This is a genomic window from Pseudoalteromonas sp. C12FD-1 (assembly GCF_037414265.1).
GTDB lineage: Bacteria > Pseudomonadota > Gammaproteobacteria > Enterobacterales > Alteromonadaceae > Pseudoalteromonas.
Genome location: NZ_JBBEVD010000047.1, coordinates 1 through 57,671, shown reverse-complemented (window position 1 = coordinate 57,671; position 57,671 = coordinate 1). Strand labels below are relative to the sequence as shown.

42 protein-coding genes and 1 rRNA gene (1 of these 43 running past the window's edge) are annotated in these 57,671 nt (G+C 41.9%); 21 read left to right on the top strand and 22 right to left on the bottom strand.

The window, feature by feature from the left end:
* Positions 1–242 carry the 3' portion of a PepSY-associated TM helix domain-containing protein gene (locus tag WDB87_RS05305; protein WP_337849294.1) on the top strand. It extends 892 nt beyond the left edge of the window, so only the last 242 of its 1,134 coding nucleotides appear in the window; its start codon lies off the left edge, out of view; its stop codon occupies positions 240–242.
* A gap of 48 nt (positions 243–290) precedes the next feature.
* Positions 291–1,436, top strand: coding sequence for a tetratricopeptide repeat protein (locus WDB87_RS05300; RefSeq protein ID WP_337849293.1), 1,146 nt, complete (start codon positions 291–293; stop codon positions 1,434–1,436).
* Positions 1,437–1,503: 67 nt separating this feature from the next.
* Here the strand turns inward: WDB87_RS05300 and WDB87_RS05295 are convergent, their stop codons facing one another.
* From WDB87_RS05295 to WDB87_RS05280, 4 genes are all read right to left on the bottom strand, one after another.
* On the bottom strand, positions 1,504–4,323 hold the full coding sequence (locus tag WDB87_RS05295) for a TolB family protein (RefSeq protein WP_337849292.1): 2,820 nt from the start codon (positions 4,321–4,323) through the stop codon (positions 1,504–1,506).
* A gap of 413 nt (positions 4,324–4,736) precedes the next feature.
* Positions 4,737–6,281 carry a PH domain-containing protein gene (locus WDB87_RS05290; protein ID WP_337849291.1) on the bottom strand — a complete coding sequence of 515 codons (1,545 nt, stop codon included), beginning with the start codon at positions 6,279–6,281 and terminating at the stop codon, positions 4,737–4,739.
* Positions 6,274–6,807, bottom strand: a complete 534-nt coding sequence (locus WDB87_RS05285) for a PH domain-containing protein (protein WP_337849290.1) — start codon at positions 6,805–6,807, stop codon at positions 6,274–6,276. Before WDB87_RS05285 ends, WDB87_RS05290 begins: the two co-directional genes overlap by 8 nt.
* Positions 6,808–6,838: 31 nt before the next feature.
* The gene (locus WDB87_RS05280; RefSeq protein WP_286245639.1) at positions 6,839–7,690 is read right to left on the bottom strand and encodes a D-hexose-6-phosphate mutarotase; all 852 of its coding nucleotides are present in this window, start codon (positions 7,688–7,690) and stop codon (positions 6,839–6,841) included.
* Between the two features lie 422 nt (positions 7,691–8,112).
* Between WDB87_RS05280 and WDB87_RS05275 the strand changes: the two genes are divergently transcribed.
* The 9 genes from WDB87_RS05275 (at position 8,113) to WDB87_RS05235 (ending at position 18,576) form a co-directional block, all read left to right on the top strand.
* Positions 8,113–8,595, top strand: coding sequence for a MarR family winged helix-turn-helix transcriptional regulator (locus WDB87_RS05275; RefSeq protein WP_004586011.1), 483 nt, complete (start codon positions 8,113–8,115; stop codon positions 8,593–8,595).
* 101 nt (positions 8,596–8,696) lie between these two features.
* Complete coding sequence (locus tag WDB87_RS05270) at positions 8,697–10,016, top strand: carbohydrate porin (RefSeq protein WP_337849289.1); 1,320 nt, start codon at positions 8,697–8,699, stop codon at positions 10,014–10,016.
* A gap of 128 nt (positions 10,017–10,144) precedes the next feature.
* Positions 10,145–10,543 (top strand): YbaN family protein, encoded by a 399-nt coding sequence (locus WDB87_RS05265; protein WP_055015526.1) that lies wholly within the window; start codon positions 10,145–10,147, stop codon positions 10,541–10,543.
* A gap of 124 nt (positions 10,544–10,667) precedes the next feature.
* Positions 10,668–11,300, top strand: coding sequence for a PepSY-associated TM helix domain-containing protein (locus WDB87_RS05260; RefSeq protein ID WP_337849288.1), 633 nt, complete (start codon positions 10,668–10,670; stop codon positions 11,298–11,300).
* Positions 11,300–11,809, top strand: a complete 510-nt coding sequence (locus WDB87_RS05255) for a DUF2271 domain-containing protein (RefSeq protein ID WP_004586015.1) — start codon at positions 11,300–11,302, stop codon at positions 11,807–11,809. Before WDB87_RS05260 ends, WDB87_RS05255 begins: the two co-directional genes overlap by 1 nt.
* Before the next feature lie 34 nt (positions 11,810–11,843).
* Positions 11,844–12,689, top strand: coding sequence for a DUF4198 domain-containing protein (locus WDB87_RS05250; protein ID WP_286245642.1), 846 nt, complete (start codon positions 11,844–11,846; stop codon positions 12,687–12,689).
* A 275-nt stretch (positions 12,690–12,964) separates the two neighbouring features.
* Positions 12,965–15,493, top strand: a complete 2,529-nt coding sequence (locus WDB87_RS05245; RefSeq protein ID WP_374761385.1) for a TonB-dependent receptor plug domain-containing protein — start codon at positions 12,965–12,967, stop codon at positions 15,491–15,493.
* 204 nt (positions 15,494–15,697) lie between these two features.
* Positions 15,698–16,591, top strand: coding sequence for a hypothetical protein (locus WDB87_RS05240; RefSeq protein ID WP_337849287.1), 894 nt, complete (start codon positions 15,698–15,700; stop codon positions 16,589–16,591).
* Between the two features lie 95 nt (positions 16,592–16,686).
* Entirely contained in the window at positions 16,687–18,576 is a 1,890-nt protein-coding gene (locus WDB87_RS05235) for a monovalent cation:proton antiporter-2 (CPA2) family protein (RefSeq protein ID WP_337849286.1), read from the top strand.
* 97 nt (positions 18,577–18,673) lie between these two features.
* On the opposite strand, the gene WDB87_RS05230 is transcribed toward WDB87_RS05235, so the two are convergent.
* The 10 genes from WDB87_RS05230 to WDB87_RS05185 all read right to left on the bottom strand — a co-directional run bounded on the left by WDB87_RS05230 (position 18,674) and on the right by WDB87_RS05185 (position 32,085).
* A complete protein-coding gene (locus WDB87_RS05230) occupies positions 18,674–19,045 on the bottom strand; it encodes a hypothetical protein (RefSeq protein WP_286245645.1) in 372 nt (123 codons plus the stop codon).
* Between the two features lie 14 nt (positions 19,046–19,059).
* Positions 19,060–19,581 (bottom strand): YcxB family protein, encoded by a 522-nt coding sequence (locus WDB87_RS05225; protein WP_286245646.1) that lies wholly within the window; start codon positions 19,579–19,581, stop codon positions 19,060–19,062.
* A 130-nt stretch (positions 19,582–19,711) separates the two neighbouring features.
* On the bottom strand, positions 19,712–19,879 hold the full coding sequence (locus tag WDB87_RS05220) for a hypothetical protein (RefSeq protein WP_337849285.1): 168 nt from the start codon (positions 19,877–19,879) through the stop codon (positions 19,712–19,714).
* A 332-nt stretch (positions 19,880–20,211) separates the two neighbouring features.
* Positions 20,212–20,925 (bottom strand): hypothetical protein, encoded by a 714-nt coding sequence (locus tag WDB87_RS05215; protein ID WP_337849284.1) that lies wholly within the window; start codon positions 20,923–20,925, stop codon positions 20,212–20,214.
* Positions 20,926–21,087: 162 nt separating this feature from the next.
* Positions 21,088–22,875, bottom strand: coding sequence for an alkaline phosphatase (locus WDB87_RS05210; protein WP_337849283.1), 1,788 nt, complete (start codon positions 22,873–22,875; stop codon positions 21,088–21,090).
* An 11-nt stretch (positions 22,876–22,886) separates the two neighbouring features.
* The gene (locus WDB87_RS05205) at positions 22,887–24,470 is read right to left on the bottom strand and encodes an alkaline phosphatase (RefSeq protein ID WP_337849282.1); all 1,584 of its coding nucleotides are present in this window, start codon (positions 24,468–24,470) and stop codon (positions 22,887–22,889) included.
* Positions 24,471–24,684: 214 nt separating this feature from the next.
* Positions 24,685–27,111 (bottom strand): TonB-dependent receptor, encoded by a 2,427-nt coding sequence (locus WDB87_RS05200; protein WP_286245650.1) that lies wholly within the window; start codon positions 27,109–27,111, stop codon positions 24,685–24,687.
* A gap of 212 nt (positions 27,112–27,323) precedes the next feature.
* Complete coding sequence (locus WDB87_RS05195; RefSeq protein ID WP_337849281.1) at positions 27,324–29,060, bottom strand: solute:sodium symporter family transporter; 1,737 nt, start codon at positions 29,058–29,060, stop codon at positions 27,324–27,326.
* A 101-nt stretch (positions 29,061–29,161) separates the two neighbouring features.
* The gene (locus WDB87_RS05190) at positions 29,162–31,222 is read right to left on the bottom strand and encodes a glycoside hydrolase family 31 protein (RefSeq protein WP_337849280.1); all 2,061 of its coding nucleotides are present in this window, start codon (positions 31,220–31,222) and stop codon (positions 29,162–29,164) included.
* A gap of 95 nt (positions 31,223–31,317) precedes the next feature.
* Complete coding sequence (locus WDB87_RS05185) at positions 31,318–32,085, bottom strand: sulfite exporter TauE/SafE family protein (RefSeq protein ID WP_337849279.1); 768 nt, start codon at positions 32,083–32,085, stop codon at positions 31,318–31,320.
* A 170-nt stretch (positions 32,086–32,255) separates the two neighbouring features.
* On the opposite strand from WDB87_RS05185, the gene WDB87_RS05180 reads away from it, so the two are divergent.
* The 6 genes from WDB87_RS05180 (at position 32,256) to WDB87_RS05155 (ending at position 37,866) form a co-directional block, all read left to right on the top strand.
* Positions 32,256–33,005, top strand: coding sequence for a GntR family transcriptional regulator (locus tag WDB87_RS05180; RefSeq protein ID WP_286245654.1), 750 nt, complete (start codon positions 32,256–32,258; stop codon positions 33,003–33,005).
* A gap of 214 nt (positions 33,006–33,219) precedes the next feature.
* Complete coding sequence (locus WDB87_RS05175; RefSeq protein ID WP_337849278.1) at positions 33,220–34,182, top strand: aldo/keto reductase; 963 nt, start codon at positions 33,220–33,222, stop codon at positions 34,180–34,182.
* A 9-nt stretch (positions 34,183–34,191) separates the two neighbouring features.
* Positions 34,192–35,187: a TauD/TfdA family dioxygenase gene (locus tag WDB87_RS05170; RefSeq protein ID WP_337849277.1), complete on the top strand. Its 996-nt coding sequence runs from the start codon at positions 34,192–34,194 to the stop codon at positions 35,185–35,187.
* A complete protein-coding gene (locus WDB87_RS05165) occupies positions 35,187–36,191 on the top strand; it encodes a YeiH family protein (RefSeq protein WP_337849276.1) in 1,005 nt (334 codons plus the stop codon). The genes WDB87_RS05170 and WDB87_RS05165 overlap by 1 nt, the downstream gene beginning before the upstream one ends.
* A gap of 360 nt (positions 36,192–36,551) precedes the next feature.
* Entirely contained in the window at positions 36,552–36,797 is a 246-nt protein-coding gene (locus WDB87_RS05160; protein ID WP_024602277.1) for a DUF3297 family protein, read from the top strand.
* Between the two features lie 166 nt (positions 36,798–36,963).
* On the top strand, positions 36,964–37,866 hold the full coding sequence (locus WDB87_RS05155; RefSeq protein ID WP_337849275.1) for a homocysteine S-methyltransferase family protein: 903 nt from the start codon (positions 36,964–36,966) through the stop codon (positions 37,864–37,866).
* Positions 37,867–37,887: 21 nt separating this feature from the next.
* Here the strand turns inward: WDB87_RS05155 and WDB87_RS05150 are convergent, their stop codons facing one another.
* Entirely contained in the window at positions 37,888–38,724 is an 837-nt protein-coding gene (locus tag WDB87_RS05150) for an alpha/beta hydrolase (protein WP_337849274.1), read from the bottom strand.
* A 398-nt stretch (positions 38,725–39,122) separates the two neighbouring features.
* On the bottom strand, positions 39,123–39,539 hold the full coding sequence (locus tag WDB87_RS05145) for a MerC domain-containing protein (RefSeq protein WP_286245664.1): 417 nt from the start codon (positions 39,537–39,539) through the stop codon (positions 39,123–39,125).
* 141 nt (positions 39,540–39,680) lie between these two features.
* Here WDB87_RS05145 and WDB87_RS05140 point away from each other — a divergent pair, with 141 nt between their 5' ends.
* From WDB87_RS05140 to WDB87_RS05130, 3 genes are all read left to right on the top strand, one after another.
* The gene (locus WDB87_RS05140; RefSeq protein ID WP_337849273.1) at positions 39,681–42,089 is read left to right on the top strand and encodes a TonB-dependent receptor; all 2,409 of its coding nucleotides are present in this window, start codon (positions 39,681–39,683) and stop codon (positions 42,087–42,089) included.
* Between the two features lie 32 nt (positions 42,090–42,121).
* On the top strand, positions 42,122–43,522 hold the full coding sequence (locus WDB87_RS05135; protein WP_337849272.1) for a 5-methyltetrahydrofolate--homocysteine methyltransferase: 1,401 nt from the start codon (positions 42,122–42,124) through the stop codon (positions 43,520–43,522).
* Positions 43,523–43,677: 155 nt separating this feature from the next.
* Positions 43,678–46,899 carry a S41 family peptidase gene (locus tag WDB87_RS05130; RefSeq protein WP_337849271.1) on the top strand — a complete coding sequence of 1,074 codons (3,222 nt, stop codon included), beginning with the start codon at positions 43,678–43,680 and terminating at the stop codon, positions 46,897–46,899.
* A gap of 98 nt (positions 46,900–46,997) precedes the next feature.
* Here the strand turns inward: WDB87_RS05130 and WDB87_RS05125 are convergent, their stop codons facing one another.
* The 5 genes from WDB87_RS05125 to WDB87_RS05105 form a co-directional block, all read right to left on the bottom strand.
* A complete protein-coding gene (locus WDB87_RS05125) occupies positions 46,998–48,296 on the bottom strand; it encodes a DEAD/DEAH box helicase (protein ID WP_337849270.1) in 1,299 nt (432 codons plus the stop codon).
* A 187-nt stretch (positions 48,297–48,483) separates the two neighbouring features.
* Positions 48,484–49,866: a KAP family P-loop NTPase fold protein gene (locus tag WDB87_RS05120; protein WP_337849269.1), complete on the bottom strand. Its 1,383-nt coding sequence runs from the start codon at positions 49,864–49,866 to the stop codon at positions 48,484–48,486.
* Positions 49,867–50,062: 196 nt separating this feature from the next.
* A complete protein-coding gene (gene glmS, locus WDB87_RS05115; RefSeq protein ID WP_121638181.1) occupies positions 50,063–51,883 on the bottom strand; it encodes a glutamine--fructose-6-phosphate transaminase (isomerizing) in 1,821 nt (606 codons plus the stop codon).
* A 46-nt stretch (positions 51,884–51,929) separates the two neighbouring features.
* The gene (locus tag WDB87_RS05110) at positions 51,930–52,694 is read right to left on the bottom strand and encodes a DeoR/GlpR family DNA-binding transcription regulator (protein ID WP_337849268.1); all 765 of its coding nucleotides are present in this window, start codon (positions 52,692–52,694) and stop codon (positions 51,930–51,932) included.
* A gap of 183 nt (positions 52,695–52,877) precedes the next feature.
* Positions 52,878–56,318 carry a PKD domain-containing protein gene (locus tag WDB87_RS05105; RefSeq protein ID WP_337849267.1) on the bottom strand — a complete coding sequence of 1,147 codons (3,441 nt, stop codon included), beginning with the start codon at positions 56,316–56,318 and terminating at the stop codon, positions 52,878–52,880.
* 193 nt (positions 56,319–56,511) lie between these two features.
* Between WDB87_RS05105 and WDB87_RS05100 the strand changes: the two genes are divergently transcribed.
* Complete coding sequence (locus WDB87_RS05100; protein ID WP_337849266.1) at positions 56,512–57,039, top strand: sugar O-acetyltransferase; 528 nt, start codon at positions 56,512–56,514, stop codon at positions 57,037–57,039.
* Between the two features lie 357 nt (positions 57,040–57,396).
* Here the strand turns inward: WDB87_RS05100 and rrf are convergent.
* A 5S ribosomal RNA gene (gene rrf, locus WDB87_RS05095) occupies positions 57,397–57,511 on the bottom strand.
* Between the last annotated feature and the right edge of the window lie 160 nt (positions 57,512–57,671).

Below are 57,671 nucleotides of genomic sequence, written 5' to 3'. Positions count from 1 at the left end.
GTGAGCATATGGCAAACTGGGACATCCGCGAAGTGGGTGTAGGTTGGCAAGTAATTGATAGCTTTAGAAAACTTCACTTTGGTTATTTTGCAGGTCTCATTAGTAAAATAATTTGGTGTGTTATTGGTTTAAGCCCTGTTTGGCTTGGTGGTACTGGCTTTTATTTATGGTTTACTCGCCGTAAGCGTAAAAAACAGTCTCAAAAAAACCGCTTAAGTAAACATCGCACTGCAAGTGCTTGATTAAAAAATCACCTCACTGTAATGTTAAAAATCACAGTGAGGTGATATATGAAATATCTAGTTTTTACACTTAGCCTTTTTTTAGCTGCCTGTAATAGCACGCCGCCTGCAGCGCCCATTAAAAAGGTGCAGCTAACACACGTAATTAACCACTCTCTTTTTGAGCAGGTTAAAACACCTAACGAGCACAGCATTTTTGAGCTCCCAAAGCCCGAAAAAGAAAAGTTTTTAGCATACGCGCATAAACGCTTAAATGAAGTTCGCGCTGATGAGATTATTTTTAACTACCTAGAAAGCCAACTTACCAACTTTAAGTACCACGGCGATACACTAACATCAAAACAAGTTATTGAACGCACACAAGGCAACTGTATTAGTTTAGCTGTATTAACACAAAGCTACGCCACGCTTTTAGGCCTCGATACCAGCTTTCAAGAAATGACCAGCGAACCTGTGTATGCCAAAGAAGGTAATTTAGTCTACATCGCCAATCACTTTAGAACCAAAGTTTATGCGCCAAAAGAAGAAACAGATGATAACTATATTGTATTTATCCGCCCTGGCACGTTAATAGACTACTTTCCCACACGTGGCAGCTTTTATTCAGGTAGTGCGACGTATAACGATTTACTCAGTAAGTTTTATAGTAACTTAGCCGCAGCGGCATTAGCCAAAAACAATCTCAATAAGGCTTACTCTTTAATTATGCAAGCTAACCGCTTTACCCCAAACGATACAGAGCTTTTTAATATAGCCGGCGTGTTGCACCGCCGTGCAGGCGATTTAAAAAGCGCTCACATGATTTACCAAACCGCGCTTGATAGAAACGATATAAGTATAAATTTAATTAATAATTATCGAATATTAGCAAAAGAGTTGGGGGATAAAACACTAGAAAATCGCCTAACAAGCCAGCTTGTTGATAAAGAAAAAGACCCCTACGAGCTACTCGTTATTGCTAAAAATAACGTACATCAGGGCAAAATAACTCAAGCTAAAAAACAACTTGAACTCGCTATTGCAAAAGCCCCTTATATATCGGAGCTTTATTTAGAGCTGGCTAAAATTCGCTACCAACAAGGTAACACAGCGCAAACACAAAGCTTGCTTGAAAAAGCCATTCAGTATGAGCGCAATAAAGAAAGGCTAAACGTATATCAAGCTAAGCTTGCGTCGCTAAACAAGCACAATTAACCACCAACACTTTAAATTAGTTTAAACACAGCTTTTACTAATGCACTTATTACATAAAGCAATTTACTTAAAGCGAGTAGTAAAAGCTAAACCAGCCGCGCATTTCATCCTCAAAGCTATCGCCCTCTACGCGCGATAACCCCATATTGAAGGTTAAATCGTTCACACCGGCTGGGCCTAAACCAAAGCTAAAATTGCCTTGATACTTTAAGCCATAACTTTGTGCGTATACCGCATCATCTACTTGGTGCTGTTTGTAATAAAGCCACGGCATGCCTTCTTTAAAGCTAAAACCGCCGCCATAACCCATGTAGCGCTCAGCAGTGGTGCTATAAAATGGCAGCTCTGATGAAAGCACAAACTCACTATTTTGATGCTCGCTAATTAGGCTTGAGCTAAATCCGCCTAGCGCTAAGCTGCTATTGTCGCGCTGCTTTTGAGTAAAATTAATATAAAGCGGCACATCAAACGCTTTACCAAATACGTTGGCCGCTAAATCGTAGCCATGCCAATTATTGTTTTTACTGCTGCCATCGTAATACAGGGCATTAACACTTTGCCCTATCGCAAATGCTTGGCGGTCGTACTGCCAGCTTTGGGTAATGCCTATACGCGCCCATTTATTATAGTCTTGCTTATAATCGGTATAGTTAAAGGCAAGCTCTGGCGTTAGGCTAAACGCCGCGTATTTAATAGGGTAACTTAAGGCTGCAAAACCACCTCGTGCAGATAGATCTGCATTTTCGCTCGCTTGGTATTGCTTTGCGGTATTTAAATCATAATCAAATACACTCAATTTAAGCTTAACTGGCAATGCATTGTATTTTGCCTGGGCGTACCCACCGTACAAAGCATCATCATTTAAATCAACACTGTAGCCCGCTTGAAGGTCTAACTGCTTTAGTAAGTCACTGCTTTTAATATTGATATTTAAAGCACTTGTAGCGGCTGAGTTATACTGTGCGCCTAGCGCTAAACTTCCATGCTGATCAAGCACATCGTAGCTGCTTTGTTTACCTACATTTTCGCTATATATTTTTGCTTTAGGCAACGTGTACTGATCCACCAAAAGCAGTGGCGCACTATTATCCAGTGCTAAATCAGTAATTATTTCGCCCTCTGCTGTACTCGGTAACTGCTTTACATTAGGCCCATCAGCAGTAATAGATAAATAAAGTAATGCCCCGTCGCTTGTTTCTAGCGGGTGAGCAACGGCTTCTTGGCCCTGGGTAAGTTTAGTTAATGTGCTACTAGCAATATGGTAGCTATAAATATCAGTTGATCCTTTTAAGCCGGCTACAAAGTAAATTTTTTCACCGTTTTTGCTAAAGCTGGGTTGGCTTAGGTATTGATACCCGTTTGGCATAGGCACGGCTTGGCGAGTATTATTGGTAATATCTTGTATATACAATTGCCAATTCTCATTTAAATTGGCTGATACATAAGCTAATTGGGTTTCATCAGGGCTTAAAGTTGGGTAGTCGTAGGCTGTTTTTAAGCTTTTTGTAAATAAAGGGGTCATGGTTTGCGTGGTTAAATCTACTTTTACTAACTCTGAGTAACCACCGCGTACTTGCTCGGCGTAAAGGGTTTCGCCATTACTTGTAACAGTAAAACGACGTAAGCCAGCAAGTTTAGTTAACTGCTCAACGTTTCCGGTTTCGGTGTTATAACTAAAAATATCAGACACCTTGTTATAAATACCCGTCTCTTCACGTGTATAAGCATTAAAATAAAGCGTGTTGTTATTTACCCATTGTGGATTAGCAATACCTGCTCGGTTAATTTGATTTAAAACGTGTTTTTGCTCACGCTTAAATACGCTCGGGGCGTTATCGGGTATATCCAATGCATCGTTTTCTAATAGCGCTTTTTGTGCTTTTGTAAATTCATCTTCAGCTTTAGTGTTATCCTGCGTGCTATAAATAATAAGCTTGGTTTTTTTATCTTTATCGCGCTCAACAATCGCAAGCTTACTGCCATCTTTTGAAAGTGCAGGGTTGCTTGCATATAAGTTAAGCTTTAACCACAGCTCGCTGTTAAGTGCAGGTTCTGACTGCTCTTTTGCCATTGCTTTATAGGTATATTGCGCAATAAAGCGGCCATATAACTTAGCCGCACTTTGGCCAAATATCCCCGTAAAGGCCTCGTTAAAATCGCGCTTTTTAACTGCCTGCATACGTGTCCAAACGGCATCAAGCATTTGCGCTGAATACGTTTGCTCTAGCCAATATAAAAACCGGCTGCCCATTAAATACGCCATAGAGCCTGCCATAAAACCGCCCTCTGTGGCGCTTAGTTGGCTATAGCTAGGCAGTGCCCCTTGCTGAGCAAACTCAATTAGCATAGCTTCGGTGTAATTATCAAATAGCCGCCCTCGGCCCGTCATTTTTGACTCAAGTAAGGTTGCATAACCTTCGGCTACCCAGCGCGGCATATCACTGTAAGTTAAGTCGTAAATATCCCACACACTGCGTATTTTTTGCTGCCACGTATTGCGCGTTGGCTGCGCTAAATGCACTAAGTGAATATATTCGTGCAATATGAGTAATTGCTGCCAACCACTAATATTAGAAACGACCGTATCTGATTGCGGGGGCGTGGTAAAAAGCGCCATTAAAGGGTTATTAGAAGTAGGTAAAGCAAAGCCGTTAGGCGCATTTAGGGGATCAAACACCACTACATCAACTATTTTATCGAGCGCTCGATTTTGCTGCTCAAGCACTTTACTGCGCACTATTTCTAGCTCAGCCGCTGTCGATTTAGCATAATCGGCATTTTCGATGCTGTAATGCACATTAAAGTGCTCGGTATGAATAGTTTGCCAATCAGCAGCTAAGGTCGGTGTGGCTAATAGCAAAGAGGCAGCAATGAGTGATTTTTTCATAATAATCCTTTAAATGATTGATAACACTTAGAGTATTATTAAACCAGCTAATGTTGCAGTAAAAAAATGTAACAAAGCTTATGAAAGTGTATATTTTATAAGCTTTAAATTAAGCAACACCTTGATTATATGAGGTATTTATAACGCCGTTAACGCTTTACTAGGCAACCTGAAAAGGCTAAATATTTAATACCAATCCGCAATAATATTTAATCATTTTCAGGGGCTAAACGTGTCGCTATCTGCGTTAAAAATGCTCATTTACGACTGCATGGATGCAGAAGGTAGAGCAATGCAGGAGCCATTGCCGAGAGCAGCTAAATAGCGAATTTTTTGCCTGGCTATCAACACGTTTATCCACCCTCAAAATAGATCACTTAATTGTGCAAGTTGGTATAAATCGATTGGTATTACTACATCCAGCTACGCTCAGTTGACTCTGCCTGATAAAGCGCAAAATCAATTATATAATCAGCATCTTGCTGCTTTATATAGGGCATAAAGGCAAACCCTGATGCAAGTTGTATATACAGGCTTTTAAGCCCTGCGCGGCGCATAAAGTAGGTACTAATACTGCGTGCACTTTGTGCTTTATACAACTCAAACACACGGTAATGCACACCTATCAGGCCTTTGCGTACCACCATGTAAAAACGGCCGTTGTCTTCATGCAAATAATAACCATAACGCTGATAAGCAAGTGTCACTAATCCCGCTAAAATCAGCAATACCCCCAAGCTAAACCAAAGGTTAAAGCCACCTAAATAGCACCCAAGCAACACAAAAGCGCTTGGAATTAATGCATAAAAACTCAAATTTTTATAAAGTAGAGCACGCTCTGCGCCGTTAAACTGCAGTTTTTTGCTATTAAACCACGGATAAATCCATTGGCATACGCTATCTACCTGATCGCTATTTAAAACGGGTAATACTAAGGTTTGTTTATTTTTTTTAGCAGCCACGCCCGCCGCTATACCACCGCTACTTGCTTGCAAGCACTCAACGGTAAAACGCTTTAGTAACCGCCCCATTAGGTTTTGTTTTATAACTATAGATTGCACCTTATCCATACTCATAGAAAGCTGATGGCGCTCTAATAAGCCAGCAATACGTTTAAATTTTTGGCCTTTAAAGTAAAGCTCAAAGTTATAAAAACGAATAAGCGACATGCCTACCGACAACATCACCGCCAATAAAACGAGTAAGGCAATAAGCGTGATCATGGCAAAGGTTGCAGCACTGGCCAGTAGGCCAAGCTCTTGCTGATAAAAACCCTCTACCTTAGCAATAATTTGCTGCTCTAAAAAATCAACTAATACATTTATAAAAGGCGCAATAGCGGCCATTGCTAATATAGCCATGTTCGACATTAAGCCAAATTTAGCAATTTCTTTATTACTGATTCGTAGGCTATTTTCCGCTTCAAAATGCTCGCTTGAGGTGGTTTGCTCGTCAGGTTGCTGCTGCGCTTTAAAGGCAAAAATTTGTTTACGCATTTGCTGTGCATAGGCTTTGGTAACACCTGGCAATACCGCCTCTTGAGTTACGCTGCCTGCGGCATCAAAAATACAATTAACCAAATTAACGGGGGTAAAATAAAAGGGCTCAGCAATATTTACGTTTTGCACGCGCGAAAATTTTAACGTTAGGCGCTCTTTTTTAAACACCCCTTTGTTAAGCAAAATTTCGTGATCGTCGCTAATGCAAAACTTAAAATTTATGTAATATAAAATTGAATATATTAGCAGTACCACTAACGCAATAGCACCTGCTACTTGCGCCCAAAACAACTTGTTTTCTACTTGTGTAACAAACACCACAAGCATGGGCAGTAGGTTTAAAAGCCCGTCTTTTACAAAGCGCACGCTAAAATACACCACAAAATACAACACCGCCCAAGGCGACACTTTTTGCCAATGTAGTGAGCTACTTTGCTCCTCGCTAATGCTATTATTCATTGGTTAATTCAACCTGCGCGGGTATGCCATCTTGACGATAATTTTGCACAAATTGGCGTATATTTTTACACTGCTCGTGAGTTAAGCCACTTATTTGTAAATCAGCACTGACCCCGCCGGCACTAAATAACTTTAAACTGGCTAACTTTAGTTTTCGCTCAATGGGGCCTTGGTGAATTTCCATATGCTGGACACGCGCGAGGGGTAAAATAGTTATTTGCTGCCAAATAACCCCTTTTTTAAACGCAATATCGTGATTGCGCAGCGCAAAGCCCTGCAGCTTAATACTCACGGCGTTATAAAGCATTGAAAACAATATTAAAATAGGCACGCCTATCAGCAAGTAAGTTTGTGCTTTGTTAGCAAACGCTTCGTTAAAGTAACAAACAGCAAACAGTACCGCGCAAAAAGGAATGTAAAACGCCAACCAATTAAGTTGCACGTGTAGTAACGCTTTATCGGCCAAGGGGTTGAGCTGTATTTCGCTATGTTTTGGTAAATCCATTACTTGCTGATTATTAAACACGATTTTAAGTACCTTTCCTATTTACTGGCTGTTAAGCCCAGCTGATCGTAGTAACTAACGTATGGCTTTGTTTAGGCTCTAATGTCACGTTATCTTCTAACACATTGGCGGCTTCTAAACACACCATGCTTAGGTATTCTTCGTCAGCAAAATTAGATAAACGCTTAGATTTTTCTATCCATGGGTTCCACAGCACACACGAGCTTGAGTTCTCACGGCTCACATTAATAATGCCTTCAGGGGTATGAATGTGCTGCAGCAACGCGGCCTGTGTGTACACCATATCGGTTTCGCGGGTAAAGTTAACTAGTTCGTTTTGAGCAAAAGGCCCTTCGCCAAATTCAATATATTGCGCGCCTTGCAAACCATCAACAACCGTATTTTTAATATCAGAGGTAGGAAAGTAAGTATGCAGCGCTTGAGTATAACTAAATGTAGTGTTACTTAAATTAGTGGTTGTTAATCGCACTTGTAGTTTATCAGTTAAAACAAACTCAACCTTTACAGCCGATTGATGTGGCCAGTACGTGGTATTTACCAACTTCATTGGTAACTTTAAGCTAATTGTTATTTGTTCGTCACTTTCGTGCACTTCGTCAGCTTGCCATAAACTAGTACGTGCAATGCCATGTGCTGGCCAATTTGGGTTTTCATGGTTACCAAACCAAGGCCAACAAATAGGAATACCACCGCGAATGCTCACCCCCTCTTGAAACGTCTCGTTTTTAGACACCCAAATAAGTGGTTTGTTATTTTTTGGAATAAACTCGGTAATTTGCCCGCCTTGCAAAAATATTTTTGCGTCACACTTTGAGCTCGCTACATTTATAAACTCTAGGCCGGTTTCGCTTTGTTCAATGCTAACTGATGGCGATAATTTCATGTTTTTCCCTACAATACTGATATTAAAGATTTTTAACATGTGCATATAAACAATAATGCATGTGTAAAGTATACGCTATACTCTTTTCAGGGTGCATAATTTGTTCATTGGCGATTAATACATACACAGCTAACTTACAAACAATTACTAATTAGCAACAGCTGTTATGAATAATACTAAAGTCTACACCATAAGACTTGCCAATTATTCTCAACATACGTAGTGTGCGCACCACAATGCAAACAATATGCTAATAACATTTAATAAATTCTAAACAAAATTAAACTATTTTAGTTTCTGCTCAAACTAATAAAAACCAATGAGCATGGGCTAAAGCTTAATTTATTATTTGAATTCAATTTATTTGATGTGTAACATTTCGCGATTACGGCACACCTTTGGCCCATCGACGAGATAAGCAAATGCAAAAATATGACGAATTATTAGTTTCTTTACGTAAAGTAATCCGCGCGATTGACTTACATTCTAAGCAGCTAAATAAAACATCAGGTTTAACAGGCCCACAATTGCTTATAATGCAAGAAGTAGCGCACACCGATGGAATAACGGCAAGCCGTATAGCTCAGAATGTTAACTTAAGCCCGGCTACTGTTACTAATATTCTTGATAGAATAGAAAGCAGAAACCTTGTAACACGCGTTCGTAGTCAAATGGATAAACGCCGAGTGAGCTTATACCTCACCGAGCAAGGGAAAGAGTTACTAGAAAAAGCACCTCAGCCACTGCAAGAACACTTTATTGAAAAGTTTTCTGCACTTGCAGAGTGGGAGCAAAGTTTGTTGCTTTCATCTATGCAGCGCGTTGCAGCAATGATGGATGCTGATAAGTTAGACGCATCACCTCTGTTAGAGGTAGGCGCGTTAACTCAAACACCAAATAAATAAAAAATAAAAAAAATAAATTTAAATTAGTTCTTACATCATTCGTAAGGGGCTTTTGAGCACCTTGAATTTTTTATTTTTTAATCAAAATCTGAGCATCAACAATGACTAAACTCTCAAAATTAACGCTAGCACTTATGCTTGGCGGTGCAGCAAGCACAGCTCACGCAGCCGATCTCGACACACTACAAAGCCAATTAAAGCAACTAAAGCAACAAATGCAGTTGCTTGAGCAACAGCTTGCTGATGAAAAGTCAAAGCAAAGCCAAATCAACAAGCAACACGAGCAACAAGTTGCCGAAATCAGTAAAAAGGCCGACAACAAAGAAGTTGTTGTTGCACAAGCTGCGCCTGAACAAGAAGACGAAGGCATTAAAATTGGCGGTGCCGTACGCTTTAACTACAGTACTAATTCATACGATGAAGACACGCAAGACCGTGGCGGCGATTTAGACTTTGAAGTATTTCGCCTTAATCTATCGGGCGAAATTAGCGATATTTCTGTAAATGGTGATTTTCGTTTTTACGATTACATGACCATTGTTAAGTATGCATACTTAGGTTACGAGTTTACAGATGGCTGGGAAGCGCAAGCCGGTATTGCACCTGTACCGTTTGGTAACGGCCCATACAACTCACACAGCTATTTTTTTAGCACTAACTACTACGTTGGCCTAGAAGACGACTTTGATTTAGGTGTAACAGTAAACCGCAAACTTAAAGACAACTGGAAACTAGATCTTGGCTTTTTCAAAAATGATGAAGTAGGTGGTGTTGATGGCAGCTCAGAAGTTAACGAACGTTACTCTTTCGATATTGTAGGCAGCCGTGCAACAACCGAAGGCACATACGACGCCCCAGGTTCTCGCCTTGGTGAATACAACACCTTTGCTGGTCGTACAGTGTATCAAATTGAGCATGGCGAAAACGCTAAAACCGATATTGGCGTATCACTACTAAGCGGTGGTTTGCACGACGGTAACGACCGTGCGGGTAACTACGGCGCGTGGGCGTTTCATGTAAATAGCCAAATTAATAACTGGAATATTCAATTTCAGCACGGCGAATACGACTACGACCTAGACGACAACAGCAACCGCTTTGTAGTTGGCGCATTTGATTACTACGATACCGTATCAAGCGAAGCCACAATGACTAACTTTAACGTAGCATACGACCTATCGGTTGATTTAGGCCCAGTAACAGGCGTGCAGTTTTACAACGATTACGGCATTATTTACGACAAGTCTGACGACAGTGCAGATACATGGATGAACGTAACCGGCATGAGCGTATCGGCCGGTGCATTATTTACGTACTTTGACTTTATTCAAGCGCGTAACCAACCATTTATTGGCGGAACAATTATTGGTGATGGCGACACAGAACGTCGCTTTAACATCAACGTAGGTTACTACTTCTAAATAACTAAAGCATAATTAGTATTTTAAAAGGGCAAACTAAGTTTGCCCTTTTTTGCATTTATAGGGTTCGATTTTATAATTATTTGGCCTACAATCCTAACTAACAACCATTACTTAAAAGAGCCTAAGTGAATATAAAAGCAGTATTTATTTGTTATAAAAACTTATGGCTTAAAGCACTGGGGTTACTGTTAGTGGCCCTTGGCATTATTGGTATTGTGCTGCCCGTTATGCCTACCACCATTTTTTTTATTTTAGCGCTTACCTGCTTTACTCGCTCTTCCCCTGCACTTGAACACTGGCTACTTAACCACCCTCGCTACGGCGTTACCTTACAACAATGGCAAGCGCATAAAGTGGTGCCTGTAAAAGCAAAATGCTACGCCGCGATTGGTATGTTAATTGGCTTTGTGTTTTTGCTTTACTCGAGCGCCCCTGTTTGGGTAATTTACCTTGTTGGTGTAATTGAAATAGCCGTTATGATTTACCTAATTTTAAGGCCCTCACACCCGCCTAGCGCTAAATAACCGCGCTTTTTGCGTACACTCACTATTTTGCCAATAACTTTTTAATGTAAAGTTAAGTAAGTAAATTTGTAATAGTTAATGCAAATGATTATCATATTGTAACTTTAACTTAATTACTGTTTTTATGGCGTTTATTAATAAGCGGGCTTTGTACAGCACAAGCCGCGCGCTCCATATTTATATTTCTACAGCTTTGTTTTTTTTGCTTATTTTATTTTGTGTTAGCGGCATTGTTCTCAACCATGTTGACTGGCTTAAAAATGATAAAAATAATGGGCAAATAACTGCGGCTATACCAGCAGAATTAGTTACTAAAGCTAATACCCAACTAGATACATTACCCACCCTCTATCCAGACATAGAAGCCTTTCTTGCTGAGCAATATGCGTTATCTAAAGTTAAAAGTATTGAGTGGGAAAAAGAAGACGCGCTGGTAATGCTGGACTACCCCCTACCCGCCGGCTTTGCTTACGCAGAGCTTGATTTTACAACCGGCGAGCTAAATTTAGATTACCAAACCGGTGGTTTTTTAAGCCTGATTGGCGATTTACACAAGGGCCGTCACAGCGGTGAAGTATGGAGCTGGGTAATTGATATTTCAGCGGTGTTGATGATTATTTTTTCCATCACCGGCATGATAATTTTATTTCAAAACAGAAAAAAACGTAACCTTGGCGTATGGATAACACTACTCGGCGTAGCCACGCCTTTGGTTATTTACCTATGTTGGGTGCCACAAATTAAAGGAGTGTCTTAATGTTAAAAGTAAGTACGGTACTAAGTGCTGCACTATTAATGGTTGCCGCATTATTTCAAACAACGGCGCAGGCACAAACGCCACAGCTAGAGATTGAATTAACCCTACCCGATCTAGACGTACAACCTTACCACCGCCCATACGTAGCTGTTTGGCTAGAAACGCCAAAGCGTAAACACGTAACGACGCTTGCGCTATGGGTTCAAAAAGCAGAATGGTTTAAAGATTTGCGCCAATGGTGGCGTAAAGCGGGTAAAACCGACATTAACTTTGACGGCATAAGCGGTGCAACTAAGCGTGCGGGTACTTACACCATAGATTGGCAAGGTAAAGATTTAGACGGCAATGCCGTAAAACCTGGCAAATACCTTTTAAACATTGAGGTTGTCCGTGAAGAAGGCGGCCGTGATTACAGCCGCGTAGAGCTTGATTTATCGCAAGCAGGAAAAGTGACCATTGAAGGTAAAAAAGAATTTTCAACCAGTTTTGTCACCGTAAGCACTAAGTAGCTGCTACTTAATCATTTGAATTTAAGGAAATACAATGAAAATTAATTTATTAAAAACGGCTCTAATTGGCGCTCTTAGCTTATCGGCGCTGGTATCTACATCGGCAAGTGCACATGGGCGTTGGCTATTACCTTCGCACACGTCATTATCTGGTGACAAAGCGCACTACGTAATGATTGACGCGAGTATTTCTAACGAAATATTTGCACCCGACAAAGCCTTTAAACCAAAAGAAAAAGGCGCAGAGTACGACGACACACTATTAATGGCCCTTGCACCAAACGGTGAAGAAGTACCTGAGACCATTCGTGCTTATTACCTAAAGCGTAAAAGCTCTGCGGCGGTGAGCCTAAAAGAAGAAGGTACTTACCACATTGCCATGACGCAAAAGCCAATGTACATGACCTTCTACAAAAACGAAGAAGGTAAGCGTAAGCGCGTATTTGGTAAAAAGTCAGAAGCTAAATTACCAAGCAATGCCAAAGATGTAACCACAACTAAGGTTATTTCTACAGTAGATACATTTGTAAGCCGCAATGGTACTTCTAAGCCTGCACAACTTGGTTTAGGCCTTGAGCTTAGCGGCCCAACGCATCCAAACGATTTATTTGTTGGCGAGCAAGCGCGTTTTCAATTACTACAAGATGGCAAGCCAGCAGGCGAAGGCATAGAAGTAAGCATTTTAAAAGGCGATACACGCTACCGTAACGAACGTGGCGAAGTAAAAGTAACAACCGACAAAAACGGCATGTTTAGCACAACCTGGAAAGAGCCAGGCCTATACCTAATCGAAACCTCTAACAAAGTTAAAGTAAACGAAGAAGGCGTAGATGCCGGTCGTTATGCTTTATTCACAACGTTAGAAGTAGCGCCTGAATAATTTTTTCACGCAATTTACACAATAAATTAAGGCCAAGTTTTTAACTTGGCCTTTTTTTTCAAAAAACCTACAACTTACCTTGAATTCGCAACCATTCGACACAAGATTGCAACTCGAGCGTTCTAAACGTCTATAGCGGGCGTAAACTGTCACTTTAGTTGTTAACAACTTAGAATAACTTAGACAGTTTTTATCTTTGCACACAGGTAGTGCCTTCTATATTATGCGCTCCTTTGAAAAATCAATAGTTAGCAGCCCTTAAGGGAATCAACATCATGTTAAAGCAATTATCAGCCAAAAAAGTAGCACTTAGCCTGGCCGTTACCTCTGCGCTTGGCGCGTCTTATTCTCCTGCATTTGCTGCAGAACAAGACACTCAAGCACAAGAAAGTATTGAAGTGATTTCGGTTACCGGTACCCGCAGAAGCCTGCGCAGTATTGCCGAAAGTACCGTACCTGTAGATATTATTACCAGCGGTGATATGCAAAGCACGGGTCAGCTAGAAATTAGCCAAATACTGGCCAACCAAGTACCTAGCTTTAACTACCCAAGCGCCACCATGGGTGATGGTACAGACCACGCTAAACCAGCTGTATTACGTGGCTTAGCACCCGATCACACCCTAGTGCTTATTAATGGCAAACGTCGCCACGCTGGCGCGCTATTAAACTTAGCGGGTGTTGTTGGCCGTGGTTCTACCGCTGTTGACTTAAACATGATCCCAACCTCAGCCATTAAACGCGTAGAAGTACTACGTGATGGCGCAGCAGCGCAGTACGGCTCAGACGCCATTGCCGGTGTAATTAACATTGTACTTAAAGATGCCTCAGAAGGCGGCAGTGTAAGCGTAACCTATGGCGAGTACGACACCCAAATGGCAGGTGTACCGCAGCTAGAAAGTACCTACGCAGATGCCGATGGCAACCTTGCCTTTAATACCGGCGCCGACCGCGAAGTAAACGACGGCGCAAGTCGTACAATTAGTGCAAACTCTGGTTTTGAGCTTTTAGATAACGGCTTTGTAAACGTATCAATTGAATACCGCGATAACGACTCTACACAGCGCTCAGGCTTTGACCCGCGCGAGCAATACGACCGCCTAGAAGATGGCAGCCTAGACCCACGCGAATTTACCATCGACCGTTATAACCACCGTTTTGGTAAAGCAGAACTTGAAGACTACGCACTGTTTTACAACATGGGTTACGATTTTGATAACGGCTACAACCTTTACTCGTTTGGTAGCTACTCAAAACGCGAAGGTAACTCAGGTGGTTTTTACCGCCGTGCAAAAGATAGCCGCAACGTGTTAGAAGTGTACCCAGACGGCTTTTTACCGCAAATTGAAACCGACGTACAAGATTACTCATTTGCCCTAGGCCTACAAGGCGAAACTGGCCAGTGGACATGGGATGTAAGTACCAACTACGGCCGAAACGACTTTGGCTTTGGCGTTGTAAATAGTATTAATACATCACTAGGTGCCGACAGCCCAACCGAATTTGACAACGGTGCATTGGTTTATGATCAATTTTTAGTTAACGCCACAGCAAATACCACCCTTGATTTTGGCTTACCTGATGACGTATTTTTCACTGTAGGTGCAGAGTACCGCCACGAAAGCTACAAAATTGAGCAAGGCGAAGAAGCCTCTTACATTACTGCCCTTGATAGCGACGGTAACCCAATTGCAGCCGGTGGCGCACAAGTATTAGCGGGTTTTGGCCCTGAAAGCGTAACCGATGAGAGCCGCCATAACGTAGCCGTGTTTGTTGAGTTTGATACTTACCTAACAGAAGATTGGAACTTAGTTTTAGCGGGTCGATACGAAGATTACACCGACTTTGGCGATACGTTTACATCTAAACTTGCCTCGCGTTACAGCATTAACGAAAACCTATCGCTACGTGGTGCAATTAGCACAGGTTTCCGTGCGCCATCACTTGCGCAAAGCTCGTACCGTCAAATTTCTACCGTACTTGAGAACAACCAACCGTTTGAAGTAGGTTTATTCCCTACCGATTCAGCAGCAGCGCAAGCCCTTGGTGCAGAGCAACTTGATGCAGAAGAATCTGTAAACGTAACAGCGGGCTTTATGTACACACAAGGCAGCTTTAGCCTAACTGTAGATGCCTACCGCATTGATATTGATGACCGTATTGTATTGTCTGAAAACCTTGAGGGCGATGCCGTAGTAGAAATACTGCAAAATGCCGGCGAGCTAAATACAGAAAGCGTACGTTACTTTACTAACGCTATCGACTCGCGCACACAAGGTGTTGATATTGTTGCTACCTATAACTTAGATTTAAGCGATTTAGGTGACTTACGCTTAAACGTAGCGGCTAACTTTAACGATACCGAAGTAACGCACGTAGACGACAACCCAAGCGAGTTAAACTCACTAGGCGATGACTACGTGGTATTTGCACGCCGCGAAGTAGGCCGATTTGAAGAAGGCACGCCAGATAGCAAATGGAACCTATCAGCAGTGTGGAACTTTAACGAATGGCAAACCACTCTTCGTGCAACACGCTACGGTGAAGTGGCTGATATTTCAACCACAGCCGATCGCGATGAGTACATAGACCCTAAATGGATCACCGACCTAGAAGTTGCCTACCGCCCAGACGAATACTGGAAATTTGCAGTAGGTGCAAACAACTTGTTCGATCAGTACCCACAAGCAACGGTAGATAACATTGGTTACTCTGACTTTGGCCAAATATTCCCGTACACGCCATATGCACCGTACGGATTAGACGGGCGTTTCCTATACGGTAACATTACTTACAGCTTTTAATAATTAACCTAAAAGCAAATACTTAAAAAGGATGCCATGTGCATCCTTTTTGCTAATTTTTAGTGTTTTTAACCAATCATTAGTAAACCAGCGTTTAAAACATACCTATCACCTTAATAAAATCAATAACTTATAGTTGGTCTCGTTTTTGCTCTACTATGCTTATACAAAACAAGCATAAATAACAAACACAAAGGACTAAGCATGAGCTCATCAACTGTATCTAACATTACAAAACCACTTTCACTTATTGGTGGCATTTTATTATTAAGCGGCTGTGTATTTCATATATCGCCAAGCGTTGCGTCAGTAAAACAAACTCAGCAGCTTTCACTGCCCAGCAATAATCTAGAATACTTAAATGTGTTGAGCGGTGCAGGCTCACTTGAAATTAAAGGCTCGCCTAATGCCACCAGCATAAGTGTAGATGCCACAATTTACACAGCCGACATTGCAGACGAATACACACTCACCCTTGAGCAAAACGGAAAACAGGCAAACCTTGTTGCCCAAAATAAAAGCCAAAATGGCATTAACTTTTACAGCGGCCAATCTCCACATATAGATGTAGTTGTAACCGTGCCAAGCAATCTAAATTTAGATATTGATGATGGCTCTGGCGACATTGTTATAAGCGCAATGCAAAATAATATTAATGTAGAAGACGGCTCAGGTAGCTTATCTATAAACAGCGCTAAAAACCTCACCATTGAAGATGGCTCTGGCGATATAACCCTTGAAAACATAACGGGTAACTTAGCGCTTACCGATGGCTCAGGCAGCGTAAATATTAATAATGTGAACGGTAATACGGTTATTGATGATGGCTCGGGCGATATGCGCATTAGCAATGTGCGCGGCACCTTAACTGTTGAAGACGGTTCAGGCAGCATTGCCATTAATAACATTAATGGCGCGGTTGATGTTGACGATAACTCTGGCGATTTAGTCATTGAGCATGTGCAAGCAAGCGTAACCATTGAAGATGGCTCGGGCAATATTCGTGTAAATCATGCTAAAGGGCTTACCATTACCGAATCGGGCTCAGGCGATGTAAGCATTGACAACATTAATGGCCCAGTAAAAGTAGCCGATTAATTATGACTAAATGATCCATTTTCAGCCACATGACCCATTGTATTTTTAAAGCCACTAAGCCATGCTAAAAGCCTTGATGTTATTAGGATATACGCGTGTTAGAAATAGCTTTAATTTACTTAGCGGCGGCCATAGTGGCTGTACCTATTGCCAAACGAGTCGGCCTTGGCTCGGTACTTGGTTATTTAATTGCAGGCATACTTATTGGCCCTTACGCCTTAGGTATTGTGGGCGATCAAACTGATGTAATGCACTTTGCCGAGTTTGGCGTAGTAATGATGCTATTTTTGGTGGGCCTTGAGTTACAACCCGCCCGTTTATGGAAGCTACGCCATTCAATATTAGGGCTTGGCGGCTTGCAGGTCGTACTTACCGCCGCGGCTATTTTTGCGTTTTGTTACTGGTTTTTTGCCATGCACTGGCAAACCGCCCTCGCGATTGGTTTAATGCTGGCGCTTTCATCAACCGCTATTGTGCTACAAAGCCTTGAAGAAAAAGGCTGGCTAAAACAAGAAGCCGGGCAAAATGCGTTTTCGGTTTTACTATTTCAAGACATCGCCATTATTCCTATTTTAGCGCTACTGCCGCTACTTGCATTTGCACCGCAAAATAGCTCAAAAGGCATTAGCGACTCCATTATTGCAAGCTGGCCGGTATGGCAACAAGTTGGCGTGTCGGCTGCGGTTATCGCCGCCATTATTGCCGGTGGTAAGTATGTGTCGGCACCGTTATTTAGATACATAGCGCAAACCCACATGCGTGAAATATTTACTATTTTTGCACTGTTTTTAGTGGTGGCCATAGCGCTAGTGATGCAAAGTATTGGTTTATCTCCGGCACTCGGTACATTTTTAGCCGGTGTAGTGCTTGCCGAAAGCGAATTTAGACACGAACTAGAAGCCGATATAGAACCCTTTAAAGGGCTACTGTTAGGGCTATTTTTTATAACCGTAGGCGCATCAATCAACTTTGAATTATTGGCTGATGAGTTTACTACTGTGATTGCACTCGTTGCCCTACTAATTGTTATAAAAGCCTGTATTTTATTTGCCCTTGCCGTTACCTTTAATATTAGTAAAAAGCAGCGTTTACTGTTTGCTTTAGCGCTTGCCCAAGGTGGTGAGTTTGCCTTTGTACTATTAAGCGTAACCACTACATTAAGCATTTTAACGCCAGAGCAAACAAGCCTAGTGACATTAGTGGTTGCTGTTTCTATGCTGGTTGCCCCACTGTTATTAATGGTTTACGAGCAAATACAAAAACGCACCAGTAACAGCGCGCCCGAGTTCGACAAGCCAGAGCAAATTAGTAGCGCAAAACACGTAATTATTGCGGGCTACGGACGCTTTGGGCAAATTATGGGGCGTTTACTGCACGCCCAAGGCTACGACATTACTGTACTTGATCACAGCCCAAGCCAAATAGAACTCCTACGCCGCTTTGGTAATACCGTATTTTATGGTGATGCCGCACGCCAAGAGCTGCTTGAAGCCGCAGGCGCACACACGGCACAAATGTTGGTAGTCGCAATAGACGATGCAGATAAAACCCTCGAGATTATTAAACTTGCGCATAAAAACTACCCACACCTTAAAATTGTTGCCCGCGCAATCGACCGTCGCCATGCGTATCAAATGCTTAACTTAAAAGTAGATGCCTTTAACCGTGAAACAGTCGACTCAGCTATTAACTTAGCGGTAGATGCGTTAGAGCTGTTAGGTAACAATAAACAAGATGCCCAGCGCGCCGGAAAACTATTTAGAGATCACGACCGCGCTGCCGTATTGCAACTTGCCGAGCTGTGGGGCGACGACGCAAGCTACGGCGTAGCCGTGCGCCAACGCATGGAAGATTTAAAACAAGTACTGCAGCAAGATAAACAGGCACAAAGTGATTTAAATACCTGCGAACACGGCGACTGTGAAGACGGCCTAACAGAGCTAGCTGATAGGCCTAAGAAGGCTGATGATTCTCATTTGGAGTAGTGTCTAAAAATTGATATGTGCTATTAGTATGAGTTAATAGCACTTTAAATAAATACCGCACTCAAATAAGTTACCTAAAAACATAGCCGTACTTTAGCTAGTGTTCAAAACGCTTATATATTCCTCGCCAATCTGAGTGTTCAGGATATTTAATCTTATAAGCATTTATTTCAACCTTAGAGGCATGCTGAAAATAGGTAGAGAAATAGTCATTAATGTAGCTTTCTCCTTCACCCATTCTCCAAAAAATTTCGCTTGGGTGGTAATCTGGAAATTTAATCCAAGGGGGTTTTGGTGGGTTGTGCTTTAACTCATTTTCATAGCGCTCTTTTAGCAGCTTCTCCCAAGCAGCTCTATGCTCTAGGTACTTATCTCGTTGTTCATCGGTACTGTTAGCATGATTTTCACTTCCCATTGATGAAATAGGTATAAGCATTAAAATAAGCGCTAAAGCTTTGTAAATATTCATAAAGTAACGCATTACTAGATATGAGCTTTAATTAAATCTTTTAGGTCTTCTTTTTCGGCTTCGCTTGTAAAAGCGCTCGCGGGGATTATTAAAGCCAATAGCTTATCTACAAATATATATAAGTCGCCTTTATTTTCTTCTATTGCTTCAACGGCTTGCCATTTATAAAAGTAACTTCCTAGGTGATTAGTTTCGCAAATGCCATCAGCTTGAAACTCAATTGTTTTATTGCCAATCATTACGCCATTTTCATTGGGGATTGATTGCTTTTTTAACTTCTGATTATTGTATAAAAATACAATAATTAATATTAAAAAAGGCACTGCTACGATTAACCCACTTTGCCAATGAAAGTCAGAAAGGCGAATAGACTCAGCCTGAAAAAAAGTCATTAAAACAAAGGCTAACACAAACCATACAATCATATTTTTTATAAACCCTAAGCCTTTATTATCTTTAGGCGCACACAACTTTTTTATTATAAATTCAGCATAGTCGGTATAATTCTTTTTAGTAACAGTAATAGATTTGAGCATTGTTATGTCCATATAGAACGCTTTTTAGCGCACAATTAAGTCTTGTGTTTAAGTAAATAGCTAACGATAACATTCATAATACGTGTTCTCAACGCAAACTCCTTATAGGTAATTGTTGTAACTTTGGTAATTAATTTTTTACCCATTTTATATTGGTTTCTTTAATACCTAGACCTTGCTTGAGCCTCACAGGAAACTCTAATGAGGGCTTACCAGCCCAGTCTCTTTCAATGTATAAATTGTAACCGTCATCATTTTTCATATTTAACAGCGGACAACTAAATACCATCCCAATCATCTAAAAACCCAGTTCAGCTAAAGTGTTTGGGTATACCCCATTGCGGGTTTTATGTAGTTCAATGAGAGAAATAGCAGATACAAAGTTTTGTGTACCAAATATCTCATCAGCTCCAAGTACTTCAAAATCACACCCAGATAGTAATAAAACAAATAAAATACTAAATATAAATATTATGCGGCTGATGGTGTGTGTTTTATAAAAATAGGAAAGTGTTTGCAGTATTACTTGGGCGGGAATGGCTTAAATTAATCTACTTTTAAATACTTACTTGTAGCTCATAACTATTATCCTTCAAGCTATGAGCTACTACGTTTAAAAAACGCTAAAACCTAGTGATGATGCCCACCTTGAATCGCTTTACCTTGCTGGTTATAAAACCCCGTTGCGCTGTGCTCTATAAAACCTAGGTTTATCATTTTTGCTAAAAACGGGTCGTTTTCGTTATCACCTATGTCGGCGTAGTCGGTGGTTTGAAATCGATCCCACTTGGCAAACTGTGCGGTTATTTCTGCTTTATTGCTGCTTACATCATTTAGGTTAAGCGCAGTGTGAGTGTGGATTTTTTTATTGGTTACGCTAAAGCTTTTAACCAAATTCGATTGGGTAAATAAAGCGAGTTTAAATTGGTTGTCGCCCTCGGTAAGTGCGTAGTTTTTTACTTCATCGCAGCCTGTGCCTTGGGTGTTTAAAAGGGTCATTTTTTCGATTAAATGCGCATCCACCAGCTGATTTTTAGCGCTCCAACTTTGTACACCGCGTACCTCAGATGGCTGATACTCAATACCGCGTTGCTGAGCATTAAAATAACGAATTGGGCGAATTTGTTTGTTAGCTAAGTGCTGCCAAAGCTCAGTAATTACCTCACGCTGATGCGCAACTTGCGAGTTATTGCGCCAAAGCGTTAGTGACTGTGTACTTTGCTCATGGTTGTGAGTATTAGTAATTTTATAGTCGGCTTTTAAATGCGCGCTATCAATATTACATTGCTGGGCTAGGGTGCTGGTACTGGCAAGGGTTGCCATTAAAAATAATGCGAGTTTCATTAAATTATCTCTTATTTAAACGTCACTGTAATAGGCATTACCATACCCATTTACAGTGGCATTTTTATGACATAAAAAAACAACTCGCACAGCGTACGAGTTGTTTTTAAATACTCGATTTTTTATACGTACTTTATATGCTGAGCGTACGTATTAAATGACTTACGGCGTTACTTTTTCATCAGCGGTAGTTACTAAGTCTGCTGCAAAGTCCATTACATGGAATAAAAAGCTTTGCTCATTTGTGCCTGTTACTAAATGAGCGCCTGGGCCCATGGCGTATACGCCAACATCTTCACCTGCGTGAGTTTCTGAGCCAAGTGGTACAAGTGCCTCTTGGTGAAAGCCCGGTGCAGTTGTTTCAACATCGGTTAAATCAACACGCCCTGTAACAGGTGCAAATGCATAACCTGCATCGGCATCGGTTTCATCGCCTAAATCTCTAAAGCCGCCACCGTTGGTGTAGCCAACTGTGGTGTACGGCATATCGTCGGCAGCTAGGCTCGGCTCGGTTTCGCCTACGGCAACAACTTTACCTAATATTGGGTTACCACGTTTAGGGTAGCCTGCAATAGTAAATACGTGGCTGTGATCGGCAGTAACCACTATGAGCGTTTCTTCTGGGTTGGTGTTTTCCATTGCCACTTGCACAGCTTTTGCAAACTCTACGGTGTCGTTTAGGGCATTGTAGGCATTACCCGCATGGTGCGCATGGTCAATACGCCCCGCTTCTACCGATAAGAAAAAGCCATTGTCGTTGTTATCGAGTACGTTGATTGCTTTTTCGGTCATTTCGCTAAGTGAAGGCTCGCCCGCTACATCGTTTGCGCGGTCGGCTTCGTATTGCATGTGCGATTCGTTAAACAAGCCAAATACTTTAGTGGCATCGTCACTGATTGCATCAAAACCGGTTTGGTCCATAACGTATGTACCGCTTGGGTAAGCTGTTTGCCACTCGGTTATTAGGTTGCGGCCATCAGTACGGTCGCCTTCTACTGCGCTTACTGCATCGGCTGAGTTTGCTGCTTCATCTTTTGGTAAAAAGTGACGACGTCCGCCGCCCATTACAACATCAATGCCATCTACATCAATACCCGTATAACGCGACTCTAAGTTAGCTTCAAAGTTTACTAGTTGCGATGCAATATCTTCACAGGCTTCTGTGCCCTCTGGCATATCTGAGTTATCTTCCCAGTTACGGTCAGCCGATTTAGCATACGTTGCTGCAGGTGTTGCATGGGTAATACGTGCGGTTGAAATAAGGCCGGTTGCTTTACCCGCTATTTCAGCAAGCTCTAACGAGGTAACGAGTTCGTTGCCTGCTACCGTTGCGCAGTTACCGCGTTCAATGTCTTCATCTACACCAATTACGCCCACATCAGTTTTAACACCTGATACCATTGCCGTCATTGTGCCTGCTGAATCCGGCGTTTGTGCATCTACGTTGTAGGTTTTAACAAAACCTGAGTAAGGCATTTTTTCAAAGCTTAACTGGTAGTCTTCACCTAACCCGCCTTCAAGCTGGCCTGCTAAAATACGCGCAGCTGTTACGGTAGAAATACCCATGCCATCGCCCACAAATAATATTACGTTTTTTGCTTTGCCCGACTCGGTAACTATATTTTCACTGGCTTGCTGCGCTTGTGCAAGTTGCTCTTGTGCCCCGCTAAACCATGCGTTGCTTGTTAGAGATGCAAGTTGCTCGCTGGTAAGTGATGTAGCAGGTGCATTACATACTAAATTAGAAGAGGTAACTTCGTCGCTATCTAGCACGCCGTTGCCGTTTGTATCTACGCCGGTTTGAGTTTCTACACCGCCATTAACACATTGCTCTGAGCCTACTGCAATGGTGTTATCTACCGCGAGAATATTATTTTCGTCTTTGTCGTCGTCACTGCAACCTGCTAGCGCGACCATTACTGCTAAAGAAAGTACTGTTAATTTGTTCATGTTAGCCGCCATTATTGCTGAGTTAGTTCAAGAGCTTGATTAATTAAATGAAATACTACGTTTTGCTCAATTACGCCTTGAGCTAGCTGAGCGCCTGGGCCTTTTGCATGCAGCGAAATATCTTCACCAGCATGCGTTTCTGAGCCAAGCGGGATAGTGGCTTCTTGGTGAAAGCCAACATTGGTAGTATCAACGCCTGTAAGCTCTACACGTCCAGCAACTGGGCCAGTTGTATATGCTGCATCGGCATCTGTTTCATCAACTAAATTTCTAAACCCTAAGCCATTTGCATAGCCTACTGTGGTGTAAGGCATATCGTCGGCAGCAAGGCTTGGTGTGGTTTCACCTACGGCAACTACTTGGCCTAAAATTGGGTTACCGCGTTTAGGGTAGCCAGCAATCGTAAATACGTGGCTGTGATCGGCGGTGACTAAAATAAGGGTTTCTTCTGGGTTGGTATTATCTACTGCAGCTTGTACGGCTTTAGCAAATTCTATGGTGTCGTTAAGTGCATTGTAGGCATTACCCGCGTGGTGTGCGTGGTCAATACGGCCGGACTCAACCGTTAAGAAAAAGCCGTTTTCGTTTTTACCTAATACGTCAATTGCTTTGCTGGTCATTTCGCTAAGTGATGGCTCGCCGGCAATATCGTTTGCGCGGTCTGCTTCGTATTGCATGTGCGATTCGTTAAATAAACCAAATACTTTAGTAGCGTCGTCAGCAATGGCATCAAAGCCTGCTTGGTCCATTACATAAGTACCTTGTGGGTATTGAGTTTGCCATTCAGTAACTAGGTTACGTTCATCAGTACGATCCCCTTCTACCGCGCTAAGTGCATCAGCTGAGTTAGCTGCTTCATCTTTTGGTAAAAAGTGACGACGTCCGCCACCCATAACAAAATCAAGGCCGTCTACGTCGGTACCTACAAAACGTGCTTCTAGGTTTTTTTCAAAATTAACTAATTGCGAGGCAATGTCTTCACAGGCGGTTTCGGTTTCTGGCATGTCTGAGATATCTTCCCAGTTACGGTCTGCCGATTTAGCATAGGTTGCCGCTGGCGTTGCATGGGTAATACGCGCTGTTGAAATAACACCGGTTGCTAGGCCTTTAATCTCGGCAAGCTCTGTGGCTGTTAACAGCTCATTACCCGAGACAGTTGAACACACACCGCGCTCTATGTCTTCGTCTACACCAATAACACCTACATCGGTTTTAACCCCTGAGATCATCGCGGTCATGGTGCCTGCAGAATCCGGTGTTTGTGCATCTACGTTGTATGTTTTTACTTGTGCTGAGTACGGGAACTCTTCAAAGCTTAAATAACCTTCTTCACCTAAGTTGCCCGCTCTTTGCCCTTGTAAAATACGTGCTGCGGTAAGAGTAGATACACCCATACCGTCGCCTACAAACAAAATAACGTTTTTAGCTTTTGTTGCTTGTTCACTTTGTGCAAGCGCAGTTTTTGTGGCGAGTGTGGTTTGGGCATTTGTATACCAGCCATTGTCTGTTTGGCTTTGTGGTAATACATTGGCATGGCTTGCAGTACTTAACATAAGCGTTAAGCCAACTGCCGCAGCAACTTGTTTAATTTTCATCCTTTATTATTCCCATAGTGTAGTGGTTGTTGTTTTTGCTTGAAGCGTGAACCTCAAATAAGTAACCGCAGCACTATAGAAAACAGATGTGACCTCTAAGCGTACTTTTAATTAAAAAACAATGACTAAACCATGACAAAATTAAGACACAAAAAAAAGCGCAGCGGTTAACCGCTGCGCTTAGCACAATTTTCACAGGGATAAATTTATAACATTAAAAACGTGCCTTAAACGATACGCCAAAGTAGCGCTCTGCATCACGCGGAATTTGATAACGGAAGTTATCGCCACTGTAAGTTGTTGCATAGCTTTCATCGGTTAAGTTTTTAGCAATAAGCGACACTCTAAATGCATCATCTTTAAACGATAAACCTACACTGGCATTTAAAATACCGTAATCTGGTAATAATGCCGCGGGGTTAAACTCGCCTACATTATTTGGTAGGTCTGAGTATTGCTCGTCGGTGTAAATGTAAGAGCCGTTAATATGAATATTAAAATCGTGCTCTGTTTCAATAAAGTAATCAGCACTTAGCGAGTATTTTAAATCTGGCGAAAAAGGCACATCTAAGCCAGAGCGGTCAGTACATGAGCCTGCTTCTACTTCTGCCGGACAATTAAACTCGTCAATTTCAGCTTTAATATACGCAATGCCACCGGTTAAAGTGAGTGAATCGGTAGCCGCCCACATAAAGTCAACCTCAGCACCTTGCGTGCTTACATCACCCGCGTTTGTTAAGCGAGTAATACAGGTGCCGTCTGAACAGTCAAAGTTATTGGCTTGAAAACCTTCAATTTCGGTTCTAAATACAGCAAAGTTAAATACAAACTCGCGGCTTGCGTATTTATAGCCTAACTCGTACGCGTCTGACTCTTCTGGAGCAATTTCGCGGCTGTCGTTATCAGGGTTAAAGTTGTAGTACACGTTAAAACCAGGGCCTTTGTAGCCTTGTGAGTAAGTACCATATACCATTTGGCCATCGCCTAAATCGTATTGCATACCTAAACGACCCGACACGTTGGTTTCTTCTGCACTGCCTGATTCGTCAGTATTTAGTGCTGCTGAACGTACACCTACACCGGTGCGGCCAAACTCATCATTGCTGATACGACGGTGTGTGTACGACACTTCATCGTCGGTATAACGAATACCAAACAGTACACGTAAATCTTCAGATAAATCGTAAGTACCATCGGCAAAGGCTGCCCAGTTGTTAAACTCGGTGCTCATGTAGGCGGTTGCCGAAACAATATCGTTAGCATTACAGCTTACACCTAGGCTTTGCGTGTAAGTGTCTAAATCGGCCAATGCGGCATCAAGCTCTGCACCGGTTAAGTTATTTTGCGCGTAATACGCCATGGCAGCGTCTAGCTGGCCTGCATTATTTTGACAACTCGCGTCACGGGTAAAGTTACGTTGCGAGTCCATGTTCCAGTAAAATAAACCAGCCACATAGTTAAACGGACCTGCTAGGTTTGAGGTCACTCTAAATTCTTGCGAAAACTGATCCCACTGCTGGGCACCTAAATCGTGTAATTGAAAAGGCACGCCAAATACAGGTTGGTTACTGTCGCCAGCAATCGAGGTAAAGTCGCCTTCGCGGTATTCGGTGTTATCCCACGAGCGCTGCGCTGTAATTGAGGTATAGGTGTAGTCGCCAATAGTTTTATCAACCTGTACCGAAAACGCACTGTGTTCATCAATTGTGCGCGACTCATAGTCGTGATCCACTTTACGTTGGTCTAGGTCTATATCGGCTACGCCATCAACAATGCCGTTACTGTCTGGCGCGGCTTGCGAATCTGGGTTACGGCCGCTTGGTAGGGCTTCTAAATCGGCACAACAGTCGTCGTCGGCGTTATAAAATTCGGCAATAAATTTAACGTTTAAGTCATCGCTTGGCTCGTATTTAAATACAGCACGTGCCCCTTCGCGGTCATAGCCGTTTACTTTTTCGTTGTTGTAAACGTTATCAATGTAGCCATCAAACTTACCTTTAAATACGGTTAAGCTTGCTGCTAAATCGTCGGTTAAACCACCGCTTACAACGCCTTTAAAGCGGTATTCGTTATCTTGATAAAACGAAGTTTCTACGCTGCCGGTGGTATCGTACGAAGGATCTTTGGTTGTAATGTTTACTACACCTGCAGAGGCATTTTTACCAAATAAGGTACCTTGTGGGCCGCGCAGTACTTCAATGCGAGATACATCGTATAAATCGGCAAAGGCTTGACCAGAGCGGCCAAGTACCACGCCATCAACTACGGTTGCCACACTTGGCTCAGCTGCAATACTAAACGAAATAGTACCAATACCACGTACCGTTAGCGCTGAGTTACGGGTTGTGGTGCCTTTTCTAAAGCTCACCGAAGGCACAAGTGACTGTAAGCCTTCCATGTTATTAGCAAATGCCGAATCAATCTGATCGCTATTAAGTACAGACACCGCAAGCGGTACTTCGTTTAGGCTTTGCGTTCGTTTTTGTGAGGTAACAACAATTTTTTCAAACTTATCGTTATCGTTTTGCTCTGCTTGTTGCTCTGTTTGCTCTTGCTGCGCATGTGCTTGCGTGCTTAGTGCTAAACCCGTTGTTATTGCTAACGTGACTGCCAAGCTTAAGACGGACTTTTTAGCTCTCATGTCATTCTCCAAATTGTGCGTGTGTGCTGTTAAATTACCGCGTTAGCAAGTGTGTGGGTTGCTAAAAAGCGGTGCCAGAGTGTTGTAGGTATTTTCCTTATATCTCTTATGTCTTATATAAGAGATATAAACTTAAACAAACTTATCTTCTATTGCAAACATTATGTGAATAAAATGTGATTTAAAATTTGTATAAAGAATATAACGGCGCGTTATGCTCTCTCTAAGCCAATATGCGCCAAGCTGCTTGTGTAGCGTTTATGCCATCGGCGTACACTCCACCAGCTAAGCACAAAGGCGCTAGTCCAAACGGCAACTAAGCTCGGTACAAAGTACACGCTAGTACCACCAACAAGCCCAAGAGGAGAAAACAGTATGTACAGGCTTACAATTAAGCTAATCAATACAATGGCGCAAGGCAGGGCGTACTTCCAAGGGCTTAAATTTACCTCGGCTTTGCGGGTAAATTTCCACGGTGTGGCAAGGGGTTTGTAGTAACCAATACCTAACATAATGGCCAGCTCAATAAAGAACAAAATGGCGTAAATATGGATAAAGTTAATATCTACATCCCACACAAATTTAAGCAAAGTGTAGGCAATAACATGAAAAACAATAGCCACTTTAGCGCCCAGTGCAGGCACTTTGCGAGTAAATAAACCCACTAACACAATTGTGATGACCGGAATGTTGTAAAATCCGGTAAATACACGAATTATGTGCCATAAGCCTTCTGGCGCAAACATCAGTAATGGCGCAGTAATAAATGACAATATAGCAATTACAATGCTGGTTGTTTTGGCGACCTTAATTAGCTTTTCATCGCTTACTTTGTCTTTTTTCATTGGTTTGTAAACATCTAAACAAAACAATGTAGCGGCACTATTTAACAATGAATTAAACGAGCTAAATACCGCACCTAGTAGCACCGCTAAAAAGAACCCAGATAAGTACTGAGGCAGTACATCTTTTACTAAATGCGGGTAAGCTAAATCTATGGTTTGTAAGCTTTCGTGCTTATAAAGGTGATACGCAATAACGCCTGGGATCATCATCATAAAGGGTACTAGCACTTTAAAGTACCCTGAAAACAACACGCCCTTTTGGCCTTCGACTAAATTTTTAGCGCCCAATGTACGCTGGATCACGTACTGATTTGTGCCCCAATAAAATAAATTAGCGAGGATCATACCGGTAAAAATGGTGCCAAATGGCACGGGATCGTCACTGCTACCAATAGCGTTGAGCTTTTCGGTATCGGTGTTTACAAGTGTACTTAAGCCATCGGCAAAGTTGCCATCGCCAAGGGCAATAAGGCCAAGTGTTGGCACTAAAATACCAATAATTAATAGCCCAACCCCGTTAATGGTATCTGATACCGCAACCGCCTTTAAACCGCCAAATACCGCGTAAATAGCCCCCACGGAGCCCACAATAATAATGGTGACAATTAAGCTTGCTTGGTAACTTAAATTTAATAGGGTAGGTACATCAAACAGCCTAAGAACGGCGATTGATCCTGAATACAAAACAGAAGGGATCGTTATAAAACAATACCCTACCATAAATAAGATCACCGTCATGCGGCGTACGGTATCGTCAAAACGATCCCGTAAAAATTCAGGTAAGGTAGAAAACGCGCCGGCTAAATAGCGTGGTAAAAAGATCAGCGCCATTATAATGGTTGATACCCCAGCTGTTACTTCCCATGCCATTGAGCTTAGGTTGTAACCATACGCTGAGCCATTAAGGCCAATAAGCTGCTCGGCCGATAAGTTAGTGAGGATCATTGACCCCGCTATAAATGTACCTGTTAAACCACGCCCTGCTAAAAAGTAGCCGTCTTGGGTGTTAACTTCCCCTTTGGTTTTTTGGTACGAGATATATCCTACTAGCGCCATAAACGCCAAGCACGATAGCAGTGTCATGGTAATGTTCATACCTTCCATCTTGCGCCCCTTTTAGCTTACTTTACTCGGTAAAAAGTAAGCTAATATCTTTATTATTGTGTGTGTTACGTGTGTTGTGTGTGTTTGCTATTTACCGAGTTTTATTTTGGCCATGCTGTTAGCTGGCTCATGTCTTGTTCTGTGTGTTGAACCTCTGGGCCTAGCATGAGCGTATCGCCTTTACGAACAAATACGGCCATTTGTGTAAGCGCTAGTGTTTCTTCGTAATATTTTCCGCCTTGGTACGTTTGTGCATCTGGGAAGCGTACCCACTCGCCTTGCGGTAAATAAAATTTAATCTTACCGTTTGGTACTACACATGGCACCACAAGGAGTTTTTCGCCGCACATAAATTGCTGATCAAAACTATGTGCCAATACATCATCAGGAAATGCCAGTGCCATAGCACGCTGAATAGGCAACCCTGTTTGCTTTGATTGCTCTGCACATTCTTGTAAGTACGGAATTAACTGATAGCGTAATTTAAGCGCTGCAAATACCGCGTCACTTGCTTGCTCGGTATATGACCACGGTTCGCGAGGGCCAATACCATGTAAACGCATGTGTGCACTAAATACCGACGCTTGCGCCCAGCGAACATAAAGCTCTGCATCGCGCGTATCTTTGTAAAAACCGCCAATGTCGGTTGCAAAAAATGGCCCGCCCGACATGCCCCACGCTAAGCTGCCGCGAATGCTCGCTGCTAAACCTTGCCAATCGGCCTGTGGGTCGCCGCCCCATTGTGCAGGGAAACGTTGGCTGCCAGTCCACGCTGAGCGGCTAAACAAAAATGGCCCCGTTTTACAGTATTTTTCGGCGGCTTCATAAACGCAGCGGTTGTATAACATGCTATAAACGTTGTGCAGTCTAATGCCGCTGTCGCCACTGTGCGATACCATGTTTTCGTCTTCTAGCTGTTCGCCAAAGTCTGCTTTTATCATATCTACACCAAGCTCAAATAATGGCTTGTGCGATTCGAGCCAGTATTCGTAAGCATCGGGATGAGTAAAATCTAAAATACCTGACTCTGGTAATGGCGTAAGTACTTCGCCAAATGGGCTTAAATCCCACTCGTATTGATACGCTTTACCTGTGCGTTTGTCTTTTATTAGCCAACCATTTTCGGCCGCTTTAGCAAATAATGGGTTGTTTACCGAGATCATTGGGTATTCCCACACGCAAATTTTAAAATCCATGGCTTTTAGTTCATCAAGCACAGGTTTTGGGTCGGCGTAACGTGTTGGGTCCCATTCAAAGGCAAAGCGGGTGTCGGTGTCTTGCCATGCGCGGCCATCAAGGGTTATTACATCGCACGGCATGTTTTTAACGCGTACTTCGCGGGCGACACTTAATAGCTCGTCGGCGTCTTTGTAATATGCTTTTGATAAAATAACACCAAAGCTCCACTGCGGTGGTACCGGTGCAAAACCAGTTAGTTCGCAGTAGCGATTAATACTTTGTGCAGGTGTTTGTTCTTGGTATAAAAATACATCTAGCGCGTCGTCTTCTACTAAGCACACGTAAGCACGTTGCGACCAAAGCGCGTAACCTACGCCATGTGTAACTGGCGCTGGCGTGTGTACAAATAAGTTCCAGCCCTCTGGGCTCCACGCGTATGGTGTATTTTTATATGATTTTTCGGCGTTTACGCCCAGTGCATCGTGGTTGTATGAGCGAATAAGTTGGCCGCGTTTATCAAGCTTGCCCCACTTTTCGCCAAGGCCGTAAACGGCTTCGTCGTAATTAAGTTCTAGGCTTAAAACCCAGCCGTTATCGGTTTTAGCCAATGGCGGTAAACGATGCTGGCGCACAAAGTGGCCATCGGTTGCTGATTGCTGTACTAATTTATCGTTTTTAAAAAGCTTAAAGTAAAAAGGGTCGCTGTAAAATTCTAAGCGGTACTCACCGGCTGTGGCTTCAAAGCCTTGGTCTAATTTATTAAGTGATAGCGGTAAGTTAGAAGGGGTGGTGGTTAATATTTTAAACGTCTCGTCATGCGTGGAGCCTGCATTTAAACGTAAACCAAACTGGCTTATGGTAACGCTAACCTCGCCAAATTGAGTCGATAAAACTAGCACATGGCCTTGTAATTTAGGCTCTGCAGTTAAGCGTGCTGGCTCTATTGCGTTCCAGTCTGGCTCACGTAATTCAAATGCATTCATGGGAGTTCCTTAACCAATTATTAGTCTTGTATAAGACACAAGTTAAATAATTGTAATCCCCATGTCAACGTAAATAAACTCAAGTAAGTTTAAATTTAAAATATGCTTGGTGCTGATGTTGCCACCAGCGAAACCCCACTTAAGCCCAGCAAGGTAATTGCTATTATACGAACCCATTTTGCATCAACATAAGGTGTTAACTTACGGGCAAATTGCGTTACCACTAACACCAGCGGTATGGCCGCTGCAATTAAAAACATAATATCGAGCTCAGGTAAGGTGCCAAATAGCGCAATGCCTACTCGCACTATGCCACCAATGGTAAATACCGCAAGTAACGTACTGCGTATGGCTTCAATAGACCAAGCTTGTTTATAGCACTGAAACACCAGCGGCGGTCCCGAGGTTGAAAATAGCCCACCTAGTAAGCCACTTACCCCGCCGGCAATTAAAAACGAGCCACGCCCGCTTTGCGTATTGGCTCTGTCACGACCAATTAGCATTAAGCCACAACATAGCAAAATACTAATACCTAAAATAAAGTTTAAAAATTGCGTTAAATGCGCCGACATATACTCAAGCAATATAAAACCTAACAGCATTAACGGAATACCGGTATACAACATAAGTTTAAGCTCGGGCACTTTTACCGAGCTGCGGTTTTTTACTACTACAGTGGTTGAGTTAACCAAACCCAATAAGCTCACTAAAAAAGTAGTCGCGGTGAGCGGTAAAACATCTAGCAAGGTAAAGCTGGCAACCACCAACAACCCAAAACCAAACCCGCTAAGCGTTTGCATTATGGTGGCAAGGCTTAGGCACAGCGCCATAAGCAAGATGAGTTCTAACGAAATACTGAGCACTTTAAATTTCCTAGATGTGCGCTATTGTAGTGTAACGATTTGTTTTTAGGCATAATGTAAAAACAAACTGTATTGCAATAGTTCACAATTAATTGAGCTTGCGCAAAGCTGCGCAAAAGTTTTCACCTATGATATAAATACAGGTGGATTAAATTTAATGGTAAATAACAATGAGTAACTCTATGTTTGATCACAAATTAAGTGGCCCAAGCTTGGCTTTTCAACCGCTTTACTTACAAGTGGCTGATTATATTAAACAGCTCATTGTTGAAAGACGCTGGGTGCCTGGTGAAGTACTACCAAGCGAATTTCGCCTTGCTGAAGAATTTAACGTAAGCCAAGGCACTGTTCGTAAAGCACTTAATTTATTAACTGACGATAAAATAGTTACTCGCCGCCAAGGTGTTGGTACGTTTGTATCTGAGCATACTGCGCAAGACGCCCTGTTTAGGTTTTTTCCGCTACAGGCCGATGGCAAAGGTGCCGACCTACCTAAAGCCGAGCTATTATCAGTTGAGCTTTGCCCTGCACCACAAGATGTTATAAACGCCTTACAACTTAATAAAAAAGACAAAGTTACTAAGCTTGTACGCAGACGTATTCTCGATAACGAATTTTGTATGAGCGAAACTATATACTTACCGCAAAGTTTCTTTCCTGATATACATCAAAGTAGTGATATTCCGCATACATTGTACCATTACTACCAAACCAAATTTAACCAAACCGTACATAAAACCCAAGACAGTATTAAAGCGGTATTAGCGGATGAAACCGATGCTAAAATGCTGGCTATAAAAACCGGCGACCCACTGTTATTGGTATCGCGCATTACCGAATCAATCGAAGGTAAACGTATTGAATACCGTTTAAGTAAATGCCGTAGCGATCATTACCACTACCAAATTGAACTTGATTGATTCACCGCGTTGAAACGCTGATTATTTATATTAGCGCACACTTATTAAATATTTTTTAAAGGCAGCAAACGCTGCCTTTTTGCTGCCTGCAGGTTTTTTAACCTAACCATTTACTACTTAAGCGTTAACACAGTGTTGACACTGTTAGATTCGTATAATAACTTATGTCTTATACAAGACCTAAGTCATTATGCAATTTTAACAGGAATTCCCAATGAGTTCATTAAATAACATCCCGCCAGTCGGGTTCGGTTTATGGAAAGTAGCACAAGAAGACTGTGCACAAACGGTGTACCAAGCCATTAAAGCAGGCTACCGCCACCTTGATTGCGCATCAGACTACGGCAACGAAGAACAAGTTGGCGATGGCATAGTTCAAGCAATTAAAGACGGCCTTTGTACCCGCGAAGAATTATGGGTTACGTCAAAACTATGGAATACGTTTCATGCGCCAGAGCATGTAGAGCTAGCCATTGATAAAACCTTGAGCGATTTAAAGCTCGATTACCTCGACTTATACTTAATTCACTTTCCGATTGCGCAAACGTTTGTACCAATCGAAACTCGCTACCCACCAGAATGGTTTGTAGACCCAGATGCACAAAACCCACAAATGGAGCTGGCAAAAGTGCCGCTACACTTAACGTGGCAAGCAATGGAAGAGCAAGTACACAACAACAAAACAAAGCGCATTGGTGTGTGTAACTACTCAAGCGCATTACTTCACGATTTAATGACCTACGCCACAATTAAACCCGCCATGCTGCAAATTGAGTCGCACCCATATTTAACGCAAGAGCGCCTAGTAAGACTTGCCAAACAGTATGACATTCCGGTTACGGCGTTTTCACCGCTTGGTGCGCTTTCGTACCTTGAACTTGAAATGGCCGATCAAACTGAGTCAGTGCTTGAGCAAAGCGTAGTTAAAGCTGCGGCGCAAAACCATGGTAAAACACCCGCACAAGTTGTGCTGCGCTGGGGCGTGCAACGAGGTACGGCCATTATTCCAAAAACCTCTAAATTTGAACGCATGAAAGAAAACCTCGCGCTGTTCGACTTTGAACTAACAGAACATGAAATGGCGCAAATTTCTGCGCTTAATAGCAACCGCCGTTTTAACGACCCTGGGCACTTTTGTGAAGCTGCCTTTAACCGTTTTCACCCTATTTACGATTAGGATAATAAAATGTCAGCTACCGAACTTAACTATGCCCAAGTGCCTACACAATTAACGTTTGATGACTCGGTTTTTCCGTGCATTGTGGTTAATAACAATAACGCCAGCACCGTTGAAGAAGCGGTAGCTTTTATTCGCGCTCACAAAAGTGAGCTGGCTAAAAAACTTCGCAGCTCAGGCGCTGTATTGTTTAGAGGCTTTCCTATTAATAGCGCCGAGACGTTTGATACATTTTCAGCAGGGTTTGATTACGACAACTTTACGTACCAAGAGTCGCTATCTAATGCGGTACGTATTAACTTTACTGAGCGTGTATTTACCGCTAACGAAGCCCCAAAAGATGTAGAAATTTACCTTCATCACGAAATGGCACAAACACCTATTTCGCCAAGTAAGCTGTTCTTTTTTTGTAAATCGGCAGCTGAAGAAGGCGGCGCAACGCCACTTTGTCGCTCAGATAAATTATTTAGTGCATTAAAGCAATTTGATAGCCAATTAGCCGATGATTTTGAGCAAAAAGGCTTAAAGTACACCACTTATATGCCCGCAGCCGACGATGCTACATCGGGCCAAGGCCGCAGCTGGAAAAGCACCCTAAGTGTTGAAACCAAAGACGAAGCGCACAGCAAACTTACCGAGCTAGGTTACGAGTGGGAATGGCTAGAAGATGGTTCTTTAAAAGCAATTACCCCAGTTTTACCGGCTGTACTTACCCTTGAAAACGGCGTACAGGTTTTTTATAACCAACTTATTGCCGCTTATATGGGCTGGAAAGGCGTACGCGAAAACCCATCGGTTGCTATTACCTTTGGCGATGGCAGTGCCATTCCTAAACAAGGGCTTGAAAAAATTGTAGAGCTATCAAAAGACTATACCTTTGATTTAGCCTGGCAAGATGGCGATGTAGCCTTAGTAGATAACGAAATGGCGATGCATGGCCGCCGCCCATTTACAGGCGAGCGTAAACGCCAAGTGCTTGTTGCCCTTACGGCAGCTAACGCCTAATGCAAAGCTTAACCAGTACACTAAAAGTAAAAATTTCCCCATTATGGCAAGGGGCTAGCATTGCTGCAATGACGGGCCTTGCCGCTTTATTTTTAAGTGAACACTATGGCGCACCCGCTATGCTATTTGCTTTATTATTAGGCATGGCGGTGTCGTTTTTATATCAAAGCGACAGCCCATGCGCTAAAGGCATAGACTTTACCGGCACCACGATTTTACGCGTAGGCATTGTTTTACTGGGCACACGTATTGCTTTAGGTGATTTAATTACATTGGGCTGGCAAACCGCTTTAATGCTAGCTGGCGCTATATTTACCACCATTATTTTAGGGGTTGTACTGGCCCGAGTATTTGGTTTACAAAAGCGCTTTGGCGCACTCACCGGAGGTTCAGTCGCTATTTGTGGTGCATCGGCAGCACTGGCTATTTCATCTATTATGCCAAGCAGCGAGCATAAAGAGCGCGATACGTTACTGACTGTAATTGGCGTAACGGCTATGTCGACCATTGCAATGATTTTATACCCTATTGTGGTTAACTACCTTGAATTTGACGCCCACAACGCCGGGGTATTTTTAGGTGGCACCATACACGATGTTGCCCAAGTAGTCGGTGCGGGTTATTCGGTATCACCCGAGGCAGGCGATATAGCAACACTTACCAAGCTAGTACGAGTAGCCATGCTACTGCCAGTAGTACTTATTATGATGGTTGTTATTAATCGCTCAAATAAAGGTAACCATGGCGAGTTGCCAAAAGTACCCGGGTTTTTAATTGGCTTTGTTATTTTAATGCTTATTAACAGCACCTTTAACCTACCAGCTATCGTGCTCGAAACCGCTAACGAGCTTTCTCGATTCTTTTTAATAGCCGCCATAGCCGCCATTGGTATGAAAACAAACTTAGGCAAACTCACCGAGGTGGGCTTAAAACCAATAATAATGATTGTTGCCGAAACCATTTGGATAGCACTGTTAATACTTGGCTTTGTATTGTGTAGTTAAACCTTGAGCGTATTGAGTAGTTAGGGCGTGTTGATCTTTGCGGATTGAAATTTGTTCAATCTAGGGGTGATTAAATCGCGGCGCGAGATTTGTAACCTAGTGGGCTAAGTAAAAATCGAGTAACAAAGAGTTTATCGCCCCTAGGCAGAACCCGAAGGGCAGCGCATGTTTGGCATTTATGCTGCGTTATCGCCTATTTATGTGAAATAACCACACTTCATAGGCTCTGCCTTGCCTAAAAACCAAACATACTGCTGCAAATTCAACCATCAAAGTTCAACACGCCCTAAGCATTAAACCTTGAGCGTATTGAGTGGATTGCCTACAATAGCGCATCACTTTTTAATAAAGATTAAAACCATGACCGATTCAACAAAACCAGCATTACCTGATCAGCTTTCTATTAATCCACGCAGCAAACATTACGTAGAAGAAGTGTTTGAACACGAAATTGGCGTAAAGCTAAACGGTAAAGAGCGCTTTGATGTAGAAGAATACTGCATTAGCGAAGGCTGGATTAAAATTGCCGCACCTAAAGCGCTAGACCGCCGCGGCCAACCTTTACTTATGAAAGTAAAAGGCACGGTAGAGGTATTTTATAAGTAAGGTTTAGCCTACTTAAATAAGCGACTCTCCTGCGAGATGTCGCTTTTTTTATACCCGATAAAAAGCATTGAGCTTCATTCATGTTCAAGATGACTAAGTTTCATTATGATTTTATAAAAAACATGGTTGAATAGCGCCATATTGCACAAAGACACAAAGACTTGTTATGAATAAACTCACTATTTTAGATGGCGGCATGGGCCGTGAACTTAAGCGCATTGGCGCGCCGTTTACACAGCCACTGTGGAGTGCACAAGCACTAATAGAAGCTCCGCATTTTGTAACGCAGGCTCACCAAGGTTTTATAGACGCTGGCGCTGAAATTATTACCGTTAATAGTTATGCCTGTGTGCCCTTTCATTTAGGTGAAGCGCTATATCAAGCTCAAGGCGCAGCCCTAGCACAGCAAGCGGCCGTTATAGCAAAAGAAGTCACTCAAAGTGCTAAACAAAATGTATTAGTAGCAGGTTCATTACCACCCGCCTTTGGCTCTTACCGCCCTGAACTATTTGAAAGCGAGCGCGCATTTACTATTTTAGATACGCTATACAAAGCGCAAGACGAGCACGTAGATTTATGGATTGGTGAAACCATATCGAGCATTGAAGAAGCGCACGTTATGGCAAGCGTACTTAAAGGCTCAAACAAGCCATGTTATTACGCATTTACCTTAAATGATGTGGTGAGTGAGCAAGCTAAACTTCGCTCTGGTGAGCTGGTAAGTGACGCAGTAGCCGCTTTGCTTGAACAAAATGTTGCGGGTATTTTCTTTAACTGCTCAATTCCTGAGGTTATAGAGCAAGCCTTTAGCGATACTAACGCAGTATTAGCCAAGCAAAATAAAAGCGTTGTTTTAGGCGCGTTTGCTAATGGCTTTACACCCATTGCACACGATTACAAAGCCAACGAAGGCTCGCAAGCGTATCGTGATATTTCACCTGTAGAATATTTAGATTTTGCAAAAACGTGGTACAGCCAGGGCGCAAGCATTATTGGTGGCTGCTGTGGCATAGGCCCAGAGTTTATTGAAGTGCTAGCAAACTGGAAACAAGAACTTAAAAGCGCTTAAGCTTTAGTGCTTTTATAAATATTAGGGCTTATTGGCTGATACCCAATCAAGCCCTTGTATCGCTGTAGTAGGAAATGCGGTTGCATGGCTCGCCCCTTCAATAATAACGCTTTTTAGTTCAATATTGTCACTGCTAAGTGCATTAATTTTTTGCGTTAATTGCTTTGCCCCTTCCACCATATTTTGCCCTTCACCAAAACTTGGCGTTTCCCTTGCCCCCACCGATATATAAACCTTTGTAGGCACTTTAGGTTTTTTTTCCTGTAGCGCTAAAATTGCATTGTTATTAAACCAAACTGATGGGCTGCCAATAATATAATTATTAAATAAATCGGGCATCGTAAATAAAATAGTGGCACCAAATAACCCACCTAAAGAGTTACCTATATAGGTTTTTTGTGTGCTACTTGCTCGGTAGTTACTTTGTATAAACGGCAGTACAGTATTTTTTAAAAACAGCGCGTGGTTTTGAGCGTTACCGGTTGGTTTTTTCCAGCTTTTAGCCTTATTTGGTGTGTAGTCTCTAATTCGGCTGTTGGCGCCTTTTGAGCCCTTTTCGTAACTAATGGCCACAATAATAGCCTGCTGCATTTTGCCACTATTCATAGGAAACCGTGTGGCGCCTGCCACAATAGGAAACGTATACGGAGCATCGGTTAAATAAATAACCGGATATATTTTTTCAGGGTACTTTTTATATGACTTAGGCAGCTGAATAAAAACAGGATATACCCGATTGGTTACGGGCTCAGTAAGTTCTATAACGCTGCTTCTAGGGATTTGGTAGGGGGTATTTGCGCTTAATTTAAAACACATTAAAGCGCAAAGTAACAGCAGGGATTTTAAAGCAGTATTCATTAGGGCGTGTTGATCCTTGATGGTTGAATTTGCAGCAGCATGTTTGGTTTTTAGGCAAGGCAGAGCTTATGAAGTGTGGTTACTCCCCATAAATAGGCGATAACGCAGCATAAATGCCAAACATGCGCTGCCCTTCGGGTTCTGCCTAGGGGCGATAAACTCTTTGTTACTCGGTTTTTACTTAGCCCACTAGGTTACAAACCTCGCGCCGCGATTTAATCGCCCCTAGATTGAACAAATTTCAATCCGCAAAGATCAGCACGCCCTAACCTAAGCCAAGTGTAATAAACTAATATTTAATGACTACTTTAACTCACTTTTAACTTTAGGCTATTAAAAAACAAAGTTAAATATTAAAAGGCAGTGCTACATGTTAGCTGTTTGTAGCACTGATAGCGCTAAGCTGCCTGATCAGATTCAGTGCCTGAACACGGGCAGTTATCGTCATTCTGTTTAAGGCATTGTTGATAATTAAACCAATGAGCTACAGCTATAAAAGCCGATCCTATTAAAGTAAGCGCTTTTTCGGCCACCTCATGCCCTAGTAATATTGCAAATATCATAAAGGCTAGCCCAATTACGCCGCAGGCCATATAACGTAAACGTTTATGCTTTTTACAGCCTAAGCTTAATGCCAATAAACTGGTTGGCAATACCGCCGCAAGAATCCATAAATGAAATTGTTCGCTATCTATTTGCAGTACAGCAAAGCTTGGCAATAGCGCTAAAATAACCGGGGTTGCAAAACAATGTACTGTGCACATTAACGATAACCCAATCGCCATACGATCCATAACACTCTGACTCGACTTCATTATTTCCTCTACTAAATTAGTGCCTCTACTCAAAAGCGTTACTTTTAAGGAGACATTTTAGAAACAACAGTTAATTGCTATTGATACATTATAACATTTCTCGCATAATTGATATAATATAACATCCAACAAGGTAGTCAAATGAAACGTAGATCTCAATTAGCTGTGCTCATTACAGCTTTATTACCTGCAAGTGTGCTTGCATCAACAATTGAAGGCGTGGTTTTAAATAATCAAGGTAAAGCGGTTAATAATGCAACGATAGAAGTTGAAGGCTCAGACCTTAAAGTAACCACCGATGAAAACGGTAAATTTGTACTAACCGAGCTAAACAATGGCTTAAAAGAGCTTCATATTGTAGCCCCTGGTTATGCCCACCTTCATCGCGATATAACAATAACAAACGATGAAAACCAGTCGGTTACTTTTAATTTAAAGCGCTCGCCTATTGAAGTTATTGATATTGAAGCAACCCCTATTCATATGTCGGCGATGGAATCTGCCTCACCTGTTAGTGTTTTATCTGGCGAACAACTAAGACGCCAACAAGCTGCAACCCTTGGCGACAGCCTTGAAAAACTCCCAGGTGTTAATACCAACTTTCACGGTAAAGTAGCCAGTACACCTATTATTCGTGGTTTAAGCGGCCCGCGTGTACTTATTACTCAAAATGGCCTTGATGTAAGTGATGTGTCACGCGTTGGCCCCGATCACTCTGTTGCATCAGAAGCCTCTACCGCTCAACAAATTGAAGTATTACGCGGCCCTGCAACACTTTTTTATGGTAGCGGAGCGATTGGTGGCGTAGTAAATGTGGTAGATAACCGCGTACCAACCGACAGCACAACACGCGGCGAGTGGAACCTAGAACATAACTCTGCTGATAACCAAAAAGTAGCCTCGTTTAATGCCACCACAGGCACAGACTCGGTGGCTTTTTACGCCGACGCGTTTTGGCGTGAAGCCGATGACTACGAGGTGCCTGTAGCTGCCGATATAGATAGCGACGGTGAAGGCCATAGTGGCGATTACAAAGTTGAAAACAGTAATGAAGAGTCTGACGGTTTTACTGTTGGCGCTAGCTATTTAATGGATAACGGCTTTATTGGCTTAGCAATAGAGCAATTTAATCGTCAATACGGTATTCCGGGCCATACGCACGGCGAGGAAGAAGAAGAGCACAGCGACGAAGAAGAAAGCGTATTTGCTGATTTAGAGCAAACTAAAGTGCAATTATTAGGTGAGTACAACCTAGATAATAAATGGCTAAACAAAGTAAACCTGCGCGTTGGCCACACCGACTACGAACACGCTGAAATTGAAGGTGGCGCTGTAGGCACCACATTTAAAAACGAAACAAACGAATTTCGTATAGACCTACTACATAACCAATTTAACGAGTGGAATGGCGGCATTAGCTTTCATTACAAACAAAGCGATGTTGAAGCACAAGGTGAAGAGGCCTTTACGCCTCCATCAGAAACCGAAAGCTTTGCTGTAGCGCTAATGGAAGAAAGGCACTTTGGTGATTTTTTAGTGCAGCTAGGTGGGCGTATTGAGCGTGTAACCATTGAAGCAGGCGACGTATTACTGCCAAATATTGACGCTCACGCACATGATGAAGCGCAAGAAGCCGACGAGCATGATCACGACCACGAAGAAAGCGCAGAAACCACTCGTGTATTTGACGTAGAGCATGAATTTACACCAATCAGTTTATCGGCAGGTGTAGTGTGGGATTTTACCCCTAACTATAATTTAGGGCTGTCGGTATCGCGCTCTGAACGTGCGCCTTCTGCCTCTGAGTTGTTATCGTTTGGGCCGCACATTGGTACTGGCACTTACGAAGTAGGCGCACTGTTTGATTTAGATGAAGACGGCCATTTAGGTTTATCTAGTCAAACAATTGACCTAGAAACAGCCAATAATATCGATTTAACCCTGCGTAAAACCCAAGGTGATGTTGGCTTTATTTTAAATGCCTTTTACAACCAAGTAGATAATTACTATTACCAAATAGACACAGGTTTATTCGCCGAAAGTGGCCACGACCATGGCGATGAAGAAGAAGGCGCTGACGAACACGACCATTCATCAGAACTGCCGGTTTATTTATTTAAAACAGACGATGTAATTTTACATGGTTTTGAAGCGCAAATTGCGTGGCAATTAACCGATGAGTTTAAAGTAGATTTATTCTCAGATTACGTGCGTGCACGCCTTAAAGACGGCGGCGATTTACCCCGTACTCCACCACTTCGTTTTGGTAGCGAGTTAAGCTATCAAACAGATAAATTAAGTGCGCATATTCACGTTACTCGCTATCAAAAGCAAGACCGCACAGCCCCACAAGAAACAGCAACAGACGACTACACATTGGTTGATGCAAGCATCTCTTACGACCTTTCAGTATTAAACCAAGATATGTCTGTTTACCTGCGTGGTACCAACTTAACAGATACAGAAGCACGCGTGCACAGCTCGTTTGTAAAAGATATAGCGCCACGTCCAGGACGTAGTTTTGCGCTAGGTATTCGCGGTTATTTTTAAGCGTTAAAAAATTATAATTAAAGGAAATAAACATGAAAAAACTATACAAATTAAAGCTTATTGCACTGGCAATTAGCACTACATTTATTACAGCCTGTGGCGATGCCCAGACCAATATTGTAGAAAAAGACCCTATTGTTGTAGAAGACGAGCACGATCATGACGATGATGATCACGACCATGATGATGGCTACACAATTGACTCATTAGGCAGATTAGCTGTGCTTGCAGGCGATAGCAACGAAGCCAGCTTTTATGACCTAGATGACAACACTTTACTTGAAACATTTACCCTGACGAATGATTCAAACACGATATCGTCATCACCTGATTTTCGTTATGCCGTTATTGCAAGCCGCGCACAAGATTACTTAGGTTTTATTGATGGTGGTTTATGGCGTGAAGACCATGGCGAGCATTTACATGACTACGAGCAAAGCCCAGCGGCTAGCAGTTATGAGCTAACAAGTGGCAGCCGCCCTACTCACCTTGTAAAACATGACGGCCAATTAGCTGTTTTTTATGATGGTGATGCAGACTCAGGCACGGTTGCCTCTGTTGAAGTATTAACAGATAACGACATAACAAGCGCAACAGCAACGCTACCGGATATTAGCTACGATATTAATATGCACGGCGTAGCAGAGCCCCGCGGTGAGCATTTATTATCAACACTTCGCCGTGATGACAGCGAAAGCACATCAGTTGCTAAAGTACTGCCAGACCAAGTAGGTGTTTATCATTTTCATGATGGTGAATATGAGCTAGAACAAACCTTAGACCTTACGTGTCCTGATTTACACGGCGCGGCACAAAACCACGACTATGTGGCATTTGGCTGTAGCGATGGTGTGTTATTAGCCCACCAGCACGATGATGAATACGAAGCTGAAAAAATAGCGAACATTGCAGCCGTTGGCGATTTACGTATTGGTAGTATTTATGGCCACGAAGATAGCGAGACCTTTATTGGCGTAGCATCTGGCCATGGTGGCGGCGAAGCCGTAATTGTCACTATTAACCCAGCAACAGCACAAATGGAAGAACTAGAGTGGCAACTAGCCGATGGCGCAAGTGCTGTGTCGTACTCTTTTTCTGCCCATGGCGAGCACTTTTTAATATTAGACAGCTTAGGCTTTTTAAATGTATTTAGCGCACACGACCATGATGGTGAAATGCATTGGGAGCTTGAAGGCCAAGTAGATATTACCGAGCAAGATGTATCAACCATGCCAGAGGGTATGAGCTTTAGCATGACAGTGGCACAAAATGGTCAGTTTGCTTATGTAGCAGACCCTATCGCTCAGCACGTTGTGCAAGTACACCTTGAAGACTTAGAAATTGAAAGTGAGGTTGAGCTTACTTTTGCTCCTAGTGCAATTACTTGGCTTGGTATTGCGCAAGAGGAAGAAGAAGACGATCACGACCACTAATTTCACTTTTTAAAAAGAGTACTCCCTTGAAGGTTGGTGTTTTAATGCCAACCTTTTTTTATTCACATTTTGTAACAGACCTTTTATCGCAAGTGCATCGCTATTTATAACCTTATTGTTATGATGTAACCGCTATTAATATAGGATGTAATCCCATGAAAAAATTAACAACATTGGCGCTTGCCTTGGCTGCGGTTATTGCACCGAGTGTATCGGCCTATGAAACTAAAGACACACGCTTACTACGCTTTCCTGATATTCATAACCAAAACGTGACCTTTGTTTACAGCGGCGATATTTATATTGCCAATACACAAACCGGCGAAAGCAAACGTTTAACCGACCACATTGGTTTTGAAACATTTCCTAAGTTTTCTCCTGATGGTAAGCGCATTGCGTTTTCGGCTGAGTATAACGGCAGCCGCCAAGTTTATGTGATCAACAGCGATGGCTCAGGCCTTAAGCAGCTAACCTACTACAACGATGTTGGCCCAATGCCGCCGCGTGGTGGCTTTGATTACCGCGTTTTAGATTGGACCGCCGATGGTAAAAATGTGGTGTTTAGAGCAAACCGCACACCGTGGGGCAAACGTATGGGCCGCCCTTATATGGTCCCTGCCGACGGTGGCCTTGAGCAACCTTTAGCTATTCCAGAAACCGGCGGCGGTATGCTCTCGCCAGATGGTAGCAAGTATGTTTATACGCCCATTGACCGTGAGTTCCGTACTTGGAAACGCACCCGTGGCGGCCGTGCGCAAGACGTATGGATTTACGATTTAGAAAAAAACACCTCAGAGCAACTTACTACTAACCGTGCAACCGACCAACAACCTACCTGGGTTGGCGACAACATTTATTTTGTATCTGACCGTGATTACACACTAAACCTTTACCAATACCGCAAAGGCAATGAGCCTAAAAAGCTTACCAACTTTAAAGACTTTGACGTACTTTGGCCTTCAGCAGGCCCTAATGCGGTAGTTTACGAAAACGGCGGATACTTATATCGCTTTGACGCAAAAACACAAAAAAGCACCAAGCTGAGCATTAACATTGCCGGTGTGCGCCAATACGCTATGCCTTACAGCAAAAATGTAAGCGACTTTATTGATTCTATGTCGATTTCTCACGATGGCAAACGTGCTGTATTTACAGCTCGTGGCGAGCTATTTAGTGTACCCGTTAAACAAGGGCCTACACGTAACTTATCGTACACAGATAAGAGCCGTGAAATAGACGCAAGCTGGTCGCCAAATGGACGTTACATTGCTTACATGAGCGATGAAAGCGGCGAGTACGAAATTTACTTAAAAGATCGCAGTAAAAATAATGCCATTAAACAACTCACTAGTAATGGCACTATTTGGCGCTTTACGCCTATTTGGTCACCCGATAGCACTAAGTTATTGTTTGCAGATAAAAACCACACACTGTGGTGGTTAGATGCAAAATCGGGCAAGCAACACAAAATTGATACCGGCATTTACGACGAAGACGGCATTACTCAATATACGTGGTCGCCTAATAGCCAAGACATTGTGTATGTTAAAAATAACGAAAACCGTTATGCCTCACTGTGGCACTACAACCTTAAAAAGAAAAAGGTAACGCGCCTAACAGACGAAATGAGTAACGAGCAAAACCCAACCTTTTCGCCAGATGGCCAATACCTTTACTTTAGCTCTGAGCGCGACTTTAACCTTGCCTTTAGCAGCTACGAGTTTGACTACATGTTTAACCGTGCCACCCGCATTTATGCGGCCGCAGTAAACGACAGCGTTAAACCGCTTATTGCCTTACAAAGTGACGAAACCACGATTGTAAAAGATAAAAAAGACGAAAAAGAAGACGACAAAAAAGTTAAAAACGCACTGCAAAGCAGCAACTTTATGCAGCGTGTTACCGCGCTCAATGCACCAGCGGGCGATTACCGTGGTTTAACCGCAGTAAAAGACGGCGTACTGACACTTGCCAATGGCGGTTTACAACTTATTGGCACCGAGCACAATAGCGAGCTTGAAACCGTTGCTAAAGGTGTTAGCCATTACACTATTTCGAGCAACAGCGAGCATCTGCTTGTACATACAAGTGGCGGTTACAGCTTAATTGAGCCGAAACCAAAGCAAGACCTAAACGCCAATAAGCTAGATTTAAGCAAAATGACGCTTAAAATTAACCCGCAAGCGGAGTGGCAACAAATGTACGTAGAAGGCTGGCGCACACTGCGTGACTGGTTCTACGACGAAAACCACCACGGCCAAGATTGGGATGCTATTTTAGCTAAATACCAACCTATGGCTGATGCCATTAGCCATCGTAGCGACCTTGATTACATACTGAGTGAAATTGCCGGCGAAATTAACTCAGGCCACATTTACGTGCAATCGGGTGATATGCCAAAAGCCGAGCGTAAAAACCACGGTTTATTAGGCGCTAAGCTTGCAAGCGATCCATCGGGTTACGTAAAAATAGAGCAAATCTTCAAAGGTGAAAACTGGCATGACGATTTCCGCTCACCACTGGGGACTACAGGCGTAAAAGCACATAACGGCGATTACATAATTGCGGTAAATGGCCGCTCGGTTAAAGACGTGGCTAACTTTTACGAACTCCTTGAAAACACCCAAGGCGAGCAAGTTGAACTGGTGCTAAACAGCAAACCGCGTAGCAAAGGCGCATGGCAAGTAACTGTAAAACCGATAGCCAGTGAGCAAGGCCTACGTTATTTAGATTGGGTTAACTCGCGTGCAGCCTACGTTAATAAGCTATCAAATGGGCGTATTGGCTACGTACACCTGCCAAATACCGCGTATGAAGGTAACCGCGCCATGTTCAAAAACTACATGCCGCAAACCACCAAAGACGCCATGATTATTGATGACCGTTACAATGGCGGTGGCTATATTCCTGAACACATGATCACCTGGCTTGCGCGTAAACCACTTAACTATTGGAAACGTCGAGGCACTGAGCCGACTAAAACGCCACAGTTTGCACACGACGGCCCTAAAGCCATGCTAATAAACGGCTATTCAAGCTCAGGCGGTGACGCAATTCCTTATTACTTCCGCCAAGCGGGTTTAGGTAAGCTAATTGGTACGCGTACCTGGGGTGGCTTAATTGGTATTTCTGGTAACCCAAGCCTGGTAGATGGTGGGCAAGTAATTGCTGCTACATTCCGTATTTTAGACAACGATGGTAACTGGATTATAGAAAACGAGGGCGTTGCACCTGATATTAAAGTGGTTGATCGCCCAGAGCTTATTTATAAAGGCCAAGATCCATCAATAGAACGTGCAGTACAAGAGTTATTAAAGGAGCTTAAAGAAAACCCTAAGCAACCTTTAGTAGTGCCACCAGCACCTACTGATTTTTAATTTGCTGTATTGCTAAACAAGCTAATACCAATAAAAAAACCCTGCAAATTTGCAGGGTTTTTAATAACTCGAGTTTAATGATTTATATGTATTAAGGCTTATCTTTTTCTCCAGCCGCTCCATACATCATCTTCTTGGTTGGCTTTTTTCTTCTTTTTCTTACCTGTGCCTTCAGGCTTTGCCATTGGCTTTTCGTTTTTAAGCGCAAGGGCCGCATCACGATTTGCTTGGTTTACCGCAAAACCCGTTACTTCCTCACGCTCTAAACGAAGCTTGTTTTTCTTCTCGATTATTTTAAAGTGATGAAAGTCTTCATAATCAATTAACGATAACGCTAAGCCAACTTCACCGGCACGGCCGCTGCGGCCAATACGGTGCATGTAATCAGCGGGGCTACGCGGTAAGTTAAAGTTAATAACAACGGGCAGTTTGGCAATATCTAAACCACGGGCTGCTATATCGGTGGCAATAAGTACTTCTATTTCGCCCGCTTTAAATTTTTCTATTACGCGAGTACGCTCACTTTGGCCTTTATCACCATGAAATACCTGTGCGTTAATACCACGCTTTTCAAGCTTACCTGCTAAGTGCTCACAGTCTTTTTTAGCGTTTACAAAAATAAGTGCTTGGCGCCATTTATGTGCTTTTATTAAATGCGCTAAAACCGTGGTTTTTTCGCCTTTATTAACCGTAAATACACGCTGTACTAAGGTGCTTTCGTCTTTACTTTGAACTTGTATTTCAACCGGGTTATTGAGCAGCTCTTGCGTTAATTGTGTAACTTGCTCTGGGAAGGTTGCTGAAAACAACATGGTTTGTTTTTTAGCAGGCATTAACGCTAATAACTCAGCAAGCTCTTCGGTAAAGCCAAGGCTTAACATGCGGTCGGCTTCATCAAGCACTAGGGTTGTTACTTTATCGAGCTTAATAGCATTGCTTGAGATTAAATCGAGCAAACGCCCTGGCGTTGCAACAATAATATCGGCGCCGCCGCGCAGTGCCTGCATTTGTGTATTAACCGACACACCACCAAACACCGCGACCGTTTTAATTGCGCCATTAAAATTAGCAGAATACGATTTAACGCTATCGGCCACCTGCGTTGCAAGCTCACGGGTAGGTACCAAAATAAGCCCAGTGACAAAGTTACCTTTGCTCGCTGTTTTTTTAGCGCCTTGCTCTACAAATAACTTTTGTAGCATAGGCAAAGCAAACGTTGCTGTTTTACCTGAGCCAGTATTAGCCCCCGCAATTAAATCGCTACCAGCCAGTACACTTGGAATCGCCTTAGCTTGAATTGGCGTAGGTTGGTTATATTCCAAATCGGTTAAACGAGCTTGTAGCTCTGGAATAAGGCCAAGTTCGTTAAAAGTACTAGGGCTTGTTGCTGAGGTCATGAATATTACGGGCTCATTGCTAAAAAAGTAGCCTGTAATTTTAGCGTATTTAGCGCTTATTAAGTAGGGATTAGTGATTTTAATGTAGTTTAAGTAATGGCTGCGCGATTCGAGCTACAAGCTCTAAGTATACTTTAGCTCTGATTATTTTTGCTCATTAATACGAAAAGGGAGTTTCCCCCTTTATTTAAGATATAAAACGACCTGCACGCTCAACTAACTCAGGGTAATGTAATATCGAAAACTGTCGATTTTGGTTATAGCTAAAGTCATGTAGGATCATATCGCCAAGTCCCGCTGTACCTCTTTGAATTTCTGAGGATTTTGTTCCGGTTTTTCCTAGTAACTTGCTTATAATACTAATAATTTTACCTTCAGAAGCTTTCTTTGAGTCCAAATTCGATTCTGAATTATTCATTTTTTCAATAAAAATATTCCAATTTTGACTGGAACTAGAGTTAGTTCGAAATTTATCTTTCCACATTGGTATCATAATTTTATATAATTCTGGCTTACTTATTTTTAGAATAGATAAAAATACTAACGGTAACGTATATAGCCTTTCTTTTGTTGTTAGCTGAATTGCTTGTAAAATTTTTACTGCTTGCTCAATATCCCGTAAACCCGCATCACATAAAATAGCGGTTTGAGCCAGCAAATAAGCATTACCATTTTTATGCACAGCAATTAACTTATCATCATTAACAAGCTCTGTTTTCCATAAGTACTCTGAGTAAGACAAGCGATTTGGTGGTGGTAGATGATAAATTTGATCGAAAAATCTATTTAGGTACTTTTTAGATTCAAAATCATTACCATAAATAGCCTTTATTGAATGACTTAATTGCTCGGATGCAGTAGCAACAACAAAATAAACGCGTGGTATTTGAAATAGATGTTTAATTGTCTCTAGTAGTTCAATGGCATAACTAGGTCTACATCTGTCTAACTCATCTACGAATATGAAAATTGGCTTTATATCCTTACCAGCCTTTTTCGCGATCTCCCCTAAATTAGCCTTAAAAGTAATAATACTATTTTCTATGCTTTCTTGATGTTCTAACGCAATATTTGTCGCTTGAGTTGTTAACCCTTCGACTAGTTTATTTGTAGCTTTATTATCTACATCGGATGTTTTACTTGCTTCATCGCTGCCCAACATCAATTCGTTTATTTGATCGCGAGATAGGCCTGTCAATCTTTGTGCTATAAAGGATAAAAGCAGCGGGGCTGCGGCAAGCTTAAATTTATTCCATTTAGTTTTTTGGCTTGCGTTGACCTTCTCACTAAAAAAAGGTTTTAACTCTTTATCGATTGCAGAAATAAAACCAAGCAAAGGGTTATCTGTAAAATCCTTCTCCCAAGCATTAAAATAAACAACTTCGCAGTCTTGTGACTTTAAATCACTTCGCCAATTTGTAAGGAAATAGGTTTTACCAAATCCCCACTCTGCATCAATATTTAAAACAAAAGGTTCTTCTTTTTTTATTGTAAATCGATTGAGTAAATAGTCAGTTAGATACTCCGCGTCTTCTTTTCTATTTAACTTATCGTCATTCCATGGTTCCATTATTTATCTTCCCTAATTTTGTTTATAGTTATATTGCCATGAAGACATTGATTACGAAACATTGTATTCAAACGAAGTTATTTTCACTGTTATTTAATTTAAGTACCTTGCAGTAATAAAACACGGCAAAAATCATTCACAAAAAAGGCGCATTAAGCGCCTTTTTATCTTTAACAGGTGTCGCAACCTTTTGATTTTACTCAACAGTAACCGATTTAGCTAAGTTACGTGGTTGGTCAACGTCAGTGCCTTTAATTACTGCTACGTAGTACGACAGTAACTGTAATGGCAATGTGTAAACAATTGGCGCAATAATGTCGTCAGTGTGGTTTACGTTGATTACACGCATTGTGTCGTCTGACTCAAAGTGTGAATCTTTATCTGCGAATACGTAAATAATGCCGCCACGTGCGCGTACTTCTTCTACGTTTGATTTAAGCTTTTCTAATAGCTCATTGTTTGGTGCTACAACAATAATTGGCATGTCGGCATCAATAAGTGCAAGTGGGCCATGTTTTAGCTCGCCCGCTGCGTAGGCTTCTGCATGAATGTAAGAAATCTCTTTAAGCTTAAGCGCACCTTCCATTGCAATTGGGTATTGCGAACCACGGCCTAAAAACAGAGAGTGATGCTTGTCGGCAAACTCTTCTGCAAGGTCTGCAATGCCATCAGCTAGTAGCAATGTTTCTTCAAGCTTAGCGGGTAGTACTTTTATAGCATTTACAATGGCACTTTGGTCAAGCTGTTTTTCTTGCGCTATAGACGCAGTAAGCATTAACAAACCAACTAATTGTGTAGTAAATGCTTTAGTAGAAGCTACACCAATTTCAGCGCCGGCTTTGGTCATAAAGGCTAGATCTGATTCGCGCACAAGCGATGAGCCCGGTACGTTACAAATGGTCATTGAAGCCATGTAACCTTGCTCTTTAGCTAAGCGTAATGCCGCTAGCGTATCGGCTGTTTCACCCGATTGTGAAATAGTTACAAGCAGGCTGTTTTCGTGCACATACGATTGGCGGTAACGAAACTCAGAGGCAATCTCAACATTACAGCTAACACCCGCAAATTGCTCAAGCCAGTAACGTGCAACCATACCTGAATGGTATGACGTACCACAGGCAATAATTTGTACGTGTTTTACGTCTTTAAATATTTGCTGAGCGCTGTCGCCAAAGGCATCTATTGCTACGCGGTCGTCGTTTAAACGCCCTTCAAGCGTGTTGCGTACTGCAAGTGGCTGCTCGTAAATTTCTTTTAGCATGTAGTGGCGGTAGTCGCCTTTGCCTGAAGCATCTTGCGTGATGTTTGATTCAACAACTTCACGCTCTACAGCGTCGCCATTTTCATCAAAAATTTCTACTGTGTCGCGAGTAATACGGGCTACATCACCTTCTTCTAAAAATATGAAGCTACGAGTAACGGGTAATAGTGCTAACTGATCAGAAGCAATAAAGTTTTCGCCAAGGCCTAAACCAATAACAAGCGGGCTACCTGAGCGCGCTACAATGATTTCATTATCGTTTGCTTTATCAAATACAACCGTACCAAACGCGCCTTCAAATTGCTTAACCGCTGCTTGAACAGATGCAAGTAACGTAGTGTGTTGCTTACGAAGCTTATGAATTAAATGCACCATAACTTCGGTATCGGTTTCAGATAAGAACTCGTAGCCTTCTTCTTTAAGCGATGCGCGTAAGCTTGCGTGGTTTTCAATAATACCGTTATGCACAAGTGCTAGCTGGTTGTTTGATACATGCGGGTGAGCGTTTTCTTCAGTAACGCTACCGTGTGTTGCCCAGCGGGTGTGCGCAATACCTGTATGGCCGCTAACGCCGGCTTTTTCTAGTGCAGCTTCTACGTTTACTACTTTACCTACTGCTTTTACAGTATTTAGCGTAGAGCCTTCTAAAAGTGCTACACCGGCAGAGTCGTAGCCACGGTACTCAAGACGTTTAAGCCCTTCAACTAAAATTTTATTTACTGGACGTTCTGCAACTGCCCCAACTATTCCACACATAGTGTCTCCATTAATTTTTTAATTCTAGTAACTCACTTTGTAGCTACTAATCAATAATCTCTGCACAAATTAGTTTTACACCACACGCCTCAATCGCTTTGCGTTTATCATCTGCTAAGCCAGTATCGGTTATTAAAGTGGTTACTATTTTCCACGGTAATTCTAAATTTGGTATTTTTCGGCCAATCTTATCTGATTCAACCATAACGATTACTTCGCGGGCTGCTTTTGCCATTACTTGGCTTAAGCCGACTAACTCATTAAAGGTAGTAGTACCGCGTTTTACGTCTATGCCGTCAGCACCAATAAATAGCTGATCAAAGTCATAAGAGCATAATACGTTTTCGGCAACTTGCCCCTGAAACGACTCAGAATGTGGATCCCACGTACCGCCGGTCATTAAAAGTGTTGGCTCGTTTTCAAGTGAAAGTAAACGGCTCGCCACTTTAATCGCATTGGTCATTACAACTAACCCGCGTTTACTTGCAAGTTCTGGGATCATGGCCGCCGTAGTACGCCCGCTATCAATAATAATGCGGTTATGATCTTTTATAAGAGCAGCTGCAGCCTTAGCTATTGCTACTTTTCGCTTAGAGTCTATTTCGTCACTTACAATTTCTTTAGGCAGTGCAATAGCACCGCCGTAACGGCGCAGTAACAGGCCACTTTTTTCAAGCGCGGTTAAATCTTTACGAATGGTTACTTCAGATGTTTGAAACTGCTCAGCAAGCTTTTCTACAGCCACTTCACCTAGCTCATTTACCTGAGTAAGTATTAAATGACGACGCTGCTGTGTGTTTCGTTTAGTCATAAAGCTCGTAGATTAAGTTTCGTTTCGAAAGATGTGCAATTCTAAACGAAACTAGTTAAATGGCAAGTGAACGAGCAAAAAAGCGCAATGTGCGCTTTTTAATTTAACAGTATGTAGATGTGGTGAAACATTCTAGCTTGCTCAATGAGCTAGAAACTAGATTACTGAGCACGCTATTATTTTTTAGTTCAAGTATGGGTATGTTAAAAACTCACTACCTAAAATATATAAACTCCAAGAATCACGCTCATCTTTTTGAATTAGTACATCGTGGTAATTATTCGAGATTTGTGGACTCTCCCAAATAACTTGATTTGATAACTTATCCACTAGGCTAATTGTTTTTTCTATAGAGTACTGCGCCAAATAGTTACGACCATAAACGCCACCTATAGCCTCATCGAGGATTTTCTCTTTGTGGTAAATTGTAAAGCCCTTAGTTTGTTGCCCATCCAAAATTTCTAATGCTTTCGTTTTCGTATCTAATACTATTAAACCACCTTCCTCATCGAAACTACCAAAAGTACGATAATCAATTATTAGCTCTAGTTGAGGATCTGAATCTAGCTGGATAGCGTGTACATGCGCTACATGGCTTGTTGATTCTTGTAAGAAATCTAAAGGAACAGGCCAATTGCTACTGTCAATTGAAATGGGTAATAAGCTAGGGTTTTCGTAAAAAGCTATACCTAAATCGTAATAACCTATTATTATTTTTGACATCTCTTCAGACGGCAAGTAAGGAAAGAAGACTCTTGATACGACTTCACCTGTTTGTTTTACAATTGTGAAATATCTAGTACCACTTTTAAAACTCAAGTGTGTTTCGGACTCTGTAAAAGCAAAATCATACGAATTAGAAAAAGTCACTTCTGAAACGCTAGTTTGCCAAATTACACTGGTTGAACCTATGTTTCGTTTAACAATAAATGTCTCGTTATTGATTTGAGTTAATGAATACTCAATTTGATTTTCATTATCTTGCGTTAACAGCATCTCTCCAGTGAAAGTAACAGGTGCATTATTGTGCGTTATCTGAGCCGAACGTCCAAAATCTGAAACGCTAACCGTATCATTAACAGCACCAACTATATGAAGATTAGGAAGTTGACCTTGAGGCACTGATGAATACTCAAGCTGCCATCGCCCATTCTCATAGCTAAAGCTTTGCATAGTATATTCTTCGTATAAATAACTTCCTTCTAAACTATCTGTTTTGCTTACTAATAAAGACTGTATTCCATCATTATCAAAATCAACAGCTCCTATTACTCTCCCAAAGGGGTTTTCATCAATAGATACAGAGAACAGTTGCCACTGCTGATCAAAGTAATGAAGCTCTTTTGAACTAGAAAAGTAAACATGACTATAGGGACTATCTACCTCAAGGCCGATTGAAATTCCATCATGGAAATTAGTCTCAAACTTTTCAATACTAACCTGCAGTTCACCATCTTCCCACCAAATTAGTTCACTATAGTGATCGGAGGCTTTATACCTAGTTACACGACAATTACCACCACTGGTAAACGCCTTAAATTCATATTCAGAGTATGGCTCTATCAGGTATTTGTTCTGTTTGACATCAAATATATTTCCCCTATCAATTAACTCTTTAAAGCCGTCATTATTCAAATCACAAACTTGAATCAAGCTATTTGAATAATTAAGTGAAAGGTCCGGCGCAACAATAAGCTTAGTGATAGAAAGATCATTCCCATTAATAAGATAACTATCATACGAATGACCCGCCGAAAGGAGGATATCTTCAATATCATCGCCGTTGTAATCAAATACCATAGAGTTATAATTCTCAGCCGCAACATCATCTATGAGCAAACTACTCGAGTCCTCATTACTTAAAAATATTTGATGTTTAGCTGCCTCTTGGTTGTAAGTAATACTGAGCCAATTTAGTTGCGTCCCTGACTGATTAAGAAATGCACCTACATGCTCAGCATTTAAAGGTAAGGGAGGTATCCATTTATTGTATTCTAGAAACCCTGTCTCACTGAGATTTAAGACATAATCAACATTACTGCGTAATACACCCCTTTTATTGTTCGAAAGCTTAATTGAAGCTACACCGGATGTTGAGTTGTTCACATAACCAACTGAGTGATTATCTACGCCACCACGTGAGTGAAGGTTGATTTGATGCTTAGCTCTTGTTTGAGTATCAGAGTTTGATATATCAACAGCAAAATTTACCTTTAAATTACTACCAAAGTCAGGCGCGTTGCTTAACCAATTAACCTCTCCTTGCTCTGAAATCGAGATATTACTAGGCCCATAAGCTATTTTGTACTCAAAAGGACCATCGACTTCATCATTAGACAAATTAATAATGGCTGTATAGTGTTCACCTAATTCTATTTCATCATATGCAGTAATATCAGAAACAATTGCAGGGAGTTTTTCTAATTTGAACTCATGCTCTGCAGTATTTTCTGCGCCACTTGGGTCTACAACTGTTAACGAAATACGATAAAGACCAGGTAGATCTCCAAGAAATTCTATTTTACTCCCTGTGCTAATCTGCCAGCTAGCATTTTCAGGAAAAGCTGTTAATTTCCACTCATAACCCAATGGTTCTAAATCAGGGTCTTTGGACTGCGATGCATCAAGTGTAATTATAGAGTTTCTTCTAATTGAGTCAGGGGCTAAAATATCAGCCCTAGGAGCAGAGTTGACTTCATTGTTATAAACATCGTCTAGATCTGCTAAATAAAACTCTAGTGGTATAAACTCATTAGTTAAACGTATGCTCGAAATGTCATTGCCCTTAAGCTCAGCTAAAGCAGTATTTTGTGATACAAAGCTGTATTGCGCACCAACAATCGGAGGCAACGCTATATCATTATTGGGATAGAATTTGTCCGTTTTTACTGTTAACTTTCCTAAATCACTAAAATAAATATCACCATTAAAACCAATTCCATATCCAATATTAGTTGCATCTAAAACTGCATCAAGCCTTACATCCGAAAATAGAATATCATGCGAGCTTTCGTCTGAACCTTTGAATAGGATATTTACAATAGCGCTACTGTCACTATTTTCCTCTTCGCTACTAGCAATAGCAAAACCTTCTGTTGAGTAGACAACACCGAGCACTTCGTTACTAATTGTTAAATTGGGTACTATTCCATATTCAAGAACAAATTCAGCGTTAGAGCTTTCGATATAAATATCAGATTGCCCATTAAAAACCCACCCAGCAGCAGAGCAATTGTTATAAGTAATTATATAGTGCTGATTAGCCTCTTCCTCTTTCATTACAGTAGAGCCTGTAACACAACCGGAATGATCAGATTGGTTACTTAGCACTGGGTCGTGGAGAAATAGATTTTGATAATCCTCACCAAATACTATGGAATTAAGACTATCTAGTAAATATGAGTACTGGGTAGTTAGTTGAGTTACATTACTTGCTGTTATTTCGAATAAAGATGTTTCACCGTTATAAATAGGCGTATTTTGATAGTCAGGCTTAACAAATTCAGCTTTTCCTGAAGAGCCAGAATCATTATTAACTGGTTTACTCGTATCACCACCCCCTCCTCCACAACCACTTAAAAGAGTTATTAAACATAGTACTTGGATTGATTTATTAATTTTCATTACTTGCTCCCTGTTACATTAATTTTACATCATTATCTTTTTTTTAAAAGCTTTAAAATAAAATCTAGTATTGATCATGGAGCTTCTTCACCTCGGCCTTAGTATAAAAGTTACAACATCATCTCAGTAAACATATATAACCATGCGATAATACCTAGAACAGTAATTGGACACCCAATAAAGAGCGAAATTAATGCAGCCATTTAATAGCTTAAACAGAGAGCTTTTAGCCCTACGTAAACAAACAGGCGAAATATGCCGACTCTTCAATAAAAGCCCGAGTAAAGGTAATTTAAAACGCATTAAAGAGCTATTCGCTCAATGTGGTGAAGGCGTAATTATAGAATCAGGTTTTCATTGCGATTATGGTAATCAAATAGCTATTGGTGATCGTAGCTTCATAAACATTAACTGTACGGTATTAGATGCCCCAATTAGTGAAGGAGCTATCAGCATTGGTGGTGACTGCTTAATTGGCCCCAATGTTCAGCTATTGACTGTATCCCATGCTGTTAACCCCACACAGCGACTGAATAAAGAAAACTTTGCTGCTCCTATTACAATAGGCAACAACGTATGGATTGGCGCAGGTGCAATTATTTTAGCGGGCGTATGCATTGGGGATAACAGTATTATTGGTGCGGGATCTGTAGTTACTAAAAGTGTAGAGGCGGATACTGTTGTTGCTGGTAATCCAGCTCGTGAGATAAGAACACTATAATTATAATCGATGTTTTTTAGCGTCGGGAGTCGCTACGCTCGCCCGACCTACATTCTAGAAGTAGATGAGTGTGCATTAATTGTCCGCATTTTACTTTTTCTACGGACGTAACAAAGCCCGGCTCTTTCGAGTCGGGCTTTCTTGTATTTGGAGCCTGGCAATGTCGTAGTGCCCACAGCAGTAGAGAGTCACATAGCAAATGCGGCATTATCATTGCGTCGGGAGTCGCTACGCTCGCCCGACCTACGTGATAAGTTTAGATGTGAGTATTAATTGCGGCATGAGTCTTGGCTACTTATTAAATCCCAGACAGCAAAAAACCCGTTACATCGCTGTAACGGGTTTCTCTTATTGGGAGCCTGGTAATGTCCTACTTTCACATAGCAAATGCTACACTATCATCGGCGCTGTTTCGTTTCACTACTGAGTTCGGCATGGGGTCAGGTGGGTCCAAAACGCTATGGTTACCAAGCAAATTAGGTGTAAAGGATTAAAAACAAGCACGTAGTGCTACTTTTTCCTTTGCGCAAGGTGGCTCAACTTTAACGCTACGCGCTAAGAGTCACCTCATAAATTTGGAAAATATCTGATAATATTTTTTAAGTCTAAGTATCTATCTACTTTAGCTATTA

What these genes read in the sequence shown, in the direction of transcription:
- glmS (WP_121638181.1), bottom strand. Translation starts at nt 51,883, where the DNA reads ATGTGTGGAATAGTTGGGGCAGTTGCAGAACGTCCAGTAAATAAAATT.
- WDB87_RS05140 (WP_337849273.1), top strand. Translation starts at nt 39,681, where the DNA reads ATGAAACGTAGATCTCAATTAGCTGTGCTCATTACAGCTTTATTACCT.
- WDB87_RS05300 (WP_337849293.1), top strand. Translation starts at nt 291, where the DNA reads ATGAAATATCTAGTTTTTACACTTAGCCTTTTTTTAGCTGCCTGTAAT.
- WDB87_RS05195 (WP_337849281.1), bottom strand. Translation starts at nt 29,060, where the DNA reads ATGGAAGGTATGAACATTACCATGACACTGCTATCGTGCTTGGCGTTT.
- WDB87_RS05225 (WP_286245646.1), bottom strand. Translation starts at nt 19,581, where the DNA reads ATGCTCAAATCTATTACTGTTACTAAAAAGAATTATACCGACTATGCT.
- WDB87_RS05210 (WP_337849283.1), bottom strand. Translation starts at nt 22,875, where the DNA reads ATGAACAAATTAACAGTACTTTCTTTAGCAGTAATGGTCGCGCTAGCA.
- WDB87_RS05150 (WP_337849274.1), bottom strand. Translation starts at nt 38,724, where the DNA reads ATGAATACTGCTTTAAAATCCCTGCTGTTACTTTGCGCTTTAATGTGT.
- WDB87_RS05280 (WP_286245639.1), bottom strand. Translation starts at nt 7,690, where the DNA reads ATGAAATTATCGCCATCAGTTAGCATTGAACAAAGCGAAACCGGCCTA.
- WDB87_RS05135 (WP_337849272.1), top strand. Translation starts at nt 42,122, where the DNA reads ATGAAAAAACTATACAAATTAAAGCTTATTGCACTGGCAATTAGCACT.
- WDB87_RS05180 (WP_286245654.1), top strand. Translation starts at nt 32,256, where the DNA reads ATGAGTAACTCTATGTTTGATCACAAATTAAGTGGCCCAAGCTTGGCT.
- WDB87_RS05205 (WP_337849282.1), bottom strand. Translation starts at nt 24,470, where the DNA reads ATGAAAATTAAACAAGTTGCTGCGGCAGTTGGCTTAACGCTTATGTTA.
- WDB87_RS05245 (WP_374761385.1), top strand. Translation starts at nt 12,965, where the DNA reads ATGTTAAAGCAATTATCAGCCAAAAAAGTAGCACTTAGCCTGGCCGTT.
- WDB87_RS05295 (WP_337849292.1), bottom strand. Translation starts at nt 4,323, where the DNA reads ATGAAAAAATCACTCATTGCTGCCTCTTTGCTATTAGCCACACCGACC.
- WDB87_RS05255 (WP_004586015.1), top strand. Translation starts at nt 11,300, where the DNA reads ATGTTAAAAGTAAGTACGGTACTAAGTGCTGCACTATTAATGGTTGCC.
- WDB87_RS05155 (WP_337849275.1), top strand. Translation starts at nt 36,964, where the DNA reads ATGAATAAACTCACTATTTTAGATGGCGGCATGGGCCGTGAACTTAAG.
- WDB87_RS05100 (WP_337849266.1), top strand. Translation starts at nt 56,512, where the DNA reads ATGCAGCCATTTAATAGCTTAAACAGAGAGCTTTTAGCCCTACGTAAA.
- WDB87_RS05240 (WP_337849287.1), top strand. Translation starts at nt 15,698, where the DNA reads ATGAGCTCATCAACTGTATCTAACATTACAAAACCACTTTCACTTATT.
- WDB87_RS05110 (WP_337849268.1), bottom strand. Translation starts at nt 52,694, where the DNA reads ATGACTAAACGAAACACACAGCAGCGTCGTCATTTAATACTTACTCAG.
- WDB87_RS05120 (WP_337849269.1), bottom strand. Translation starts at nt 49,866, where the DNA reads ATGGAACCATGGAATGACGATAAGTTAAATAGAAAAGAAGACGCGGAG.
- WDB87_RS05125 (WP_337849270.1), bottom strand. Translation starts at nt 48,296, where the DNA reads ATGACCTCAGCAACAAGCCCTAGTACTTTTAACGAACTTGGCCTTATT.
- WDB87_RS05175 (WP_337849278.1), top strand. Translation starts at nt 33,220, where the DNA reads ATGAGTTCATTAAATAACATCCCGCCAGTCGGGTTCGGTTTATGGAAA.
- WDB87_RS05220 (WP_337849285.1), bottom strand. Translation starts at nt 19,879, where the DNA reads ATGATTGGGATGGTATTTAGTTGTCCGCTGTTAAATATGAAAAATGAT.
- WDB87_RS05165 (WP_337849276.1), top strand. Translation starts at nt 35,187, where the DNA reads ATGCAAAGCTTAACCAGTACACTAAAAGTAAAAATTTCCCCATTATGG.
- WDB87_RS05130 (WP_337849271.1), top strand. Translation starts at nt 43,678, where the DNA reads ATGAAAAAATTAACAACATTGGCGCTTGCCTTGGCTGCGGTTATTGCA.
- WDB87_RS05260 (WP_337849288.1), top strand. Translation starts at nt 10,668, where the DNA reads ATGGCGTTTATTAATAAGCGGGCTTTGTACAGCACAAGCCGCGCGCTC.
- WDB87_RS05105 (WP_337849267.1), bottom strand. Translation starts at nt 56,318, where the DNA reads ATGAAAATTAATAAATCAATCCAAGTACTATGTTTAATAACTCTTTTA.
- WDB87_RS05230 (WP_286245645.1), bottom strand. Translation starts at nt 19,045, where the DNA reads ATGAATATTTACAAAGCTTTAGCGCTTATTTTAATGCTTATACCTATT.
- WDB87_RS05160 (WP_024602277.1), top strand. Translation starts at nt 36,552, where the DNA reads ATGACCGATTCAACAAAACCAGCATTACCTGATCAGCTTTCTATTAAT.
- WDB87_RS05250 (WP_286245642.1), top strand. Translation starts at nt 11,844, where the DNA reads ATGAAAATTAATTTATTAAAAACGGCTCTAATTGGCGCTCTTAGCTTA.
- WDB87_RS05200 (WP_286245650.1), bottom strand. Translation starts at nt 27,111, where the DNA reads ATGAGAGCTAAAAAGTCCGTCTTAAGCTTGGCAGTCACGTTAGCAATA.
- WDB87_RS05275 (WP_004586011.1), top strand. Translation starts at nt 8,113, where the DNA reads ATGCAAAAATATGACGAATTATTAGTTTCTTTACGTAAAGTAATCCGC.
- WDB87_RS05270 (WP_337849289.1), top strand. Translation starts at nt 8,697, where the DNA reads ATGACTAAACTCTCAAAATTAACGCTAGCACTTATGCTTGGCGGTGCA.
- WDB87_RS05215 (WP_337849284.1), bottom strand. Translation starts at nt 20,925, where the DNA reads ATGAAACTCGCATTATTTTTAATGGCAACCCTTGCCAGTACCAGCACC.
- WDB87_RS05170 (WP_337849277.1), top strand. Translation starts at nt 34,192, where the DNA reads ATGTCAGCTACCGAACTTAACTATGCCCAAGTGCCTACACAATTAACG.
- WDB87_RS05290 (WP_337849291.1), bottom strand. Translation starts at nt 6,281, where the DNA reads ATGAATAATAGCATTAGCGAGGAGCAAAGTAGCTCACTACATTGGCAA.
- WDB87_RS05190 (WP_337849280.1), bottom strand. Translation starts at nt 31,222, where the DNA reads ATGAATGCATTTGAATTACGTGAGCCAGACTGGAACGCAATAGAGCCA.
- WDB87_RS05145 (WP_286245664.1), bottom strand. Translation starts at nt 39,539, where the DNA reads ATGAAGTCGAGTCAGAGTGTTATGGATCGTATGGCGATTGGGTTATCG.